56 protein-coding genes, 2 rRNA genes, 1 pseudogene and 2 riboswitches (1 of these 61 running past the window's edge) are annotated in these 57671 nt (G+C 41.9%); of the genes and pseudogenes, 14 read left to right on the top strand and 45 right to left on the bottom strand.

The annotated features are described in order from the left end of the window. Positions 1 to 1146: the 3' portion of a sigma-54-dependent transcriptional regulator gene (locus BW986_RS27465; RefSeq protein WP_076372811.1), read on the top strand. The gene continues 285 nt to the left of window position 1, outside the view; only the last 1146 of its 1431 coding nucleotides appear in the window; its start codon lies beyond the left edge, outside the window; its stop codon occupies positions 1144 to 1146. Between the two features lie 41 nt (positions 1147 to 1187). On the opposite strand, the gene adhP is transcribed toward BW986_RS27465, so the two are convergent. Further along, entirely contained in the window at positions 1188 to 2201 is a 1014-nt protein-coding gene (adhP, locus tag BW986_RS27460; RefSeq protein WP_076372823.1) for an alcohol dehydrogenase AdhP, read from the bottom strand. Positions 2202 to 2476: 275 nt separating this feature from the next. Here adhP and BW986_RS27455 point away from each other — a divergent pair, with 275 nt between their 5' ends. Then, entirely contained in the window at positions 2477 to 2773 is a 297-nt protein-coding gene (locus BW986_RS27455) for a DUF3892 domain-containing protein (RefSeq protein ID WP_076372809.1), read from the top strand. 76 nt (positions 2774 to 2849) lie between these two features. Here BW986_RS27455 and BW986_RS27450 read toward each other — a convergent pair whose 3' ends face one another. Together BW986_RS27450 and BW986_RS27445 are read right to left on the bottom strand one after the other, a co-directional pair. Then, positions 2850 to 3662, bottom strand: coding sequence for a hypothetical protein (locus tag BW986_RS27450; RefSeq protein WP_076372807.1), 813 nt, complete (start codon positions 3660 to 3662; stop codon positions 2850 to 2852). A gap of 131 nt (positions 3663 to 3793) precedes the next feature. Beyond that, positions 3794 to 4315 carry a YbaK/EbsC family protein gene (locus BW986_RS27445; protein ID WP_076372805.1) on the bottom strand — a complete coding sequence of 174 codons (522 nt, stop codon included), beginning with the start codon at positions 4313 to 4315 and terminating at the stop codon, positions 3794 to 3796. Positions 4316 to 4485: 170 nt separating this feature from the next. Beyond that, a riboswitch (PreQ1 riboswitch) is annotated at positions 4486 to 4530 on the top strand. Between the two features lie 6 nt (positions 4531 to 4536). Here BW986_RS27445 and BW986_RS27440 point away from each other — a divergent pair. From BW986_RS27440 to BW986_RS27430, 3 genes are all read left to right on the top strand, one after another. Then, on the top strand, positions 4537 to 5022 hold the full coding sequence (locus tag BW986_RS27440; protein ID WP_076372803.1) for a QueT transporter family protein: 486 nt from the start codon (positions 4537 to 4539) through the stop codon (positions 5020 to 5022). A gap of 121 nt (positions 5023 to 5143) precedes the next feature. Beyond that, positions 5144 to 5800, top strand: a complete 657-nt coding sequence (locus BW986_RS27435; protein ID WP_076372801.1) for a TVP38/TMEM64 family protein — start codon at positions 5144 to 5146, stop codon at positions 5798 to 5800. Positions 5801 to 5913: 113 nt separating this feature from the next. Next, complete coding sequence (locus BW986_RS27430; RefSeq protein ID WP_076372799.1) at positions 5914 to 7545, top strand: PAS domain-containing sensor histidine kinase; 1632 nt, start codon at positions 5914 to 5916, stop codon at positions 7543 to 7545. 52 nt (positions 7546 to 7597) lie between these two features. On the opposite strand, the gene BW986_RS27425 is transcribed toward BW986_RS27430, so the two are convergent. Then, positions 7598 to 9133 (bottom strand): cadherin-like beta sandwich domain-containing protein, encoded by a 1536-nt coding sequence (locus BW986_RS27425; protein ID WP_076372797.1) that lies wholly within the window; start codon positions 9131 to 9133, stop codon positions 7598 to 7600. 300 nt (positions 9134 to 9433) lie between these two features. On the opposite strand from BW986_RS27425, the gene BW986_RS27420 reads away from it, so the two are divergent. Continuing rightward, entirely contained in the window at positions 9434 to 11068 is a 1635-nt protein-coding gene (locus tag BW986_RS27420; RefSeq protein ID WP_076372795.1) for a copper resistance CopC/CopD family protein, read from the top strand. Positions 11069 to 11086: 18 nt separating this feature from the next. After that, entirely contained in the window at positions 11087 to 11749 is a 663-nt protein-coding gene (locus BW986_RS27415; protein ID WP_076372793.1) for a YcnI family copper-binding membrane protein, read from the top strand. Positions 11750 to 11800: 51 nt separating this feature from the next. Here the strand turns inward: BW986_RS27415 and BW986_RS27410 are convergent, their stop codons facing one another. From BW986_RS27410 to BW986_RS27390, 5 genes and pseudogenes are all read right to left on the bottom strand, one after another. Then, complete coding sequence (locus BW986_RS27410; RefSeq protein ID WP_076372791.1) at positions 11801 to 12796, bottom strand: S8 family peptidase; 996 nt, start codon at positions 12794 to 12796, stop codon at positions 11801 to 11803. Positions 12797 to 13115: 319 nt separating this feature from the next. Next, a pseudogene (locus tag BW986_RS31440) lies at positions 13116 to 13193 on the bottom strand (SEC-C metal-binding domain-containing protein); the annotation flags it as partial. A gap of 611 nt (positions 13194 to 13804) precedes the next feature. Then, the gene (locus tag BW986_RS27400) at positions 13805 to 14374 is read right to left on the bottom strand and encodes a nitroreductase family protein (protein WP_076372787.1); all 570 of its coding nucleotides are present in this window, start codon (positions 14372 to 14374) and stop codon (positions 13805 to 13807) included. 11 nt (positions 14375 to 14385) lie between these two features. Then, the gene (locus BW986_RS27395) at positions 14386 to 15558 is read right to left on the bottom strand and encodes a toxic anion resistance protein (protein WP_076372785.1); all 1173 of its coding nucleotides are present in this window, start codon (positions 15556 to 15558) and stop codon (positions 14386 to 14388) included. Beyond that, positions 15555 to 16211: a 5-bromo-4-chloroindolyl phosphate hydrolysis family protein gene (locus BW986_RS27390; RefSeq protein WP_076372783.1), complete on the bottom strand. Its 657-nt coding sequence runs from the start codon at positions 16209 to 16211 to the stop codon at positions 15555 to 15557. Before BW986_RS27390 ends, BW986_RS27395 begins: the two co-directional genes overlap by 4 nt. A 355-nt stretch (positions 16212 to 16566) precedes the next feature. Between BW986_RS27390 and BW986_RS27385 the strand changes: the two genes are divergently transcribed. Beyond that, entirely contained in the window at positions 16567 to 16899 is a 333-nt protein-coding gene (locus tag BW986_RS27385; protein WP_076372821.1) for a coiled-coil domain-containing protein, read from the top strand. Between the two features lie 298 nt (positions 16900 to 17197). On the opposite strand, the gene BW986_RS27380 is transcribed toward BW986_RS27385, so the two are convergent. From BW986_RS27380 to BW986_RS27370, 3 genes are read right to left on the bottom strand one after another with little or no spacing between them, the layout of a single operon-like run. After that, a complete protein-coding gene (locus BW986_RS27380; protein ID WP_076372781.1) occupies positions 17198 to 17425 on the bottom strand; it encodes a group-specific protein in 228 nt (75 codons plus the stop codon). Positions 17426 to 17469: 44 nt separating this feature from the next. Continuing rightward, a complete protein-coding gene (locus BW986_RS27375) occupies positions 17470 to 18747 on the bottom strand; it encodes an ammonium transporter (RefSeq protein ID WP_076372779.1) in 1278 nt (425 codons plus the stop codon). Next, positions 18744 to 19139: a hypothetical protein gene (locus BW986_RS27370; protein WP_081395830.1), complete on the bottom strand. Its 396-nt coding sequence runs from the start codon at positions 19137 to 19139 to the stop codon at positions 18744 to 18746. Before BW986_RS27370 ends, BW986_RS27375 begins: the two co-directional genes overlap by 4 nt. Positions 19140 to 19409: 270 nt before the next feature. On the opposite strand from BW986_RS27370, the gene BW986_RS27365 reads away from it, so the two are divergent. The 4 genes from BW986_RS27365 (at position 19410) to BW986_RS27350 (ending at position 22381) form a co-directional block, all read left to right on the top strand. Beyond that, entirely contained in the window at positions 19410 to 19613 is a 204-nt protein-coding gene (locus BW986_RS27365) for a DUF1657 domain-containing protein (protein WP_057278507.1), read from the top strand. 465 nt (positions 19614 to 20078) lie between these two features. Next, positions 20079 to 21083 (top strand): stage V sporulation protein AD, encoded by a 1005-nt coding sequence (gene spoVAD / locus BW986_RS27360; RefSeq protein ID WP_076372775.1) that lies wholly within the window; start codon positions 20079 to 20081, stop codon positions 21081 to 21083. A gap of 200 nt (positions 21084 to 21283) precedes the next feature. Further along, complete coding sequence (locus BW986_RS27355; RefSeq protein WP_076372773.1) at positions 21284 to 21490, top strand: DUF1657 domain-containing protein; 207 nt, start codon at positions 21284 to 21286, stop codon at positions 21488 to 21490. A 30-nt stretch (positions 21491 to 21520) separates the two neighbouring features. Further along, a complete protein-coding gene (locus tag BW986_RS27350; RefSeq protein WP_076372772.1) occupies positions 21521 to 22381 on the top strand; it encodes a DUF421 domain-containing protein in 861 nt (286 codons plus the stop codon). A gap of 8 nt (positions 22382 to 22389) precedes the next feature. Here the strand turns inward: BW986_RS27350 and BW986_RS27345 are convergent, their stop codons facing one another. After that, a complete protein-coding gene (locus BW986_RS27345; protein ID WP_397223242.1) occupies positions 22390 to 22911 on the bottom strand; it encodes a YitT family protein in 522 nt (173 codons plus the stop codon). 195 nt (positions 22912 to 23106) lie between these two features. Next, on the bottom strand, positions 23107 to 24477 hold the full coding sequence (gene rlmD / locus BW986_RS27340) for a 23S rRNA (uracil(1939)-C(5))-methyltransferase RlmD (protein ID WP_076372768.1): 1371 nt from the start codon (positions 24475 to 24477) through the stop codon (positions 23107 to 23109). 189 nt (positions 24478 to 24666) lie between these two features. Here rlmD and BW986_RS27335 point away from each other — a divergent pair, with 189 nt between their 5' ends. Continuing rightward, a complete protein-coding gene (locus tag BW986_RS27335) occupies positions 24667 to 24885 on the top strand; it encodes a hypothetical protein (RefSeq protein ID WP_076372766.1) in 219 nt (72 codons plus the stop codon). A 44-nt stretch (positions 24886 to 24929) separates the two neighbouring features. On the opposite strand, the gene BW986_RS27330 is transcribed toward BW986_RS27335, so the two are convergent. From BW986_RS27330 to BW986_RS27255, 16 genes are all read right to left on the bottom strand, one after another. After that, positions 24930 to 25505 carry a GNAT family N-acetyltransferase gene (locus tag BW986_RS27330; protein ID WP_076372764.1) on the bottom strand — a complete coding sequence of 192 codons (576 nt, stop codon included), beginning with the start codon at positions 25503 to 25505 and terminating at the stop codon, positions 24930 to 24932. Positions 25506 to 25567: 62 nt separating this feature from the next. Continuing rightward, positions 25568 to 26482 (bottom strand): diacylglycerol kinase, encoded by a 915-nt coding sequence (locus BW986_RS27325; protein WP_076372762.1) that lies wholly within the window; start codon positions 26480 to 26482, stop codon positions 25568 to 25570. 174 nt (positions 26483 to 26656) lie between these two features. Continuing rightward, entirely contained in the window at positions 26657 to 27583 is a 927-nt protein-coding gene (locus BW986_RS27320) for a LiaF transmembrane domain-containing protein (RefSeq protein ID WP_076372760.1), read from the bottom strand. Beyond that, positions 27580 to 28650 (bottom strand): hypothetical protein, encoded by a 1071-nt coding sequence (locus tag BW986_RS27315; protein ID WP_076372758.1) that lies wholly within the window; start codon positions 28648 to 28650, stop codon positions 27580 to 27582. The genes BW986_RS27320 and BW986_RS27315 overlap by 4 nt, the downstream gene beginning before the upstream one ends. Continuing rightward, positions 28643 to 29110, bottom strand: a complete 468-nt coding sequence (locus tag BW986_RS27310; RefSeq protein WP_076372756.1) for a hypothetical protein — start codon at positions 29108 to 29110, stop codon at positions 28643 to 28645. The genes BW986_RS27315 and BW986_RS27310 overlap by 8 nt, the downstream gene beginning before the upstream one ends. After that, positions 29107 to 29649 carry an RNA polymerase sigma factor gene (locus BW986_RS27305; RefSeq protein ID WP_260321010.1) on the bottom strand — a complete coding sequence of 181 codons (543 nt, stop codon included), beginning with the start codon at positions 29647 to 29649 and terminating at the stop codon, positions 29107 to 29109. The genes BW986_RS27310 and BW986_RS27305 overlap by 4 nt, the downstream gene beginning before the upstream one ends. A 165-nt stretch (positions 29650 to 29814) precedes the next feature. Next, entirely contained in the window at positions 29815 to 31242 is a 1428-nt protein-coding gene (gene gatB, locus BW986_RS27300) for an Asp-tRNA(Asn)/Glu-tRNA(Gln) amidotransferase subunit GatB (protein ID WP_076372752.1), read from the bottom strand. Between the two features lie 12 nt (positions 31243 to 31254). Then, positions 31255 to 32715 carry an Asp-tRNA(Asn)/Glu-tRNA(Gln) amidotransferase subunit GatA gene (gatA, locus tag BW986_RS27295; RefSeq protein ID WP_076372750.1) on the bottom strand — a complete coding sequence of 487 codons (1461 nt, stop codon included), beginning with the start codon at positions 32713 to 32715 and terminating at the stop codon, positions 31255 to 31257. 12 nt (positions 32716 to 32727) lie between these two features. Next, positions 32728 to 33018, bottom strand: coding sequence for an Asp-tRNA(Asn)/Glu-tRNA(Gln) amidotransferase subunit GatC (gatC, locus tag BW986_RS27290; protein ID WP_076372748.1), 291 nt, complete (start codon positions 33016 to 33018; stop codon positions 32728 to 32730). A gap of 380 nt (positions 33019 to 33398) precedes the next feature. Further along, positions 33399 to 34568, bottom strand: a complete 1170-nt coding sequence (locus tag BW986_RS27285) for a CamS family sex pheromone protein (protein WP_076372716.1) — start codon at positions 34566 to 34568, stop codon at positions 33399 to 33401. 11 nt (positions 34569 to 34579) lie between these two features. After that, complete coding sequence (gene ligA, locus BW986_RS27280; protein WP_076372714.1) at positions 34580 to 36586, bottom strand: NAD-dependent DNA ligase LigA; 2007 nt, start codon at positions 36584 to 36586, stop codon at positions 34580 to 34582. A 103-nt stretch (positions 36587 to 36689) separates the two neighbouring features. Then, positions 36690 to 38936 (bottom strand): DNA helicase PcrA, encoded by a 2247-nt coding sequence (gene pcrA / locus BW986_RS27275; protein ID WP_076372712.1) that lies wholly within the window; start codon positions 38934 to 38936, stop codon positions 36690 to 36692. A 61-nt stretch (positions 38937 to 38997) separates the two neighbouring features. Beyond that, on the bottom strand, positions 38998 to 39681 hold the full coding sequence (pcrB, locus tag BW986_RS27270; protein ID WP_076372710.1) for a heptaprenylglyceryl phosphate synthase: 684 nt from the start codon (positions 39679 to 39681) through the stop codon (positions 38998 to 39000). A gap of 220 nt (positions 39682 to 39901) precedes the next feature. Next, positions 39902 to 40216, bottom strand: coding sequence for a YerC/YecD family TrpR-related protein (locus BW986_RS27265; RefSeq protein ID WP_034306094.1), 315 nt, complete (start codon positions 40214 to 40216; stop codon positions 39902 to 39904). Between the two features lie 26 nt (positions 40217 to 40242). Further along, on the bottom strand, positions 40243 to 41280 hold the full coding sequence (locus tag BW986_RS27260; protein ID WP_076372708.1) for a DUF3048 domain-containing protein: 1038 nt from the start codon (positions 41278 to 41280) through the stop codon (positions 40243 to 40245). Between the two features lie 43 nt (positions 41281 to 41323). After that, entirely contained in the window at positions 41324 to 43069 is a 1746-nt protein-coding gene (locus BW986_RS27255) for an adenine deaminase C-terminal domain-containing protein (protein ID WP_076372706.1), read from the bottom strand. A 146-nt stretch (positions 43070 to 43215) separates the two neighbouring features. Here BW986_RS27255 and BW986_RS27250 point away from each other — a divergent pair, with 146 nt between their 5' ends. Beyond that, complete coding sequence (locus BW986_RS27250) at positions 43216 to 43482, top strand: YgaP-like transmembrane domain (RefSeq protein ID WP_076372704.1); 267 nt, start codon at positions 43216 to 43218, stop codon at positions 43480 to 43482. A gap of 49 nt (positions 43483 to 43531) precedes the next feature. Here BW986_RS27250 and purD read toward each other — a convergent pair whose 3' ends face one another. From purD to BW986_RS27175, 15 genes are all read right to left on the bottom strand, one after another. Continuing rightward, positions 43532 to 44806: a phosphoribosylamine--glycine ligase gene (gene purD / locus BW986_RS27245; RefSeq protein ID WP_076372702.1), complete on the bottom strand. Its 1275-nt coding sequence runs from the start codon at positions 44804 to 44806 to the stop codon at positions 43532 to 43534. 19 nt (positions 44807 to 44825) lie between these two features. Further along, on the bottom strand, positions 44826 to 46361 hold the full coding sequence (gene purH / locus BW986_RS27240; protein ID WP_076372700.1) for a bifunctional phosphoribosylaminoimidazolecarboxamide formyltransferase/IMP cyclohydrolase: 1536 nt from the start codon (positions 46359 to 46361) through the stop codon (positions 44826 to 44828). An 18-nt stretch (positions 46362 to 46379) separates the two neighbouring features. After that, a complete protein-coding gene (gene purN / locus BW986_RS27235) occupies positions 46380 to 46955 on the bottom strand; it encodes a phosphoribosylglycinamide formyltransferase (RefSeq protein WP_063595368.1) in 576 nt (191 codons plus the stop codon). Continuing rightward, positions 46955 to 47980, bottom strand: coding sequence for a phosphoribosylformylglycinamidine cyclo-ligase (gene purM / locus BW986_RS27230; RefSeq protein ID WP_076372698.1), 1026 nt, complete (start codon positions 47978 to 47980; stop codon positions 46955 to 46957). Before purM ends, purN begins: the two co-directional genes overlap by 1 nt. 42 nt (positions 47981 to 48022) lie before the next feature. Beyond that, complete coding sequence (gene purF, locus BW986_RS27225; RefSeq protein ID WP_076372696.1) at positions 48023 to 49438, bottom strand: amidophosphoribosyltransferase; 1416 nt, start codon at positions 49436 to 49438, stop codon at positions 48023 to 48025. Then, entirely contained in the window at positions 49423 to 51645 is a 2223-nt protein-coding gene (gene purL, locus BW986_RS27220) for a phosphoribosylformylglycinamidine synthase subunit PurL (RefSeq protein ID WP_076372694.1), read from the bottom strand. The genes purF and purL overlap by 16 nt, the downstream gene beginning before the upstream one ends. Beyond that, the gene (gene purQ / locus BW986_RS27215) at positions 51629 to 52315 is read right to left on the bottom strand and encodes a phosphoribosylformylglycinamidine synthase subunit PurQ (RefSeq protein ID WP_034306116.1); all 687 of its coding nucleotides are present in this window, start codon (positions 52313 to 52315) and stop codon (positions 51629 to 51631) included. Before purQ ends, purL begins: the two co-directional genes overlap by 17 nt. Continuing rightward, positions 52312 to 52566, bottom strand: a complete 255-nt coding sequence (purS, locus tag BW986_RS27210; protein ID WP_034306118.1) for a phosphoribosylformylglycinamidine synthase subunit PurS — start codon at positions 52564 to 52566, stop codon at positions 52312 to 52314. Before purS ends, purQ begins: the two co-directional genes overlap by 4 nt. After that, positions 52559 to 53278 carry a phosphoribosylaminoimidazolesuccinocarboxamide synthase gene (gene purC / locus BW986_RS27205; RefSeq protein WP_063235720.1) on the bottom strand — a complete coding sequence of 240 codons (720 nt, stop codon included), beginning with the start codon at positions 53276 to 53278 and terminating at the stop codon, positions 52559 to 52561. The genes purS and purC overlap by 8 nt, the downstream gene beginning before the upstream one ends. A gap of 103 nt (positions 53279 to 53381) precedes the next feature. After that, on the bottom strand, positions 53382 to 54674 hold the full coding sequence (gene purB / locus BW986_RS27200; RefSeq protein ID WP_076372692.1) for an adenylosuccinate lyase: 1293 nt from the start codon (positions 54672 to 54674) through the stop codon (positions 53382 to 53384). Further along, positions 54671 to 55831, bottom strand: a complete 1161-nt coding sequence (gene purK / locus BW986_RS27195) for a 5-(carboxyamino)imidazole ribonucleotide synthase (protein ID WP_076372690.1) — start codon at positions 55829 to 55831, stop codon at positions 54671 to 54673. The genes purB and purK overlap by 4 nt, the downstream gene beginning before the upstream one ends. Next, positions 55815 to 56303 (bottom strand): 5-(carboxyamino)imidazole ribonucleotide mutase, encoded by a 489-nt coding sequence (gene purE / locus BW986_RS27190; protein ID WP_076372819.1) that lies wholly within the window; start codon positions 56301 to 56303, stop codon positions 55815 to 55817. The genes purK and purE overlap by 17 nt, the downstream gene beginning before the upstream one ends. 178 nt (positions 56304 to 56481) lie before the next feature. Next, a riboswitch (purine riboswitch) is annotated at positions 56482 to 56583 on the bottom strand. 74 nt (positions 56584 to 56657) lie between these two features. After that, positions 56658 to 56858, bottom strand: coding sequence for an NETI motif-containing protein (locus BW986_RS27185; protein WP_076372817.1), 201 nt, complete (start codon positions 56856 to 56858; stop codon positions 56658 to 56660). Positions 56859 to 57396: 538 nt separating this feature from the next. Further along, positions 57397 to 57512, bottom strand: a 5S ribosomal RNA gene (rrf, locus tag BW986_RS27180). Between the two features lie 62 nt (positions 57513 to 57574). Beyond that, positions 57575 to 57671, bottom strand: a 23S ribosomal RNA gene (locus tag BW986_RS27175); the annotation flags it as partial.

The raw sequence follows: 57671 nt of genomic DNA, 5'->3' as shown, positions 1-57671 counted from the left end.
GGCGCGAGTGATTATATGGAAAAACCCTTTGTGGATATTGAAGTGCTGGAAAGGCAGATTGACAACCTTTTGAATGAAAATGAAGATTTGAATCAGCATTTCATCCATAAACTGGCCGAGGATTCAGGACTCATTGTCGGCGAAAGTCCTTTAATGAAGAATTTGATTGAAATGGCTTTCAAGGTGGCTCAAAAAACCGTCAATGTATTAATTGAGGGAGAAACCGGTAGCGGTAAAGAAGTGCTTTCACGCTTCATTCACATTGCCAGCCCCCGAAATCATGAACCTTTTATCGGCATCAATTGTGGAGCAATCTCTGAGTCCCTGCTTGAAAGCGAATTATTCGGTCATGAAAAGGGTGCGTTCACGGGAGCGACCCAGCTGCGAAAGGGTTTTTTCGAAATTGCCGGGAACGGGACGCTTTTTCTTGATGAAATTGCGGATGCGAGTCCCGCCATCCAAGTCAAATTGCTCCGAGTTTTGGAAACGCGGGAATTCATGAGGGTTGGCAGCAGCGGGACATTAAGGACGAACGCCCGGTTAGTGGCGGCCTCCAATGAAAATCTGCAGCAGGCAGTGGACAAAAATAAATTCCGGGAAGACTTATTTTACCGACTGAACGTCGTGACTCTCAATATCCCGCCTTTAAGGAACCGAAAAGAGGATATTCCCTTGCTTGTCCGTCACTTGATTGAGAGGAATGGTCATGGAGATATCTCTTTTTCCAATGAAGCCATTGAAAAATTACAGCAATACAATTGGCCAGGCAACATACGCGAACTATCTAATGTGGTCATGCGCACATTAACTCTATCAGACCATAAGTCGGTAATATCAGCCAATGATATCTCCCTCACTAACAGCCAGATCACCCCTGACAAAAACGTGTCCACTAGTGGAATTCAATCAACTGAAAACCTTCTTGAAGAATGGCGAAAAAGACTGGTGGCTGACTTTAATGAGAAGGATGAACTGATGCTTGAAGAAATTCTTACGGAAATCAAACAGCTTCAATCCACTATTGGAAAGGAGCTCGTCATGCAGGCACTGCAAAAAACCTACGGTAACCGGAATGAAGCAGCCAAACGCTTGCAGATATCCATAAGGAAATTACGTTATATATTAAATGAGAAGAACCAGACATAAAAAGGAGGATGCCCCGTTCCCTGGGGCATCCTCCTCTGTTCCTATTCCAGCGTCAATACGATGCGTCCGTTGATTTCTCCCTTTTCCATCATTGAAAACACATCATTTATTTCATCAAGTTTCCTCGTCTCTATATTCGTTCTGACTTTACCCTCAGCCGCAAATTGAACAGCTTCCTGTAAATCTTTTCTCGTGCCGACGATTGACCCTTTTACAGTTACCCCATTCAGCACTGTATCAAAAATCGGGATTGGAAGTTCATCATTCGGCAATCCGACTACGACAAGTGTCCCGCCCCTCTTGACTGAACTGTAAGCCTGTTCGAAAGCTTTTTTCGTAACCGCTACAGAAATGGATGCCTGCACACCGCCAACTTTATCCTTTATAGCCTGTACAGGATCGGTCTTCAGTCCATTAATCGTGTAATCCGCCCCAAGTTCCGTTGCAAGATCAAGCTTATCATCTTGAATATCGACAGCAATGACATTAAAGCCCATCGCTTTCGCATATTGCAGGGCAACATGTCCCAATCCGCCAATTCCATAAACCGCTACCCAATCACCAGGCTTTGCTTCTGATACCTTAAGCGCTTTATAGGTCGTTACACCTGCACAGAAAATTGGTGAAACCTCCGCAAAGTCAAGCCCTTCAGGAACCTTCACCACATATTTGGCGGGTGCTTTACAATATTCAGCATACCCACCGTCCACGGAATAGCCTGCATTTAATTGATCCAAGCAAAGCGTTTCCCTTCCGGTCAGACAGTATTCACAATCGCCACAAGCCGAATAAAGCCATGGGATCCCAACACGGTCACCTACTTTCAAGGAAGTTACGCCTTCTGCCACCTTTTCTATAATGCCCACACCCTCATGTCCGGGGATAAGCGGAAGCTTGGGTTTTACCGGCCAATCACCATGTACCGCATGCAAATCGGTATGACACACGCCACATGCTTTAATTTTCACTAATATCTCACCATATTCCAACTCTGGGATGGGAACTTCTTTAATCTCAAGTTTTTGGTTAAATTCATTGACGACCGCCGCTTTCATTGACTTGACCTTTTGTTTTGCATTTACAGTGCTTGCCCCTTGATTTACATTCATGATTCATTTTCCTCCCTTATTCCAGTGGATATTATTTCTTGCTACTACTTACACGATGCAAGTGCCATGCCACTGCAAAAAGGCAAAGAAGACAGCATTCACTTTAAAAAAGTGCCGAAAACTCGGCCCATTTGGACGAATCAATGGCTCAAGTTGGACGAAATCCGGTTTGTATATTGCAGAAAAAATGGCTCACCCTATAAATAGGAGGTGTCTAAAACATGGACCAATTTGAAAAGGCCTATGAATCATATAAACAGCAGGGAACACCGCAAGCAAACCAAGCTGATTCAGCAGGAAAAGAAGAAATCATCGCTGTAAGGAAAAATGAAGAGGACAATATTATCGCCATCAAGACGAACTCCGGCCGCGAACTCGACTACCCCACAGCCCTTTCGGAAGCCAAAGCAGGCAACCTGGCCAATGTTGACGTCTTTCATAAATATGGACGTGACATATTGCGGAGTGAGCCCGATGGGATAAAAGAAAATAACCTGGATCAACTGCCGGAGTTTTGAGGGGGAGACTGCCTGATATGGGCAGTTTTTTCTGTTTGGATGGGCTAAAAAAGAACCAGCATGATTAGCCGGATCCTTATTTTTCATACTGATAAGATTCAGAGATTTCGAGCAGTCGGCCACAGGTCTCGACAACCTCGATGATTTCCATCCATGACATGTCCAGACCCAATTCATTAGCATGGGAAATCTTATCCCGTAATTTCCGGATGGCATTCGCATCCTTTTTCCCTTTACTTTTTGAAGGGATTTGGAAGAAGCGCCTCAAATCTTTATCTTTATGTATGATATCGAATTTATCACTGATTTGCAGGCACTCTATTATATTGATATCCTCGTTTTTATCGATTCTCCTTCTATATAATTCGGTTGCCTTTTCTAAACGGTCTTCGCTGATCATTGGATACCAGCTGCCATCGCCGAATCTATCCTGGATGATATCGCTAATCCTCATTTCCAATAAAGTAATATATCCGAATATCAGCATCCTAATCGGAGGCTTTTGAAGGTCGGCATGGGTAATCAACTTTTTAATCGAATTATTCTCTAATACGAACACCCTTGTTTTATACTTGAAAATCTGGAGAAGCTGGATCAAAGGGGTTGAATCCGATACCATTTCCCTTGGTGAGAAGTTTCTCAAATATTCAGAGATGCTTCCTTCACCGAGTTCTTCCCTTTCGATATACCCGATGATTTCCCCCTGATCTTGGACTGCCAATATATCATAATTCTTTTTTTCCAATGCTTTCTGGATATCCTTCGCCAGATCGTTATTATGGCAAAACTCAAGCTCCTGGGCAATGCTTTTAACCGTTATATTCTCTTCATAAAGAGTTTTAAGACTAAGATAGCTGTTATTGCTTTTTCTTTTGCTTTCATTTAACATCTTTCAACCTCCGATCAGGAACACTTTCTGCCCGATTTTCCGCTTAAATCATAGAAAATGTATGCGGTCGCCACTAAAATAAAGTCCACCATAGTGGACTCAATTCCATTCATGTGCATTTTTCGAAACCATCAAAGGCCATCAACTGCATTGCCTACCGCCGCTTCCTCATTCCCCTTCTCTTCCCAACCTTTGCAAACATCCACCCAATCCTTCGCGCCTGAATATTCAAACAACTCGGCGAGTTTAAGTTCTATTGCAGAGTTCGCACTGCCGCATGCCGGAAACAATGACTCAAAGCGTTTCATCGATACATCAAGAAAAACAGCTAGATCATTTGCCAGACCAAACGGGCAAACGCCTCCGATGGCATGGCCGGTCTGTGCAAGCACTTCTTCTGGTGAAAGCATTCGTGCCTTGAAACCGAACGTCTGACGAAATTTCTTATTATCCACTTTCGCGTCCCCTGCGGCAACAATCAAAATGGCCTTTTCACCTTCCCCCTTAAAGGAAAGAGTCTTAGCAATCCGCGCTGGGATAACACCGATGGTTTCCGCCGCTTCAATCACCGTAGCACTCGATGTTTCGAACTCCATCACATCGCCTTCCCGATCCCATTGTTTAAAATGGCTTTTGACACTCTCGATCGACATAATATATTCACTCCTTAGAAGTACATATTGAAATAATATCATCCTTCATTGCAATAAATCAAAATCCATTTAAGCTACCTCCCCTGCTTGGAAACTTATAAATTAAAACCATTCTTTACAAATTGACGAAACAAGCTTACATGGGATACTATTAATAATCGGGCAAACGCCTAAACGTGGTTCGTAACCATCCCACGATAAAAAACTAGGGAGAGAGTAAAATGAATGTTCGTACACTCGTGATAAGCGGGTTATTGGCTGCCTTGTATGTGGCGGTCTCATTGGTGTTCCAACCAATATCATTTCAGATGTTCCAATTTCGTGTACCGGAAATATTGAATCATCTGATTGTATTCAATAAAAAGTATATCTACGGTATCGTCGGCGGAGTCTTCATATCGAATCTGCTTTTTTCGCCGATGGTTCCATATGATTTGATTTTTGGGGTGGGGCAATCTCTGCTCGCCTTATTGCTTGTCATTTTTGTTTCTCGGTTCATAAAAGGCATTAAAGGACGGATGATCGCCACGATTATCTTTTTCACCTTCACAATGTTTTTAATTGCAATTGAACTGAACCTTGCCCTGGGCTTCCCATTCTGGTTAAGCTGGATGACCACGGCTGTCGGTGAATTCGTTGTCCTCTTGATTGGGGCGCCAATCATTTATGGAATGAATAAAAGAATTCAGTTTGAAAAGTGGCTTTAATGGAATCTTCGCGTCGTGAACCCACTATAATGGAAAAGAGCTGTCTGCATGATGCGGCAGCTCTTTTTTTCACCAATGAACTCGAAAATGATAAACTACTAGTAAGAATGGTGGTGGCCCTTTGAAAAAAGTCCTGACCATAATCGGTCTATTGGTAATTGCAATATTTATTATTTCTAATGCAGAGTTATTCACTTTGGTTTGGAAAAGTGATCTGGATTCTGTTATTGGCATTTTGAAGGAAAACCTTTTACTTACATTTATTGTGACATTCGTATTGATGTTTGTACAAAATTCTTTTACAATCATTCCCTTAATTTTGCTCCTGACTATCAATGTCACGATATTCGGATTCATATATGGATATCTATGGAGTTGGTTTACAAGCGTTGTTGCCTCAGGTTTCATTTTTTATGCAGCAAGAAACTGGTTTCAGGAGCCTCTCTTAAAGAAGATTGGTGAAAAGTGGCAAGAAACTGTTGTGGAGCATGGCTTCATGTACGTTTTTACAGGCAGGATCTTCCCTCTGATCCCAACAAGCTTAATTAACTTGGTAGCTGGTGTCAGCACCGTCACTTTCAAAGATTTTTTATTAGCGACGGCACTTGGCAACCTTATTTACTTTTTCTTCCTTTCGCTCATTCCATATGGACTGCTATCTGTTGAAATGAACCAATATACGCTAGCAGCACTCGCACTCGTCCTCTTACTATTTTTCATTATTTATAAGCGTGCAAAAAAGAAAAAGAAACTGACCTTCTTCAGAAAAAACAGGTGACCATTGGCCCCTGTTTTTTTATTTAGGATTCTGCATATATTTTTTTCCGATAGTTTGTTAAAATGTGTATGTAATTTTACCATAGAAATGTCTTAAAATCAGGGAGAATCTCCATGTCCAAACGCTCCATCTTAGCAATATATATCCTATTCGGGATTCTTACACTAGTCGTGTTCGACTATTTTTTAACTACAAATATCCAAAACAAAGAGGTCTTCATTCAACTTCAAAGAGCGGAAGGATTTGTTTTCCTTTTATCAATAGGCTTGGTTTTATATCTTTATTTGGCTAAAAGGGAAGAATTCAAACAATTAAAAGAAGCGGAACAACGTCGGCGTACACTCATAAATTCAATGGTGGATTTCGTTAACTTCAAGGATGGTGATGGCCGATGGCTTGAATCCAATACCTTCGGGCTGCAATTATTCCAATTGGAACATGTCGACTATAAGGGAAAAAGAGACAGTGAGCTCGCAGAATACTCCGAATTTTATAAAGAGTCGTTGATCTACTGTGAAGTTTCCGATGAAGAAACGTGGATAAAAGGGGAAATCACAAGGTGTGAGGAAATCGTCCCTCTTCCCGATGGCAATCACAAGACCTTTGATACGATCAAAGTTCCCCTGTTCAATGAGGATGGTTCACGAAAAGGCTTAGTCGTCATCGGCAGGGATATTTCTGAAAGAGTAGTCGCGGAGAATCAATTATTCCATAGTGAACAACGCTATAAATCATTGTTTGAACACAACCCTTATCCGATGCTGATGCTTGATTTAAACGGAATGATCACGACCGTAAATCCAAGGTTTGAAACTGTAACAGGCTTTCAACAGGAAGAAATACATGGAGCCTCATTCATTAATTTGAACTTCTCAGCTGAAGACGCGGAATTGATCCGTACATCTTGCCAATATGTCATGGAAAACCAAAAGGGGATAAAAAAAGGGAAAGATATAGAATTCCTGACGAAGTACGGGAAGTCCATCTTACTTTCTTGTACGTTTGTCCCGATGATGGTTGGAGAGGATTTAGTCGGAATCATCACTTATGCTAAAGAAGTCACTCAAATCCGGGAAACCGAAGCACGCTTAAGAAGAACTGAAAAATTATCTGTAGTCGGCGAACTTGCCGCAAGTGTGGCCCACGAGGTACGAAACCCGCTGACTTCTTTAAAAGGTTTCGTCCAGCTGCTTAAAAAGAGCGACCATCCCTATGAACAATACTACACGATCATGTTAAGTGAATTGGACCGGATCAATCTTATTGTAAGCGAGTTACTCGTTCTGGCAAAACCACAGGAACTTCCATTCACCAAACATCAAATCATCGACCTGATGAATGATGTCAAAACCTTATTGAAACCAGAGGCGGACTCGTACCCCACCCAAATATCAATATCTGTTAAAAACGAAATACCACTTCTATTATGTGAGGGAAACCAATTAAAACAAGTATTCATAAACATGCTCAAGAATTCAATGGAGGCATCCGCCGATCACATTTGGATAGATTTCGAACGCATCGACAATAACCTTTCCATTACCATCAAAGATAATGGAAGCGGAATTGAAAAAAAACGGATAAAGCATCTTGGCGAGCCTTTTTACTCTTCCAAAGAAAAAGGAACCGGATTAGGACTGACAGTCAGTTGCCGAATCATTGAAGCTCATCGGGGAAAGGTCCGCTTTAACAGCGAACTAAACCATGGAACCGAGGTCCAAATCATTTTGCCCATAAAAATATAAATCCGAGGACAAGCCTAAACCTTGTCCTTTTTTTCAGGATTCAGACCCATTCCTATTTAATCAGGGAGGTGAAGAAATCCTTTATTTTCCCAAAGAATGACACGGTCTCAACAGGTTGTTCGCCATTAACCTGGCCTCCAGTATTATTGAATGTATCGTTCTCCAACTTGCCAGCTGTACTCATTTGCGTTGCCTCAACTTCCACCTCTTTTGTTTCGACATCATCCACGGTTTCTTCCTCATCCATTTCCACATCCATATCCTTTTCGAAAACAAGGACGTAAGTACGGCGCTCCCCATCCTTTGAAACGGTAACGGAAATGGCCGTTTTCGCTTTATCCTTGATCTTCACTTTATTACTGCTCTCACCGTCATATTCAATCGTTGCTCCACTGGCATTTGCCGTCGCATTCATTTCGACTGAAGAAATATCATTATCGACCTCGATATGATAGGTATGCTCATTAGATTCAAAGGATTTGTTCCATACTCCTGATGATACAGTCAGATTGTTCAACACTGGAGCATCATTGCCTTCCTCACCTAAAGAATCTGCTGACGTTACCTTCTCTATAGAATCCGTTTTCGCTTTTTGTGTTGAAATGCTTTCAAGTTGCTGTGCCTTCGGTACTTGGCTGACACCACTGCTTGGCTTTAGATTATTGGTGGTTTCCGTTGAGGTTACTGATGATTTATTCCCCTTATCGGAGGATTCCGTTGGTGTTACAGATGATTCATTCCCCTTATCGGAGGGTCCCGTTGGTGTTACAGATGATTCATTCCCCTTATCGGAGGAAGGTTGAGTTTTACTCGTTCCTGTTGAGGGCTCCTGTTGAACTTCATTCTCTTTAGGTGCAGTTTGCGATTCTTCTTTTTCCTTGGCTGCCGCCCGTGTAATCGTAAGCGTATAAGTTTTTCCCTCTCCATTTTCTGCTGTAACGACAATCTTCACCGTTGTCTTACCGATTGGAAGGGTAACTTTTACACCTGCACTGGTTGCATCCTTTCCATTCACCTTTACAATTGCAGTACTGTCACTTAATGTCGGAGTTACTGTAATGGACTGGACTTCATTTTCAACAGAAGCATTATAAGCTGTCACTTTAGAATCGAATGTCAATGAGCCTTTTGATAATCCGATCGATGTTAAAAGGTTATCATCACTTTCAAGTTTTTTGACCTTGAGAGTATAGGCAACCGTTTCATTTTGCCCATCGCTGACGATGATTTCAAATGTATTCATGCCAGTTTGAAGCGGTAAGTCCTTCACCTTCCCCTCTGTCATTTTGACACCATTCACATAGATGGATGCATTCTCGTTAGGACTTGCTGCAAGTAAGTTGATCTTTTCCACATCATTCCCCACTGCCGAGCTATAGTCGTGTACATCTTCTGAAAATTTTTGATCCAGTGCTAAACCCTCTATTTCTAACTTTGAAAGACTATTTACCGTTTGTGCCTCTTTTTGAATGACAGAAGTGACTTCCGCAGCCCCTACTGCGGGCATATAAGTGAATGTTCCCATCCCCACAAGGGAACCAACCAAGATTACTTTCACACTTTTTTCTTTTAATCCCTTCTTTAGCAAAGCCTATCCCTCCTATAATTCCTGCAAACATGATAGGTTCAGGTTATCAAAGGAACCTTAATTATTTCTTAATGCAGTTTATAACAACAGGATGCCTATTAATTTTTTGCAAAGCGGAATTCCAAACCAAGATTTATGGCTATAATGGAGGTAGGAAGGCAAATCTAAACTTATTGTTATCACTTTTCTAGCGAACCTTTCAAACTGCCTCTAGATAACTAATTTATTTTCACTGTTTTTTCACATTTTCCTTTTATAATGGGCTTACATGATCTGATGAAAGGATGATGGCACACCAAGATGAAAAAATATTTATGGCTGGTAGTCAGCCTATTCAGTTTGCTTTTATACCCAGCAATGGCTTTTGGTCATGCTACGGTAATTAGCTCTAATCCTAGCCCGAATGAAGCGATGGATACTCTTCCTGAAAAGATCAGCATTCAATTCAGCGAGAATATTCAACCATCTTTCCATTCGCTTGAGGTATTCAGCCATGATGGGGACAAAATTCAAATTCAAGACAGTACAATCTCGGAACAAAGTGAAAGAATACTGGAAGCTAAGTGGAAGGGCACTATCGACGAAGGGATTTACTACATTAAATGGAGAGTTGTTTCAAGTGATGGGCATCCCATTGAAGGAACAATTCCCTTTCAATTTGGAGATTCAGCGGGCCTTTCAGACCAAGAAAATCCCGTAGTGAATGCAAGTTTTCCGAATTCCATCAATGTTATCCTTCAAAGTCTTCAATACGTATGCTTCGCTGCACTTACTGGAATCCTTTTTTTCAGATTATCTTTAATGAAGGATTCTCGACTTTTTGAAGAAAGCAGAAGAACACGTCTATACCTTTGGCTTTCATATGCAGGCTTAGCATTTTCCATCTTATTCAATCTGCCTTTAAAAGTTACGATTGACGCTGGCGTAGGTTGGACAGATGCATTTAAATTGAGTTATATAAAAGAAGTATTGAATGCTACAAACTTTGGAACTGTCTGGATTATTGAAGTTCTAATATTGCTGCTTCTATTTTTAGTGATTTATTTCATGCTCGAGAACTCCCTGAATAAATCATTGCCGTTCCTTTCTTTCATCATAATGGCAAGCTTGATGATTTGTAAGGCTTTAACTGGACATACAGCAGCTGTTCCTAATCAGTTTCTGGCCGTTTTGATGGATTTCCTTCATTTGTTGTCCATGGCTTTATGGCTCGGTGGCATTATGGCCTTATTGGTGATTTTACCTGGTCTTGCTGAACGGCAGGCAGTCCAAGAAGATAAGAAAACATTTTACTGGTCGATCATTCAAAGATTTTCCAGATGGGCATTTCTGTTTGTAATCATACTGATTGTTAGCGGGATATATAGCAGTTTACAGCATGTTCCGACTGTCCATTCATTGTTCAACACAACATATGGACAATTGTTACTGGCGAAAATCGGTCTCATGTTAGTCATGATCGTTTTAGGAGGCTTTCATTTTCTCAGAGGGAAAAAACAAACGAAAAAACTTGGTTATAGTGTGGGAATGGAGTTTGGTTTAGGGATCGTCATACTTCTCGTTGCAGCTCTATTGACAAATGTCCAAACTGCCATGTCTTCTCCAGGGCCCATTGAAAAGACGTTAATGACTGAAGAAAATAATGAGGTTACATTAATGGTGACTCCCAATGAAGTCGGGGATAACCTGATTCAAGTAAATCTTTCCAATGAAGGCAAACCCATTGCTGAAATAGAGCAGCTTACAATCACTATGCAGCCATTAGATACGCCAAGCGGTGAAATAAAATTGCAAATGAAGGAGAAAAACACAGGTACATTTACATCCAAGTCTTTATTAACCATGCCAGGAAAGTGGAATATCCATGTTCACGGATTAACTGAAAACCTGGATTCAATTAATGCTGATTTTATAATTTTGATAGGGAATTCATAACAGGAGGGATTTATACTAATGAAAAATATTTCAAAGCTACTTATTTTCACATTTGCCGCATTATTCATTTTTTCCGGTTCAGCATATGCTCACGTTACAGTCAAGCCTAGTTCATCTGCACCTGAGGCGTGGGAAACTTATACACTCAAAGTACCGGTAGAAAAAGAAACTGCCACTACAAAGGTGACTTTAAAAGTACCTGAAGGGGTTACTTTTGAAAGCTATCAGCCTGTACCGGGGTGGAAAGTAACAACGGAAGATGACAAAGATGGACATGTAAAATCGGTAACTTGGGCAGCAACTGATGAAGGAATTGCCGCTGGACAATTCCAGCAATTCTCTTTCGTAGCACAAAATCCTAAAGAAGAAACGAAAGTTGCCTGGGATGCATTTCAATATTACGAAGATGGTGAAATTGTTGAATGGAGCGGTGATGAAGGCTCAGACCTACCGCATTCTGTAACGGAGATTACAGTTGCGCCCAAGGCTGATGCAGAACCTGCGGACCATGGCCACAAAGATGAAGCTGACACTAATGATTCCACGGCAACTGACAATTCAAAGGATTCAGCAACAACAGAAGGTGATGGCAATCAAACACTGATCATCACTCTGGCTGTCATTTCACTAATTCTGTCCATTGTAGCGCTTTTTGCAGCTCTAAGGAAAACTAAAAAATAATCATTATGGAAGGTGCCCCAAAAATTCTTGAGGCACCTTTTTTCTCTTCTATTATTCCATGACCACCGATTTACTCGGTAACTTAATGTTTTCTGATTCTATGGTAATCTTAATCGATTTTTCAGCTCTTTGGTCCGCTATCGTTAAGTTAAGCAATCCATTTCCCTGTGCTTTTTTGCTTATTCCCAGATCTTCCGTACTTTTCACCAGCTGTGCATATAATTCCGCTTCAGTTAAATTGCGGTCAAATTCCTTTTCAGCAATCACTTTCAAGAGGGCTGCTGCACCGCTTACATGAGGCGTAGCCATTGACGTTCCGCTCAACCTGGCATATTTATTCCCTGGATACGTAGAAAGAATATCAACACCTGGCGCCACCAGGTCAATTTCATCATTTGTATTCGAAAAATCCGCTAAATTTCTGCTTAAATCCACAGCTCCGACTTCCACTACCTCGGGATATGCTCCTGGATAATCCAATTCATCCGTTTCATGACGCCCATCACCGCTATTTCCAGCTGCGCAAACAACAAGGATATCGTTCTGTAGGGCTTTTTGAATGAGTTTGTGTTCAGCCTCATCCGGAGGCCCGCCAAGTGAAAGTGAAATAACCGAAACCTTTTCTTCATTAGGTCCCCGCCAATTGATTGCATACTCTAGAGCTCCATTAATCCAATCTATATCACCTTGCCCTTGACCATTTAAGGCCTTTAACGCTAATATGCTCGCTTTCGGAGCCACTCCCACTACACCAGCATTATTGACGGCAGCCACAATCGTACCGCTAACATGTGTCCCATGTCCATTATCATCTTGATAATCCCCGGTATTGGTAAAATCCTTCCCACCAATGATTCTTTCTTTGAGGTCTGGATGTCCCTTATCAATGCCTGTATCGATGACGGCAACTACCACGCCCTCACCATAATTGCTTTTCTCCCAAATTGCCGGGGCTTTCACAAGCTCGACACCCTCAGGAATCTTCTCTTTCACCGTTTCCATTACTTCAAGAACTTTGTAAGGTATTAATCTTTTTTCTCTTGTCATTTGATTACCCCTTCCTTCGTTCAATAAGTTAAACTGCCATCAGTGTAGGGATATTCATCCCGTCTGGTTGCCGTCTACCGTTGAAAGAGATGAGATCAAAAAACTCTTCTCTCTTATATATACCAGATTTATGAAAATAAAAAAGAAGTTTTTGGAAAATTCCATCTAAATGACTACTTTTTATTTCCTTTTGTATTATTATCTGGTACTCTTATTATAGAACGAACGTTCGTTAAATACCATATTTTTTTATTCATTACTCAATTTTTTCCCAAATAAAAAAGAAGCGACCCCGAATCGAGTCAGCTTCCATGAGATGTTAAGCTGCGCCGCAGCATTTTTTGTATTTTTTCCCGCTTCCACATGGGCAAGGTTCGTTTCTGCCAATGACCGGTTCTGTATGAACATGCGGCATTTTAGCTGCCTTTGCACTTTCCATGATGATTTGGGTGCCTTTATCCTTCATTTGCTGATACCGCTGTTTAAATAACTCCATTACATCTTTACTGTATTTTAACGTATCTTCCGCAATATCCATCGCCTTTTGCTTGGAAATATTATAGTCCTCCAGGACAAATTGATTATCCCCGAAAGAAACCCTCACTCCAAAATGCTGTCCTGCCTGTTTATTGCCTTTAACCTCCTCAACGAATTCAAGGTATACTTCCTGGCAATCACAAGTCTGATGCATGCAATAATAATCATATATCCAATACATTTTATCTTCGTATTTACTCTTTAAAGCAATTCCATCCTCCATGCCAAAAACATCCAAATATTTTATCGCTTTTCCATCAAGTATCTCGAATGGATCAATCGTTCTCATCTATAGACACATCCTAATTCATAAAAATTTACTCTTCCTATGTATTGTACAACCTAATTCATCAACCGTCACTTGAAACGAAGCCTGACGAATCCAAATCCCTTTCATTAAAATCAGATTTGAGAAAAGGCAAAAAAAAGCTGCATCAGTGTGTATATACTGATGCAGCTTCCCCTACCCCTTCATCCGATCCATGTGGTCAATTCATCAATCGGTGTTTTCTTGGCAGGTTTTGGCTCCATATCAGGATAACCCAAGTATATGAAAGCCAATACTTCTCCTTTTGGGGATAAATTGAAAAATTCACGTACTTTTTCATGATAAGTTATTTTTCCCGTTCTCCATACTGCTCCCAGACCTAAGGAATGTGCTGCAAGAAGCATGTTTTGAATGGCACTGTTCACTGCCGCATATTCTTCTGCCACTAGGACATTATTCTTATCACTAGGCTCTATGCCCACTGCGATGATGACTGGAGCCCTTAATGGATTCTTTTTTTGCCTTTCGAGCTTGCTGATTAAACTTTCAGGGGTATCATCAGCATTTTCAATTCTTGTGATTTCTTCGAATACCTCCCCAAGTTTATTTCTTCCTTCTCCAGTCAATACAAAAAAGCGCCAAGGCTCAGTTCGATGGTGATTAGGTGCATACGTTCCAGCCTCAATGATTTGCTCGATCATTTCCTTTGGTACCGGATCTTGCTTGACGATTCCAATGCTTCTTCTCGTTTTTATAGCCTCGATAGTTTCCATATTATCTCCCCTTATCCCTTTATCTCTAATAGTTTCTGTTTCAGTTCATTTTCCATTGATGCCAATTCCTGTTCGGCTTGCCGGCGTTTATGCCTTCCTTCTTCTTGAATCCGCATGGTTTCCTCAAGCGTGGATATCAAGTTAGCTTGGGTATTCTTTAATGTTTCGATATCGACAAGTCCGCGCTCATTTTCTTTTGCCGTTTCGATGGTATTCGTTTTCAGCATCTCGGAGTTCTTCAATAACAAGTCATTTGTAGTTTTGGAAACCTGCTTTTGTGCTTCTACAGCATGCCTTTGCCTGATTAATGTCAATGCAATCGCAACCTGATTTTTCCAAAGGGGGATGGCTGTCATGATCGAAGATTGTATTTTCTCGACTAGTGCCTGATTCGTGTTTTGGATCAGCCTGATTTGCGGTGCGCTTTGAATCGTGATTTCGCGACTCAATTTCAAATCATGAAGCCTTTTATCCAACCGTTCAGCAAACTGCAGCATATCATTGACTTCCTGGAACTTCATTTGATCATTGCTCGATTCAGCGGACTTCCTTAACTCCGGAATCGTTTTCCCATGGATTTCTTCGAGTTTAATTTCCCCGGCTGCAATATAGACATTCAATGCCTGGAAGTAATCCTTATTCGTTTCATATAGCTTTTCAAGGATTACGATATCCGATAGCAGGATATTCTTGCTCCGATCGAGTTTCACACTGATTCGATCAATTTGGGCCCCAGTTTTTTGATATTTGGATAGCACTTCCTGTACTGATCCCGAGAGCTTCCCGAACATACGCGCAAAGAAAGAGGGCTTATCCGGCTTTAGCTCATCCGGGCTCAGCTCGTTTAACTTTTTCATTAAATCACTGATAATGTTGCCCACTTCACCTACATCTTTTTTCTGGACATGCTCAAGCATGGAATTAGAAAAGGTCAGAAGCTTTGATTGGGCGGGTGTACCATAGGATATCATCGCCTGATGATTCGTAGGGTCGATTTGTTCCGCAAGCTGATATGCCTTTGCCCTGTTCTCTTCAGGAATGACATCAATCAGTTTAACAGGTTTTGCTTCCTGGGAAGATGTTTTCTCAAGCTCCTGCACCCCATCAAATGGATTGGCTAAAAGATCATCGATTAAACTGGCATTATTCGTTTTATTCAACAGGTTGGGATCATTGTTATTCATTTTAACCTCCTGCTTTCATCAATTACTTGTGACTCTTTTCTAGTTTTAATGGATTGCTTAGCAACATCCAACTCGAAGTTAAGGTTATCGATATCATCGGCAATCACTTTATATAAATCCTTTTCTATCGTATTAGTGAGTTCCTTTAAAGTTTTGCGAGTCTCTGTTAAGGAGAGTTCGAGTTCCCTATTCTTTTTTGGCTGCTGTGCTAAAAAAACATATTTCTCCGCAAGCTCCATGGCGGAATCCAGATGTGAGTAATAAAATTGTTCCGCCTGGTAAAACCGCTTCGGTTCTTTTTTTGTCAGACTATATATTTTCCTGATCATTTTAATCATATCCTTCCTCTGTTTAAAAGAAGAGATATGCCTGACCGAGATTAGTGCTTTTTGAACCCGCCATATCTTCGATTTTGCTTCAATTAAATTTTTCTTTATATATTGATATTCTTTTCTCGTCAATTCATGTTTTTTGAGGTATCTTGATGAAAAATATACGGAGCTTAGACAGTATGCAAGCACCCCTCCTGCTAAAGATATGACAACGGATAGGGCAAACGGTTGATCCAATGCAAAATAGCTAATTATCCAAACCGGCAAAACCATTGGAAATGCAATCAATATCGGAACAAAATCAGCAAGAAATCGATTCATAATCATTACACTCCTGACTTACACTCTTTTCTATATATACGGATTATCCCACGGATTGGTTTCAAGATGGATTAAAAGAATTTCTCCTATACTAAACGATATAGGAACCGGAGGGTTTCTGCAAATTTATTGAAATTTTTTCTGTAAATTAACTCTTCTCCCCTCTCGCATGGGCTAACGCCTAGTCACTTCACCGGAACTTACATAAGTTATAACGTATCCATCCTGATTAAAAAAAGGAGAGTTGACCATGAATTCATACGGATTTTATCCTTTTCCACAACAAAATGGAAATAACCAGTACTTTCAGTCTAATTATAACCCATATTTCCAACAGCCTGAACGATTTGATTATATGCCACAGCAAGATTGGAACGTTCAGCAGGTACAAGAAAATCCATATAGCCAGGTGCCCGACCAATTCGATATTGAAAGACAGCCTCAACAACTTGAAAGAAGAGTCCGGGAACTTGAGCGTCAAAACGAGCGACAAACGAGGGAACTCAATCGGCAGAACCAAGAAATCACAAGGATAAATCGAGAAGTGAACCGCATTAACCAGGAAATAACCAGACTGAGTCAAAATGATCAACGTCATACGAATAGGCTGAATCGACTAAATCAAAGACTTCGTGCCGTTGAACGAAACCTTAACATCCCCTTTACCGCAACAGATGATGGTTTTTAAAGAAAAAGCAGGAGCTCCTTATGGGCTCTCGCTTTTTTATTTTCTCCCTGCTTTTATTGAAGGCTCTATTAAGATTCAATCAAACGATTGATTAAATCTTTAAAGCTCCGCTAAACCCTTGTCCGCGTTACTTAAAATGATTAATCAATTAAGCAGATACAATTTTTGATGCGCTTTATAAAAAGTAAATAGGAGTCAGCCACATTCCCGCGGATACTTTAATTCATTTGACAGAAGATTCCATGATGAAAAAACAAAAAAAGAACGGGAGTCATCCTTGACTCTCGTTCTTTCTCGTTTACAGCATGATCCGTTTCAACTTTTCGTTTCTAGATTCCTGTTCCTCCTGGGTAGACAAGTCATACTTCTTCAATAGATGAAAAAGTTCATTCAATGTTTCTTGCGAATTCCCTTTTTCAAGATATCGATCCAATGTTTGACTCAATTCGGTTGGTAAAAATGCCTTTTGACTCTCAAATTTCAGCCTGACATCTTGTTGCGAATGATTAAGATTGCATGCACCCATTTAAAATTCACCTCTTACTTGATTCTACCATTGTATAATGGACATTACCTTGTCAATTCTTCATCCTGCTTATAGTAGTCCTCTACCTTGATGAACTCCGGTGAAGTATGTGTGGCCATGATGCCATGATAACTGATATCCAACCCAAGTTCTTCTTCTTCTTCAGTGGATCTTATAGGCAGCCAAACATTTATAACTTTAAAAACGAGCCATGTCACTGAAAAGCCCCAGATGCATAACACCAATAACCCTAACGTTTGAACTCCGAGCAAATGCCATCCCCCACCTGCAAACAATCCGTTTTCAGTGGAAAAAAGCCCTACCGCTATCGTACCCCACATTCCTGAAGCCGCATGAACGGGAAACGCACCAACCGGATCATCGATTTTTCGGGTTTCCAACCAATTTGTCGCAGCTAACATCAACATTCCAGAAACCGCTCCAATCAGTAACGCTGCCAGATCACTAACGAATGCACATCCAGCTGTAATCCCGACAAGACCTGCAAGTGAGCCATTGATGACGGAAGGTGCATCGGAGCGTCCATATCTAAATAGTGTATAAAGCAAGGTCACCGCTCCGCCTGATGCAGCTGAGAGCATCGTGACTATGGCAATATGGCCAATGCGTACATCCGTAGCCTGCAAGGTACTTCCTGCATTGAACCCAAACCAGCCAAACCATAAAAGGAATGCCCCGACAGATGCCAGTGGAAGATTACTCGGCAGCGAAATGGAGCTAGTCCCCCGTGAAGAGAATTTACCTGCTCTCGGACCGATTACAATGGCAGCCGCAAGTGCAGAAAAGCCGCCTAGTGCATGAATGACCGCAGACCCCGCGAAGTCCTGCATGCCCAACCCGCTTAACCAGCCACCACCCCATACCCAGTGACCGGCAATCGGATAGATGAATGCCGTCATCATTACGACAAAAATAAGATACGCCCGAAAGTTAATCCTTTCCGCAACCGCTCCCGAAACTATCGAAATAACGGCGATGACGAATGCCCCTTGAAATAACCAAAATGCATCAATGGAAATCGTAAGGTCGATGTGCGACAAATCACCTTTCAGCAGAAAGCCGCTTGTCCCAATGGTTCCAAATACATCCGTTCCATACATTAAGCCAAAACCAACCACGAAATAGCAAAGCGTTCCGATCGTAATATCAGCAAAAACCTTCATGATGATATTCACATTATTCTTCGTACGGACGAACCCCGCCTCCAATAAAGCAAACCCGCCCTCCATTAATAGAATCATGGCTGCTGTCAGAACCACCCAAACCGTGTCCAATCCAGTGTTCAATGTTTCTAGAGTCATCTTGGCGTTCCCTCCGCTTTCTGCCATTCCATTATTTCTTTAATGATGTCTGTTGGTAAATTCATTTCCCGTTTTTCCGAATCAGCTTCGAGTAAACCGATCAACTGATTTAAAAAAGCAACCTTCTGTTTTATCATCTCAATTTTTTTATATCTATCTTTAACATTCACCAAATGCTCAACGGCCTGGTGATGACTTGGGGCACGTCCCGTAAAAAAACGTTTAAATGGTGATAGGGATTGGTACCAAGCTTCCTCAGCTCTTCGTTTTTGCTCATATTTATGTATTTTACCTTTAATCGATTCAATTTCCGACTCCTGTTTGTTTTTATAAAATAACAGGCCTTTTAACACTTCCTCAGATGAAATTTCAAAAACAACTCTACTATGCAAATCGTCCCGAATATAAATGTCATATCACCTCACGTAATCGTGTTATGTTTTCTGTAATTATATTAAGATTTCTGAATTCAGTCAATAATTAAACAATAAAAACAATTTGCGTAACAAATAGGTGGAGAAAGATATTAACTACACTTCTGCCTTCTCCCTTTTATTAATCAAACGTTTGATTAATTCGATTCCTAGAGAAATTTGGAAGGTATAGATAATCATTTTTTCCTTACTCTAATAAGGCAGTTTCAAATTAAGGAGGGTTCATACATGACAGTTATAAACGATGTCAAAACAACTATAGCAGGGCTAAAAAGCGCTCAAGCGAGCTTTGAAACCTTCGCCCTTTCCACAGATAATGAGCAAGCCAAACAACTATACCAACAAGCTGCCCAACAAACACAAACGATCGTGGACAGCATCACACCTCGTATTGAAGAGATTCAAAACGAGGAACCTCAATATAAACAATAATCATTCATATAAAAAAGGTTGGTTAAAACAACCAGCCTTTTTTATATCTTTATTCCATAAGACAGGATTTTTAATAAGGGCTTGAATATGCCATAAGGTTACATACAAGCAATCCACTTGACCGAACTGCGGTCTATCAAGCCTGAATAATGAAGCAGGACGAAGTCGCTGAAGCAATTAATAAGACCTTATCAAAAGAATTCCAAAAGGATTAAGCCATAAGCTTACTCCTATCCATCAGGAACATCAGCAGTTTCAAACTCATTTGGAAATGAAAAGGACAGTAATGACCGGCGGGATCAGGATCATGTTTCGCTGATGCCGCCATATCCGCAGCCATAGAAAACCGGGAGGATGGTTTCGTTTTAGGAAATGGCTGTAATATATTCAAGTTGACTGAAGGATCTATGTTATTCCAAGGTTTTATCTTAACACTGACAATACTCTACAATGGGGTGGTTTAAAATGCTTACGGGGCATCGCACATGGGTGTTTGATCAAAAGCCTGTCATCGTCTCCACAGGAACCGTTGGCGGTCCATTTGAAGCAGAGGGTTTGCTTGCGGATGATTTCGATCTTCTCCATTCCGATTTATGGATAAATCAAGATACTTATGAAAAGGCACATAAAGTCTTATTGGAAGAAGCGAGTACAAAAGCAATCGAAAAGGCGGGTCTTCAGAAAGAGCAGATTCAATTTTTCCTTGGAGGCGACCTTATCAATCAAATAACCCCTACAAGTTTTGCCTGTCGTACACTGGGAACACCTTATCTCGGCTTATTTGGCGCTTGCTCCACCTCCATGGAGGGACTGGCTCTTGGTGCATACCTTGTCAATACCAAAGGGGCAGAGTACTTATTGACAGGAGCATCAAGTCATAACGCCGCAGTAGAAAAGCAATTTCGCTACCCTACTGAATACGGGGGGCAGAAACCTCCAACAGCCCAATGGACCGTTACGGGTGCAGGAGTGGCTTTATTGAGTAGTGCCGGGGAAGGCCCTAGGGTCACTTCAGCTACGATAGGACGTGTCATCGACATGGGATTGACTGATCCTTTCAATATGGGCGGTGCCATGGCCCCAGCTGCTGTAGATACGATTGAAGCCCATTTAAGAGAACGGAACATTGACCCATCCTATTATGATTTAATAGTGACCGGGGATTTAGGAAAGATCGGACATGAAGTTTCTCTGGCATTATTTGAAAAACATGGTACGCCGATTAAAGAAGAGCAATATAAAGATTGCGGTTTAATGATATACAGGGATGGTCAACCGGTCTTGTCCGGGGCGAGTGGCCCTGGATGTTCCGCAACCGTTGTTTATGGTCATTTATTAAATCGCATGAAAAAGGGAGAAATAAAACGATTGCTCGTCGTGGCTACCGGTGCCTTGTTATCTCCCCTATCCTTTCAACAAAGTGAGACGATCCCATGCATTGCGCATGCCGTTTCGATCGAATATCAATGAATGATTGAATGACAGCCATGATTCACGTGTCTAATCGGGTCGTGACTGCTGACATTGTTTCGGGAGGTTAGCGGATGGGGAAAATCATGGATTGATCGGTTGTTGCCACTGGCACAATTTATGTAATCAGTGCCGGAAAAAACAGTCTCGGAGTGTTACAAGCCATTATATTTAGATCCAAAGGATAAGGAGGATGCTGTATGACGATAGCTTCTAATGTAAAACAATGTGTCTCTAGCCTAAAAGGAGTTGAAGCAGGTTTATCCAGCTTAGCACTCCGGACTCAAGATGATGAATCTAAACGCATCTTGCATGAAACGATGCTGGTGGTGAATGAAGTTATGAAGGATGTACAGAAGCGCGTGGGAGAGTTAGAACGGGAAGAACCGCAATATAAAGGTTTTTAAATACAATGATCAAGCAGGGGGTGTTTGGTAATGCCGGATTGGATAGAAATTGTTTTGCGTTCATTATTCTTTTTAATTGTTCTTTTTGTGATAACAAAAGTGTTAGGAAAAAAACAATTGTCCCAACTCTCCTTTTTTGAATATGTAACGGGCATAACCATTGGTAATGTCGGGGCAGAGTTAGCTACGAAAGTTGAGGGCAATATTATACATGGCGTACTGTCCATTCTTGTTTTTGCCATAGCTCCCTTCATTGCAGGATCAATATCCCTAAAAAGTAAAACTTTCCGTGATCTTGTGGAAGGAAAAGCTTCGGTTTTCATCAAAGATGGGAAAGTCATGGAAGATAATTTAAAAAAAGAGAAATATACCATCGATGAATTATTGGGATTGCTCCGGAAAAAGGATGTCTTCGATATTTCTGAAGTTGAGTTTGCCTTATTGGAAGCCAACGGGGATTTTTCCGTAATGTTAAAGAAGCAAAATCAACCTATAACACCTAAGGACCTTAACCTGTCAGTGGCTGCTGTAAAGGAGCCACAAACCATTATTATGGACGGCAGCATACTTGATGAACCGCTTTCCACAATTGGACTGAACCGAAATTGGCTTCATACTGAACTGGATAAGTTGGGTGTTATACTCGATAATGTGTTTCTTGGTCAGGCTAATTCCAACGGGGAATTAACCGTGGACCTTTTTGATGATAAACTTAAAGTTCCTTCTCCTCAAGAAAAACCTCTTATGCTCGCGACCTTGAAAAAATGCCAAGCGGACTTAGAGTTGTTTGCACTTGGAACTGAATCAAAGGAAGCTAAAGAGATGTTTAGCAAAAATAGCGAAAAGCTGCAAAGAGCAATAGATGAAGTGACCCATATCTTAAGGAACTGATTATATATTCATTTCCTCACTTTCATAAGCGAAGTGATCAGCCCAATGATGACGATCGTCACACATGAAAAAAGAAAAATTTCGATACCTAAGGTGAATGCTGCAGCTGAAATGATTAGTGTATCTATAACGATAATCGCTAATGCAATATCCATGGAAGTAGACTTTGAGATAATTTTGGCTAACATATCCGTTCCCCCGCTGCTTGTCTCATACCGAAGCATGAGACCTATGCCCATCCCTATGATGGCACCGCCAATCAAAGAGCTTGTTAGTATCGACATGGAAAAGACTTTTTTCAATGGATTAAGCCAATCCATAAAAAGGGATGTCAGAAGCAATCCGTGAACACTGCTATAGAAAAAAGGCCGTTCATAATACCATGCATATAAAAATATAGGAATACTGAGGATCAACATGGATAGCCCTGTTTGAAAACCAAAAAAATAATGAAGGATGAGTGCAATCCCAATAACGCCGCCATCTATTAAATGGTGCGGAACTAAAAACCCATTGATTCCAATACCCACCAAAAAGCTACCAACAATTACAGCAACCGCTTTTTGAAAATTAATAAAATCACCTGCCTTGCATTTTATATATCCTTACTATATGTCCAAGTCAGAGCGTCAAGAATATCCATTCAAAAAAAATCCCCCCCCTCCTTTCACTTCAATTTAACTACGCGAAAAAGGGCCCGGTCATTCAGACCTGGCCCCATTCCATCATTTCAACTCTAATAACACTACATTTTCAACATGTGTCGTCATTGGGAACATATCGACAGGCTGGATATCAACCGCTTTATATCCTCCGTCTTCCAAGATATGAAGATCACGCGCCAGAGTGCCTGGGTTGCATGATACGTATACGACTTTGTTTGGCTTCATCTCGATGATCGTATTCAGAAGGGACTCTTCACAACCTTTGCGAGGAGGATCCACAACGATGACATCCGCAGTGTTGCCCTTTTGGTACCATTCAGCAATAACGTTACCCGCATCTCCAACCATGAATTCCGCATTTGAGATATCATTCAATTCAGCGTTGCGGCGTGCGTCTTCTATCGCTTCTTCGACCACTTCGACACCGATTACTTTTTTCGCTTTTTTAGCTAAAAATAAAGAGATGGTTCCAATGCCGCAATAGGCATCAATCACCGTTTCTTCACCAGTCAGCCCTGCATAGTCAAGAGCTTTATCATAAAGGACCTTCGTTTGGTCCGGATTGATTTGGTAGAAGGACTTTGCTGAAATCGCAAATTTCACATCACCGATCATATCATGGATCACTTCGTCGCCCCATAGTACAGTCATTTTATCGCCTAAGATAACATTCGTTTTCTTGGAATTAACGTTTTGAACGATGGATTTCACTTGTGGAAGACGTTCAACGATTTCCTTCACGATTGTTTCGATGAAAGGGATACTATTCGTTCTTGTAACGAGAACAATCATTAATTCGCCTGTTTGCTTGCCATAACGGGCCATGATGTGCCGCAATACACCTTTATGTGCCTCTTCATTGTAAGCAGGGATACCAAGTTTACTGAAAATCTCTTTAACAACTTGAACGGCTTCATTGATCACTTCATTTTGGATAATGCTTTCTTTCGTTTCAACAATTTCATGTGTCCGCGGTTTGAAGAACCCTGCTATTAGCTTGCCATCCTTTTCACCAACAGGCACTTGCGCTTTATTACGGTAATGGGTCGGATTCTCCATCCCGATGATCGGGTGAACCTTCACATCCTCAAGTTTCCCAATGCGTGTCATCACTTCACGCACTTGCCTTTCCTTGAATTTCAACTGTCCTTCATAGCTCATATGCTGCAGCTGACATCCACCGTATTTATGGTAATCTTCAGTCGTGACCTCAACCCGGTATGGACTGTTTTCGATAATCTCCATCAAGCGTCCGAAGCCATAACCTTTATTAGCCTTCATCACTTTAATTTTTGCTTTTTCACCTGGAAGGGCGCTCTGAACAAAGATCGGATAGCCATCGACTTTAGCGACGCCTGCTCCTTCATGTGTTAAATCTTCAAATAAAACCTCTATAATATCATTTTTAGCCACTGGTGCTGTTTTTTTCATGTCATCTTCTCTTTTCTTTTTTATGCTAGCCTGTATTTTACCACAATAGAGGCCTAGCCACAAAACCACTCACCAATTTACCCTGGTTTTCATAAAAATATAGTGGAAGGAATTACGGATTTTTCATAGTTCCATGAATAAAAGTTCAATAAAAAATGAAAAATAAGGAAAAACAGATGAGGTGAGGAAATGGGTTTATTTAACTCTATATCAGCCTGGAATGCTACAAGGTTAGAGAAACATCGAGCGAGTATGGAGGAAAAAGGCCTCTGTCCGGATTGTTACGGACGTGGATACAGCTCCTTCGTACCCACGGAATATCATTTTTCCGATATACACGACTGTCCCGGCTGTAATGGCACTGGAGTTTACTCTGATTGGGCTGCCATGAACGGGCAGCAAATGTAACCGCATACAGTGCCAAATTTCAAATGACCAAAAAGGACCCCCTGTTAAACAGGAGGTTCTTCTATTTCCTTCACCATATAGCGAAATTCATGGCCGCTAATCGAAATGGTTTTCATTTCCATATATCCTAATCTGCTATAGAGACGATTCGCCGCTTCATTTTCATTTTCAACGACTAAAGAAATTCTTGGATATCCCTTATGTTTAGCGTATTCCTCTACATACTGAATCAGTGCACTACCAATTCCTTTTCCTTGAAAATTCGGGTCAACCGAGACTGTATCCAAATAAAAGTCTCTCATTTCCGCTTCCTTATCGAGCGTAACGCTTGGGTCTTTCATTTTCATCCTTAATTGTTTCACTATCGGTTCATCCAAGCTTTCGGCATCCTTGCCATGGTAAGCAATGATCAATCCAGATACTTGTCCATCATGTTCACTGACAAGCGTATTTTCATAGCTGATCCGATTCCCACTTTTCCGGAACAAATCGGCAAGAACGGAAAGTATTCTTTCTTCTTCCGTTTCACCTGTCAAAACCTCTGCAATTTCCTTAATCGCTAACCGGGTCAATACGGCTGCCTTGTCCGCATCTTCCGGTGTCGCTTTCCTGATATACATGTTTGCAATTCCCCTTGCTTCATTAAACTGAAAAGGCCACCAGATTCAGTGGCCTTTTCACCCTATTTATTTGCCGGATCGTCCGGCAGTATTCCTTGCGGGATGAATACATCAAAATGGCGGTACTGATTTACGAATTCAGCTGGGGCCATCCCGCCAAATTCCCCATCCAAATTAAGCATCATGTCATTTTTGGCATGTACTTTAATTCGATTGGCTTTTTCATAAATGACGTTCTTATCATGGATATGCTCACCGCGCATTGCCAATGTCGCGACACGGACAATATCAGCGAGGTTTGCCTTTTTCAAAATAAGCAACGTGAACATACCATCATTTAAAGAGGCGTCAGGAGCCAGTTTCTCGAAGCCGCCGACCGAATTCGTGTTAGCCACCAAGAATAGCATGATCTCTCCTTCAAAAAGCTTTCCATCATATTCAATAGAAACTTCCGTCGGCTTAATTGAAGGAAGCATTTCAATTCCTTTAATATAGTACGCTAGCTGACCAAGCATGGTTTTCAGTTTGATCGGCACGTCGTAGGTCAATTCGGTCAATCTGCCTCCGCCGGCAATATTGATGAAATACTTATCGTTCATTTTCCCAATATCGACAGGCATCGTATGCCCACCGGCAATAATTTCGGCTGCCCCTTCGATCGTCTTCGGTAAATGCAGCGCCCGCGCGAAATCATTGGTCGTTCCCGTCGGAATGATTCCTAGTTTCGGACGTTTCTCTGCAGTGGCCAGTCCATTAACAACCTCATAAATCGTACCGTCGCCCCCTGCTGCAATAACTATATCATAGCCGCGCTCAATCGCTATCTTAGCCGCTTTCGTCGCATCCCCGGCACCGGTCGTCGCATGTGCAGAAGCTTCATAGCCAGCTTCTTCAAGTTTTGCTAGCACACCTGGCAGGCTCTTCTTAATGGCTTCCCGGCCCGAAGTCGGGTTGTAAATCAACCTTGCTCTTTTCATTTCCCATCATCCTTATACATATTGATTCCATAATTTACATCTTAATCCTTCGTTACATGAAAAGCAATATTCGAAAAAAGAGGACCGTATTCCGGTCCATATCTTTTGCATTTTACTAGAAATCGTATCAGGGAAATTATAATGCTTTTTACAATTTTATTCTAGTAAATGATTTCATGGATATTGAACATTCACGTTAAATGTATCTGTAACCGTTAAAGTATGTTTCCCTTCACCAATATTGAATATCCCATTCTTTTTTACAATGCCCTCTTCACTTGTTTCTTCTTTCACTTCAGTCATCTTCCAGCCATTCTTAGGACCTTCAAGTTCCTCGACCCCTCTAGCATCTATCTTGATATCACTATTATCCTGAAGGAATACACTTAGATTTCCGCTGTCCTTCACACTCCAGTCATTCAAGAGTTTCCTAGGCTTCAGGACAAGATCGGTACTTTGTCCGTCTATCTCCACTGCCAACTCAGCAGGGATTATAAGAGTTGCCTTAAGATTCATTGTACCATTGTCAAAAAGTCCATTTTGAATCGGCAAATCCTTGAAGCTTATATAAAGCGTATCACCATTTCTCTCAACGAGTAAATAATCCTCCGCCTTCTTCAACGACGAATCAGCATCTTCCATTACCCGCTCACCATATGTTCCAAAAACGGAAATTTCCCCGACATTACCACTTTCAATTGTTAATGGGTACGGGCCAGAGTCCAGGACAACTCTCTGTATGTCTTTCCCTGCCTTTTGATTGAAACCAGGCAAATTGACCGTTTTCACTTCACTATTCACGGCAGCCCTAACTTGATCCATCAATCCGCTTGATGTTAGCAGAATTAAAACTATTCCCGTCGTTCCAAGCAATCCCACGAAAAGAATGCTAAGAATATCATACTTTACAAAAGAACTTTCTTTTCTGGAAAAATAAATGTAGAAGAGAATCTCTGCACCCAAGATAATGAACAGCAACGGCCACCATGACAGCAGAATCGTCGTCAAGTTCATATCTGCAATTTGTGAAACCAGTAAAACCAATCCCAAACCAACCAGGGAGATTCCCATCGAAATCGTTCCGACTCTCCATGTTCTCATTTTGTCTCCTCCTTGGCTCTTCCTTTTTTACTTCCCGACAGCAATTTAATTCCCCCGCCTATAAGAAGGATGCATACAAGACCTTTTTGAAAATAATCTCTAAACCAGTATTCCAAGTTGCTTCCAATCCATTCATCTAAATGAGGAGCAATGGCCGGGACAATTATATTACTGGCCAAGAAATAAATTCCAAGTCCCACCAGCCCAAATCCTACCCATTTTTGATGATTGACCATTCCCGAAATGATGGGCGTATCTTCTAATGGACCCTCTTCCATTTTCGAGGCTTTTTGCAATCCATCAAAAAAACTATAAAACCAGATAATCGGAATAAGGAAAAAGAAGAAACCTAACCGGAGTAAATCCAGTATGTAAATGGCGAATAAAAAGCCGGCCATCAATTGTATCCCACGTTTTTGCAGCCCCAAATATAAGTGACCTGCACCAGGGAAAATAGCAAATAAAGTCGCGACCGATTTACTCTTCTTCCCGGATTCCCGTCTCTCCTCGAAATCTTCCAAAACGGTCCGATCGATAAGCTCCTCACCTCTTTGCTTTTTATTCAGCTGTTGAACAGAATCAAAAAAGCTGTAAATCCATATAACAGGCAATAGTGCCATGAATATTAACAGACCTTCCATTTGTGTCATTACACTAATGAATATCACCATGATGCCCAGGCCTAAAAAGCCGATAAGAAAAATAAGCCCACGGTTCATGAGGCCCAGCTGAAAATGCCCTAATCCAGGAACGAATGAAAGGATGATTACATAAAATCTTTCCGCTTCCGGCTGATCTGTCATACGCTCTACATCCTCTTCCCTTTTAGGATTCCTCAGTGAGGTGACCACCAAATCAAATATACTGATGAAATAAAACACCATTCCAATAATGGAAAAAGCCAGAAACGCATCCGATTGACTGATCAACGAAAGAAAAAGACCACCAAGCCCCAATCCAGCCGTGGCCAGAAAATAAAATAACCCTTTATATTTCCTTCCTAGGTAAAAATGTCCGAAACCTGGCAAAAACGATAATAAGAAAGCTAATACCGGCCTTTTATTCATTTCTAAACCCCTCCTTATTTTTCTTTTCGATAGTGTCCATCCAATTAAATGTTTTATCAATAAGTCCATCGGTTAAGGACTGCGTTTCCTTTTCACTGATTGATTCCACAGAATCCACGTATTCTGTCAATGATTGAAATACTCCCCCTGCCATTAATAAGATCGTAAACCCGGCCGCAATCAGGTAATGTCTTGTTATCGTCCGCAGTGATTTCTCTTTTCGGAGTTGCTTTTCCCCTTCAACAGGGCCTTCTTTCAATCGGCTAATCGAGTCCATGACAGGACCTGCAATATCAAATCCTTCAATGTCCGGACCGAATTCTTCTTTTTCCATCGCTTCCATATAGGCGGACAAACACTTGTCACAGGAGTATAGATGATTTTCATATTCAATTTTTAGAGCCTCTGGTATTTTATCTGCTAAATATGCAACCCATTCTGCTTCAGGCACATGATTCATGAAAAATCCTCCTCTTTCCAATGTTTTCTCATCCAATTTCTTGCCCGATATAGTTTTACCTCCACGGATTTCACTTGAATCTGCTGTTCCTCTGCAATTTGCTTGAATGTCTTTTCCTTTATGTAATAGCCATATACAACTTCCCGATATCCCTCTGGAAGGTCATTCAGCTTCCGTAATACTTGCTTTCGCCTTTCATTCCGAAAAAATACTGCCTCGACATCATCAGTTAAGCCCAAATTAGCTTCCGATGAATGTTCGTCCTGCAATTCTTCCTTTTGGCGTTCCCTCTTTCTCTTTAGATCGATTGCATGATTGACCGCAATTCGGGTAATCCACGTTTTGAAACCTTGGTTCTTATATTGAGGAAGGGAAGTGTAGATTTTGATAAAGACTTCCTGGGTAACATCTTCTGCATCCTTTTGATTCCGCAAGACGGAATAGACGGTTCTATAAACCGTCTGTTTATAAGTTTCGATCAACATTCGGAATGCATGATCATTCCCAGCCCTAACCTTCTCAACTAACTCATCCGTCACTTCTCTTCCTCCTTTCCTGTTAAGCATTCATGTAATAGACGACAAAAAAGGAGCTACCCCTACAGGTAACTCAAAAAAAATCAAAAATTATTTTAAGCTTTCCACAATGAACCCTTATCTTAATCAAGAGAAAACCGTACCACTTTAAAAGTGATACGGCCAATATTAACGTTTATTGATTTCTTCCACCAAAATTTTATTTACAAGTTGTGGATTGGCTTGTCCTTTTGTCGCTTTCATGATCTGCCCGACAAGGAAGCCGATTGCTTTTTGTTTACCGGCCTTAAAATCTTCAATTGATTGCGGGTTATTATTCAATGCTTCTTCAACGGCTGTACGCAATGCGCCTTCATCGGAAATTTGGACTAGTCCCTTCTCCTTGACGATCGTTTCAGCATCTCCGCCATTTTCAATCAATTCTTTGAAAACTTTTTTAGCGATTTTAGAAGAAATCGTGCCATCTTCAATCAGCTTGATCATTCCAGCCAACGATTCGGCAGTCAATTTGACATCATGCAGCTCTTTTCCTTCTGCATTCAAGAAAGCGGAAACCTCACCCATGATCCAGTTTGATGCTAGTTTCGCATCCGCGCCTGAAGCAACTGTCGCTTCAAAGAAATCAGCACTTTCTTTCGTTACCGTCAAAACGGCTGCATCATATTCAGGTAAGCCGAATTCTTCGACATAACGTTTTTTCCGGGCATCCGGAAGTTCCGGAATCTCGGCAGCAATACGTGCTTTCCATTCTTCATCGATATGGATTGTCAATAAGTCCGGTTCCGGGAAGTAACGGTAATCATCGGAGCCTTCCTTAATTCGCATTAGTACCGTTCTGCCTGTAGCTTCATCGAACCGGCGAGTTTCCTGTTCGATTATGCCGCCTTCATTCAAGATTTCCGCTTGTCGGATTTCTTCATGTTCCAATCCTTTGCGGACAAAGTTGAATGAGTTCAAGTTTTTCAATTCGGTTTTCGTACCGAATTCCTTTTGCCCGACAGGTTTCAAGGAAATGTTAGCGTCACAGCGAAGTGAGCCTTCTTCCATTTTACAATCGGAAACGCCTGTGTATTGAATGATCGATTTCAACTTTTCCAGATAAGCATAAGCTTCTTCCGGGGAAGTGATATCCGGTTCAGATACGATTTCAACAAGTGGCGTACCTTGGCGGTTATAATCACAAAGTGAATAGTTCCCTTTATGTGTCAGCTTTCCAGCATCCTCTTCCATATGAATGCGGGTAATGCCAATTTTCTTTTTCTTGCCGCCCACTTCGATCTCAATCCAGCCATGCTCACCGATCGGCTGATCGAACTGTGAAATTTGGTATGCTTTAGGATTGTCCGGGTAAAAATAGTTTTTCCGGTCGAATTTCGTAATTTCCGCCACTTCGCAATTCAGGGCAATTGCAGCCTTCATTGCAAAATCAACAGCCTTTTTATTGACGACAGGCAATACACCTGGGTAGCCTAGGTCGATTACAGTCGTGTTACTATTTGGAGCGGCACCAAAATGGTTTGGGCTCGCCGAGAAAATTTTAGAATCCGTTTTTAATTCTACGTGTACTTCTAGACCAATCACCGTTTCAAAGTCCATTTTTTTCACCCCTTACAGCTTAGGAAATTGTTTATGAAAATCTGTTGCTTGCTCAAATGCGTGAGCCGCGCGGTAAATCGTGCTTTCATCAAAATGCTTTCCAATCATTTGCAGTCCAAGCGGAAGCCCATTCGCTGCGAATCCACACGGCACGGATATACCCGGTACACCAGCAAGATTGACTGGAATCGTCAAGATATCATTTGCATACATCGTTAATGGATCGTCGACTTTCTCACCAATTTTAAATGCAGGCGTAGGTGTAGTCGGCCCAACGATGACATCGTATTTTTCAAAGACATCTTCAAAGTCCTTTTTGATTAACGTACGTACTTTTTGAGCCTTTTTATAATAAGCATCATAATAACCGGAACTTAAGGAGAACGTTCCAAGCATGATACGGCGCTTCACTTCGTCACCGAATCCTTCTGCACGGGTTTGCTTATACATTTCTATAAGAGTTTCTGCATTATCGGTACGATGCCCGTAACGCACTCCGTCAAAACGTGAAAGGTTAGCCGAAGCTTCAGATGAAGAAAGCAAATAATAGGCAGCTAAGGCATATTTGGAATGCGGCAAGGATACCTCTTCCCACTCAGCTCCAAGCCCCTCTAATACTTTTAACGCTTCAAGTACGGAATTACGTGCTTCTTCGCCAACGCCTTCACCAAGATATTCTTTAGGCACGGCTATTTTCAATCCTCTAACATCGCCTGTTAATGAATTCACAAAATTCGGCACATCAACATTAGCAGAGGTCGAATCCATTGGATCTACACCTGAAATCGCTTCAAGCAAATAAGCGTTATCTTCAACCGTTCTTGTGACCGGTCCAATTTGGTCCAATGAAGACGCAAAAGCTACAAGTCCGAATCGGGAAACCCGTCCATATGTAGGTTTTAAGCCGACAACTCCACAATATGCAGCTGGTTGGCGGATCGAACCACCCGTATCGGAACCTAAAGAGAATAGGACTTCACCGGAAGCGACAGATGCAGCTGATCCACCCGAAGAACCTCCTGGCACATATTCCGTGTTCCATGGATTGCGTGTAGCTTGAAATGCGGAGTTCTCATTAGAGGAACCCATCGCAAACTCATCCATATTCAATTTTCCGATCGTAACCGTTTCTGCCTTTTGTAGTTTTTGAACGACGGTTGCATCATAGATTGGATCAAAGTTCTCCAAAATTTTGCTCGCACAAGTCGTACGCAAATTTTTAGTGACAATATTATCCTTCACTCCGATTGGCATACCAAATAAAGCGCCTTCGTTCTCGCCTTTTACCAATTGATCATCCAATCGTTTTGCTTGACTGCGGGCGTTTTCTTCATCAAGTGTCAAAAATGCCTTCACCTTGTCCTCTACCTGTCCGATCCGCTTATACGATTCGTTAACAAGATCAGTGACACTTATCTCTTTCTTATGTAAGCGTTCATGAAGCTCAGAAACTTTTTGTTCGAACAACGACATCATTGTCCCTCCTTATTCAATTATAGATGGTACACGGATATATCCTTCTTTGCTATCCGGTGCATTTTTAACTACTTCTTCTACTGGCAATCCCGGTTTTGCGACATCTTCGCGCATAACATTCTTCATATCCAAAACGTGAGAAGTCGGGTTTACTTGATCCGTATCAAGCTCATTCAACTGCTCCGCGAATGAAATCATTTGGTCAAGCTGATGCTGAAACTGTTGTGCTTCTTCTTCCGTAATGGCCAAACGAGCCAAATGGGCAACGTGTTTAACTTGTTCCATAGAAATACGTGACATTCTCTTCACCTCCGAAAAAATATCCAAATCGACTGAATTTCGTCGCTTTTCTCCATATAATCATCGTTTAAATCATATCAAACTATTGCACAGTAAAGCAACAAGAGATACAATGTCGAAAATCAATTATTTCATAAGGAAAAAGAGATATTTTCCGGGAAATATGGGAAAGTTGCCGGAATTTCCGGGGAAATGACAATTAGGCCTGTAAAATTCGACAAATGTTCCCTTTATAGTACATTTGCTCCCTAAGATGGAAGGGTTTACTTCCTATTATATCTTTTTATTCCTGGTTAGAGGTTATTTTGAAATTCACAAAAAACAGATCCGAATTTTAAGCGGGACGCAAAAAAGATGAAGCCGTTAAGCTTCATCTTTTTTCATTCGTATATATGCACGGTTGGTTCGTCTTGATTTGCTTCACGGACTATGAGCGCTTCAGGTCCATTTACAGAGGTAATGGATACCTGGACGGCAATGTAGTTCGGGAAACGTTCCATTACAAGCCCGGCAACATATTGGGTAAAGCCGATCGCTTCCGAGTTCCCATAAAATTGAATGGGGATATCGATGTTCAGACTTTGCAATTGATCATCCATATAGAATGCCCTGCCGATGACTCCGTTAAAGTTAGGGAAGTATTCTTCGACATCTTCTTTAAAGTTCGTGAAGGTATTGACGTCATCCCGGTATTTTTTTTCAGCACTAGCAGAAGGAAATAGGAAATACTCTTCGTTCAAGTCCGTCCATTTTCCAATATTGTCAGAGTTTTTATCGATATTTGTATAGGAAATGAAATTCCCAGGGACTACTGAGGATTTTTCATTTTGCTCGAATAAGGCAATCGTAATCGGAACATTTTTCAGCTTGTCCATATTACGCAGCCTTTTTAAGACTACTGCAGCAATTTTCTCCCCTTCTTGCTTCAGCTTATTACTATCGATTTTATTTTCATAGGTGGCACCGAATGCCTCTTTTTGATAGTAATGCACTGAATTCAACGCAAGACCTATGACAACCCCGCCAAGGCTCACCGAATTATCCTTTGTTTTGACCAAGTAATTATGTTCTAAAATATGAGCAAGATAGATCGGATTTTCTTCATTCCGTTTATCAATGTCTCCTTTACCTGGATCAACAGGATTCAAGCCAACGTTATCTTTGGCCTTTATCTTCTTTTCTTTCAACTGACTATCGGTATATTTTCTGTTCAGCCAGGAAGATATCTTGGAACTATCCAGCGTTTGCCCCTCTTGAAACAGGTAATCTTCCGGATCGAATTGGGTTTGGGCCAACCGCATCAATCCATTTTCGAATTCTTCAATGTCATATCGCGTATTTAGATTGGATACGACCAAACCGCGTGCTTTTGATGGTTCAAACGGTAGGATTGTTTGATAGTATTCTTCCGAAATTTTATACTTCGGAATAATTGCCGTTTCTTTTTTGTCTTTGGAGTCTTGAACTACCTCTTGCTTTTCCTCAAAACTAGGCGCACATCCAGCAAGAAGCAGTATAAGAATCATCCCCAAAATAGAGTGTTTCCTCATAGCTACACCTCTTAATTATTTAGTTCCTCAATCAGTCTCTCTTCATCCCATACCATGACGCCTAGGCTTTCCGCTTTTTCCAGTTTGGAACCGGCATCTTCGCCAGCTATGACCAAATCGGTTTTCTTGCTGACACTTCCAGCAACGTTAGCTCCTAGCGTTTCTAATTTCTCTTTTGCTTCGTTACGCGTTAACTGATGCAATTTACCCGTTAAAACGACTGTTTTACCGGCAAAAAAGGAATCGATTTCTTCAATAGCAACAGCTCTTGGCCCTTTAAAAGTAAGGTTTACACCGGCTGCTTCCAATTCATTCAGTAACGCATGGACTTCTTCCAATTCAAAATAGGCTACGATGGAATCGGCCATCTTATCACCTATTTCATTAATTGCCGTTAGGTCTTCACGGCTCGCCTTGCTTAAGGCTTCCATCGTCCCGAACTCCCGTGCCAGTGTCTTGGCCGCTTTTGAACCAACATGGCGAATGCCCAGCCCGAATAGTAATTTTTCCAACGAATTTGTTTTCGAAGCCTCGATTGCTTGAAGGAGTTTATTGACGGATTTATCCCCCATCCTTTCCAAAGCAATCAGTTGATCGTATGTAAGCTTATAAATATCAGCCACATCTTGTATGAGTTGTTCTTTAAACAACAAGCTAATCACTTTTTCACCAAGACTGTCTATATTCATTGCTGTACGGGAAACAAAGTGAATCAAGCCTTCCCTTATTTGTGCAGGACACTTGGGGTTGATGCAGCGTAAAGCAACCTCCCCCTCCAGCCGGACAAGTTCACTGTTGCATTCCGGGCACTCAGTCGGCATCTTAAACTCGACTTCTTCCCCTGTACGGCGCTCTGCCAGTACATTGACCACCTCTGGAATGATATCACCCGCTTTTTTCACGACCACTTGATCTCCGATTCTGATGTCCTTTTCACGGATTAAGTCTTCGTTATGAAGTGAAGCTCGCTGCACTGTCGTACCTGCTACCCGAACGGGATCCAAAACGGCGGTCGGAGTCAACACACCCGTACGGCCCACATTCAGCTCGATATCCCTAAGGGTTGTAATGACTTCTTCAGCCGGGAATTTATAAGCAATGGCCCATCGCGGACTTTTTGCAGTAAAACCTAATTCATCCTGCTGTTCAAGGGAATCCACCTTAACGACAATTCCATCAATATCATAGGCTAAGTTTGGACGGTGTTCCGTCCATTCTACTATATAAGCCATTACTTCCTCTATATTCGAGCACGTTTTTCTTTCCCGATTCGTCTTAAACCCGAGTCGATCCAATAAATCCAGACCCTCACTGTGGGAACGGACCCCTGTTTCCCCAAAATCGGCAATTGCATAAAGGAAAACATCCAAGTTCCGTTTTGCAGCAAGTTTTGGGTCAAGCTGCCTTAACGAACCGGCAGCTGCATTTCGTGGGTTTGCAAATGGTTCCTCACCGCGTTCTTCTTTAGCCTTGTTCAATGATTCGAATGATTTTTTTGGCATGAAAGCCTCACCGCGCACTTCTATGGCAACCGGCTCCCGCAACTTCAATGGAATCGACTTGATCGTTTTCAAATTAGCGGTAATATCTTCACCGATCGTTCCATCTCCACGAGTTGCCCCTCTTACGAAATATCCATTCTCGTACTGAAGAGTGACGGCAAGTCCATCAATTTTCAATTCACATACATAGGAAAAATCGTCACCTACAGATTGTCTGACCTTTCTGTCAAAATCCCGTAAGTCACTTTCATTGAAGGCATTGCCTAAACTTAGCATCGGTGTGGTATGCTCCACTTTTTCAAACATATCCAAAATGGCGCCACCGACCCGTTGTGTCGGTGAGTCCGCCGTTTGCAGTTCCGGAAACTTCTCCTCATACTCAATAAGTTCACGGAGTAGCCGATCATATTCAGCATCAGGTACTGATGGCTGGTCCATTACATAATATTCATAGCTGTATTGGTTCAATAAAGTTTGCAGTTCTAAAACTTTCTTCTCTGCAGCTTGTAAGTCCATACGTTCAATCCTTTCTAAAGAAGACTCCACCGCACTTCTTTTAGAAGAGCGGTGTCTAAAGTCAGATATCCCTATTCTTCACCAGTAGAAGCATATTAATAGCTTATGCTTTTTCAACTGGTGCAAATTTCGCCAATAGGCGTTTGATGCCAATTGGACTTGGGAAGGCAATATCCAGTTCCTTCCCTTCGCCTTCCCCTTTTACGCTCACCACGGTTCCTATACCCCATTTTTTATGGGATGCACGGTCGCCGACAGCCCAGCCGATTTCTTCACCGCCCGTTGCGGATGGTGCAGAAACAGCTCTTCCAAAGGCAGGCACTTTTCTTGCTGAAGCTGTTGAAGGAGATCCGGTTCTTGAAGAACTGAAAGGTGTTTGCCTTGCTCTAGGAGCCGGTTTCGGTTTTAAATCTTCAAGTAGTTCCTCTGGTATTTCATTAATGAAACGTGATACAGGATTCATGCTCGTCCGTCCATACAATGTCCGCATTTGAGCATTGCTTATGAATAGCTCATTTTCAGCCCTTGTAATTCCCACATAAGCCAGACGGCGTTCTTCTTCCATCTCCTCTTCATCCATAAGCGAGCGGCTGTGAGGGAAAACCCCTTCTTCAAGGCCCAATAGAAAGACCACCGGATATTCAAGTCCCTTCGCTGAATGCAGTGTCATCAACGTTACCGTATTTGTAGCTTCTTCGGAATTCTCATCAAGTTGGTCTATATCGGCAACCAACGCCAGGTCAGTCAAAAAGCCCACCAATGATTTGTCCTCGCTGTTATCTTCAAATGCTTTCGTAACAGATAAAAACTCATCTATATTTTCAAGCCGGCTTTGTGATTCAATCGTTTTTTCCGCCTGCAGCATCTCACGGTAACCGGTTTTCTGAATGACTTCCTCCACAAGTTCCGTCACGGATAAGTACTCCTGCTGATTTGTATAGTTAGTGATCAGCGTATGGAATTCCCTTGCCGCTTTGGTAGCCTTCCCGCTTATCCCTACCATTTCAACGGATTCGAGTGCTTTATAGATGGAAACATCATATTGATCTGCATAATCTGCCACTTTGTCCATTGAAGTCGCACCAATTCCGCGTTTTGGTACATTGATTACACGGCGAAGACTGATGTCATCATCAGGATTCGCAATAAGGCGAAGATAGGCAAGTAAATCCTTGATCTCTTTACGGTCATAGAACTTGGTGCCCCCGACTATTGCATAATTTATATTGGATTTAAGCAAAACTTCCTCCATGACACGTGATTGTGCATTTGTCCTGTAAAGTATTGCTATATCTGAATATTTCCTGCTGCCGGCCTGAACCAACTCATTTATCTTTCCGGCTACAAATTGCGCTTCCCCTTGTTCATTGTCCGCACGGTAATAGAATATCTTATTGCCATCTGCATTCTCGGTCCAAAGATTTTTCGGTTTCCGGTTTTGATTGTTATCGATGACCTTATTCGCCGCTTCAAGAATCTTTTTCGTCGAGCGGTAATTCTGTTCAAGGAAAATCATGTTGGCATTCGAATAATCTTTTTCAAATGAAAGGATATTCGCAATATCCGCACCGCGCCAGCGATAGATCGATTGATCGGAATCCCCGACAACACAGAGATTACGGAAGCGTGAAGCCAATTGTTTAACAAGCATGTATTGAGCCCTGTTCGTATCTTGGTACTCATCAACATGAATGTATTGAAATTTACGCTGATAATATTCAAGCACCTCAGGTACGAGCTGGAACAATTGAATCGTCATCATGATCAAATCATCGAAATCGAGCGCTGAATTTTTACGCAGCCGTTTTTGATATTCCGTATATACATCGGCAGTTACTTTAGTGAAGTAATCAGACGCCGTCTTCAGGTACTCTTCCGGCCCGACCAATTCATTTTTCGCTGAACTGATGCTACCCAAAATGGCACGGTAATCATATTTCTTTGTATCCATATTACGATCTTTCATGATTTGTTTTATGACCGATTGCTGATCCGTCGTATCCAATATCGAGAAGTTCCTATTAAATCCGATACGGTCGATATCTCTTCGTAAAATGCGGACACACATCGAGTGGAAAGTCGAAATCCAGATATCTTCGGAAGCACCGCCTAGTATGGCACGGATCCTCTCCTTCATCTCACGTGCTGCCTTGTTGGTGAACGTGATTGCAAGGATGTTCCAAGGCGCTATTTCCTTCTCGACCATCAAGTAAGCTATTCGGTGAGTCAGCACACGCGTCTTTCCACTTCCTGCCCCAGCCATGATTAAAAGTGGGCCATCAGTTGATTTCACTGCTTTTTGTTGCTGTTCATTCAAACCTATTAGTAATTTTTCCGCTAAATATTGCATTATCACACCACCTATACGAACATTCGTTTCTGTTTTAGTATACTATATTTATTACATGTTTTCATTTAACTGCCGAAACTGTTGCAAGTGCCACTTTCAAATCTTCATAAATTACATTGCCGACAACGATGACATCCGCAATCTTAGACATCTCTTTGGCTTGTTCAACCGATTTTATCCCACCGCCATAGAATAGTATGGTATCCTCCAAACTCTCTTTGGCCGCTTCCACCATCTGGACATCGCCGTAATCACCGCTGTATTCCAAATAAAAAATCGGCAGGTTGAACATTTTTTCCGCCATCATCGCGTATGCACCCACATCATCCATATCCAATTCGGTATTGGCTTTCGTCAATTGGGCCGCCTTGCACTCAGGATTCAGGATACAGTACCCTTCAACGAAAATTTCATCCCAATTCAAAAGGTATCCGTATTCCTTGACTGCTTGCTGATGCAGCTTCATCATCCAATCAGGGTTGGTGCTATTCAGGACACTCGGAATGAAATATAAATCAAAACCTGGCGTCACCGTTTCTACAGAAGAAATTTCCATCACACATGGGACGGTATATCGTCTGACACGTGCCATTAAATGAAGCACATTCTCAAGCGTGATTCCATCCGTTCCCCCGACCATTATCGCATCGGTACCGGATTCACAAACTTTTTCAAGGGCTTCATCACTTATTTCTTTATTTGGATCGAGTTTGAAAACATGTTTCCACTCGCGAAAATCGTACATTATAATCCTCCATTCACACTTCCCATTACACCATTATAGCATTAAGATTTTTCATTAAAAAAGAGAAGTATCGATAAAATGTTATTACCAAATAGAACCTCTGAATCTAGAATCCAATATAACATGGATACGGCTGAAAGACAGCCGGCAAAGAGAGTGCTGGACTCAAAGTAAAAAGCCGGGAAATGAATTCCCCGGCTTTTTATTATAATCGAAAGAATTAAGATTCAGTTGTTTCCTCGACGTTATCCTTAATACGGTTAAGAGCCATGGAATAAGCGTCATTTCCGTAATTCAAGCAGCGTTTGACCCTGGAAATCGTAGCCGTGCTTGCACCCGTTTCCGTTTCGATTTTATGATAGGTCTTCCCTTCTTCAAGCATGCGGGCTACTTCAAGACGCTGTGCCAGTGATGAAATTTCATTAACTGTGCATAAATCGTCGAAAAATCGATAGCATTCGTCCAAATCACGCAAGGAAAGGATAGACTTAAACAGCTGATCCGTTTCTTTTCCTCTCAACTTATCAATTTGCATGTTACTCCCCCTCAATTTCATGGGTATCAAAATGAGACGTCTCCTACTAAACCAGGTTCATCCGGAATAATATTGACCCAGGTTTTCCCTGGAATCAACCCTACTTCTTTATCGTTTTTCACTGGTATAATTTGACCATCCTTATTAACCCATTCTACTTCATTCGCTTTTCCTTTTTGAAGTAAATAACCTTTTCCGCCACTTTTCAAGTCGATTTTACGACGCCCTTTATCGTCGATCACTTGATGAGCAGCCTCAATGATCAATATATTATCCAGTAAAATAGGTTTACTCGACTTATGTTCGACTGTTTGCTCTCCATTCGAATAACGTTTATATTTCTCTTCCGTGGCTTCGTATTCATACTGAACATCGTACTCGTCTGATCCGTAGGTAACCTCGGTTTTCAATGCCGGTTCCCCTTGAAGGCCAGCCGCCTCTTCCTTTGTAAGGAAGGCATAAGGCTCCGGTGCACCATTCAACTCATATCCCTTTTCCTTCGCACCTTTTTGGATATCCTCAAAGGTGGTGTAGGAATTATGCGGTGCTTTTCGATCTGCCGAACGTTGAAACAAAGTACCATCATAATATAATCCGTTCAAGTTATCAATATACCCTTTGTCCAGCATGGTTTTTGCCTCGGGGCTATTCCCATGACAGACATAGATGCAATCAAGGCCTTTAGCCAATTCGATATAATAGTCCCTTGCACTCCGAATCGGACCGATTTGGCTTGGCATTTCACTTTGGAAGATAGCTAAAAATCTGGTTATGTCACCTTCTGCAAGCATTTCGTAGACCATATCGGCTTCCGAGAGGCCCGATTGTGGGCGTGCTTCTGGATGATTATTAATCATCACTGCTACAGCCCTTTGCTCACTGCCTGCATCGGTGGCTATACCTGTAAGTGGAAACTCATTGGAAGGTTCATTTTTCACATCTGTATTTTTGATGACAGCTTGGTCTTTCGGCTTACTGTCATCCAATGCAGGATCTTCTTTCGTAGAACAGCCTGCCAGCAGCAAAATAGCAATAACCATGAAAAGAACTCTCTTAAAATTCATCTTTCCACTCCTCTGATTTATTAGCCATTTCTTCTCTTATATTTTAACGCATTATAGTGGGAAAGAGTATAGTTTTATTCATTACATCATATACTCCTCGCTGGGTTAGCCTTATATATGGCAGATGGGTTGTCGAAAAGAATGAAAGGGTGTACACAGGATCGGCGAAGCGATAACCTCTCTCCCGCAGCAAATGTTTCAATTCATTTTCTTCTTCTATCAGTTCAGGAACCTCCTTGGTGGACATGACTCCCTTTAATTTCAAAGGAAGTTCATGGATCACCTTGCCTTGTTCCGTTAAAATGATTCCACCGCCGATTTCCTTCAGCCGGTTAAATGCCAAATGCATATCCTTTTTCCTTTTACCGATCAGTATGATATCACCTGTATCTGTATAGGAGCCAGCAAAGCCACACAATTTGTCCGCAAACCCTTTTAATATCGTATTGATGCGCCATTTCCCTTCCCGATCAATAAGCATGAAAAAGCATTCATCATCCTCAAAGTTCAGTTCTTCATAGCCAACATCATTGGCAAGGGAGTACGGTTTCGTAATTACATTATTGACCAATTCAATCCCAAACGGCATGGAAAATTCAAAATCTTCCTTTAAACTAAGATCCCAATCAAGATCAAGTGGTTTAAAATCGAAATCACTCCATTCGATTTCCTGTTTATCCGGAATGATCTCACCATCCCTTTTAACCCATTTCCCTTTTGCCATTACCGAAACCGGTGCGGGTTCCTTTACATCGGTCAGGAAGTTGATATTCGCTACCCTTCCCGTGGCAATATTGCCATGAAGGTATTCAATGTTATAATATCGTGCAATGTTTATAGTTGCCATATTGTATGCATCTATGACCGGAACGCCATTTTCTATCGCTATTTTGATCAAGCAGTCTATGAAACCACCTTCATAAAAGGATGGCGGCGATCCATCTGTCGTATAAAAGAATTTGTCATAATGATCGATGCCCAGCTCATGGATTTCCTGTATCATCTTAGGTAAATCCGGCCGGATCGAAGAATGTCTTAACGATACATAATAGCCCTGCAGCAAGCGCGACATGACTTCATCACCTGTCATTGCCTCATGATCACAATCGGCGCCGAATAAGGTCATTTTTGCTAAAGTCTTCTCTGAGGCACCTGGAAAGTGTCCTTCTATTTTCTTCCTCATTCGCTTGGCTTCCTGAATCCAGTGCAACATCATGTCATCCCCATCGAGAAGCTTCGGCCACCCAGTCAGCTCCCCGCCCTGTAATACGGCATCATGCTCCAGCCATGATTTAACGGCCCCATGGGAAAAGACCATGTCTTCATCGATCAGTTCCGTTTGTCCGTCAAAACGGCTCCACCAATACATTGTTACAGGAATGTTACGTAATTCTTTCAAAAGAGAAAACGCTTTCTTTTTATCTAACTGCAATAAAAACGGCAGGTTATCATTGATCAATGTCGTTGTGCCGAAATGAGATGCATAACGTGAAAAAGAAAGGGGATTATATAATTGAGAAGGGTGTGAATGCGGCTCAATATAACCCGGGACTAAGTATTGGTTTGTACAGTCGACCATTTCACAGCGGTCTATATTATCAGGAAGCTTATCGCCAACATATACGATGCGGTCATCATATATCCATATGTTCGCTTTTACCCATTTTCGTAAAGCCTGATTTAAATAAGTCGTATTTTTTAGCAGAATGTGTGGTGCCCTATTGCCATCCAGCACATCTATATGTTCTCTTAGATGTTTATTTTTCCATCTATAGCGCTGTTCAAGCATAAACATTCCCCCATAATTTTATAGAAACAGATGTATGAAAAAAACCATTTTCAATCCAATTTTATTTCATAGTAACATACTTGCCTCATTAGAACAGTAATGTTATCCAGAATATTGTTAAATTTTTGTGAAGGGATGGACTTTAAGTGAAGTTTAAACAAAATATCAGTATAATAAATGCATTAATGCGAATTACCTGTGGTTTTACATTGCTAACATGGGCTATGACTAAAATGGTGAAAAAACCATGGAAAAACCAATCTTATATATTCGTGGTCATGCTTTCTGCCATGAAAATAGGCGAAGGCATACTCCGATATTGTCCTGTCGTCGATGCAATGGAAAACGGACAAAACTTAATGACAAATGAACCAAAACAGGGACATGAATCTAATCAATCTGATCACTATTAAGTTTTTTCTAAAGAAGAAGCTGACTCCGCTTAGAGTCAGCTTCTTTATATTATGATGAAAAATTGAATTTTATTGCACGGTAGCCAATATCCGTTCGCCAGAATAAGCCTTCCTTCTCAATATTCCCCAACTCTTTATATACTTCAGCTTGGGCTGAGGCCAAATCTTTCCCTTTTGCAGCAACCAGAAGTACACGTCCGCCATTCGCGATGAAATTCCCCTCACTATTGAGGGCCGTTCCAGCATGATATACATGGGCATTCGGATCGATCTTTTCCAAGCCATTAATGATAGAACCCTTTTTATATTCCCCTGGATATCCATCAGCTGCTACGACCACTCCAAGAACAGCTTCTTCATGCCACTCAAGTTCTAAATCCGCTCCAGAAAGAACCGCTTCAAGCGTATCCCCGAAATCTGTTTTTAGGCGTGGTAAAACAACTTGCGTTTCCGGATCTCCAAAACGAGCATTGAACTCAATGACTTTTGTGCCTTTTTCAGTTGCGATCAACCCGGCATATAATATTCCTGTAAAACTCCGATTCTCCGAAATCATCGCATTTACCGTGGGCTTAAGAATTGTTTCGACTGCAGTCTGAATCATTTCATCGGAAATTTGCGGCACCGGTGAGTATGCACCCATTCCACCTGTGTTCGGACCCTGATCTCCATCAAAAACCCGCTTATGATCTTGAGCAATGACCATCGGATACACTTTTTCCCCATTAACGAATGCCATCAATGAAAATTCTTCTCCATCAAGGAATTCCTCAATAACGACTTTGGCAGATGCTTCACCGAACTTTGCTCCGACTAGCATATCATGGATGGCGTCTAACGCCTCTTCCATCGTCATAGCGACTACGACACCTTTTCCTGCAGCCAAACCATCCGCTTTTATGACGATGGGAGCACCCATTTTTTCGATATATGCTTTTGCTGAATCATAATCAGAAAATGTTTCATATTCTGCTGTCGGAATGCTGTAGTTCTTCATTAAATCTTTAGCAAAGGATTTACTTCCCTCGATGACTGCAGCACGGCCATTAGGGCCAAATACCTGTAATCCCGCCTCCGTGAAATCATCGGCAAGTCCATTCAACAATGGGGTTTCGGGCCCGATCACAGTTAATGAAACTGCATTCTGCTTGGCAAAGGCAACTAAATCACCGTGATTGTTTTCATCAATTGGAACAAGAGTCGCTACATCGGTCATCCCTGGATTTCCCGGTGCTGCAAAAACAGTCCCAACCCGTTTACTTTCAAATAGTTTGCGGGCTATGGCATGCTCCCTGCCGCCCCGGCCAATTACTAGTACATTCATTATCGCACCTCATTTTTGATTAATGTTTAAAGTGACGAATTCCTGTAAACACCATCGTAATCCCATATTCATCAGCTTTCTTGATTGAATCTTCATCTTTGACAGATCCACCAGGCTGAATGATTGCCGTGACGCCCGCTTTCGCTGCCGCTTCTACAGTATCATCCATTGGGAAGAAAGCATCTGATGCCAATGCACTTCCTGTCGCCCTTTCCCCAGCTTGTTCCAGAGCAATTTTTGCAGCTCCCACACGGTTCATTTGACCTGCGCCAACACCTAATGTCATTTGATCGTTACAAACCACTATTGCATTCGACTTGACATGTTTCACGATTTTCCAGCCAAGTTCCATGGCTTTCCACTCTTCAGGGGTAGGCTCACGTTTCGTTGCCACTTTTATTTCTGCATCCTTTAAGCTATGTGCATCCCGATCTTGAATAAGTAATCCGCCTTCAATGGATGTCAATTTACGTTCAGGCTTTTTAACCGCATCGAAATCGATCGTTAATAAACGAAGGTTTTTCTTGCTTGTCAATACTTCCACTGCCTCTTGTGTAAACCCAGGGGCAATGATGATTTCAAGGAAAATTTCATGAAGCTTTTCAGCAGTCGCCTTGTCAACTTCACGGTTCAAAGCGATTATCCCACCGAAAATGGAAGTGGCATCTGCCTCATAAGCCTTTTCATATGCTTCCAAAATGGTCGCACCGACACCGACGCCGCAAGGATTCATATGTTTGACTGCAACTGCAGCCGGCTCATTGAATTCTTTAACGATTTGAAGTGCTGCATCAGCATCATTAATGTTGTTGTATGAAAGTTCTTTTCCATGTAGTTGATTCGCTTCTGCAATTGAGAAAACGGAACCAAGCGGTTTTTTATAAAATGCGGCTTTTTGATGTGGATTTTCCCCATAACGAAGCGACTGTTTCAATTCATAGGTAACAGTCAATGATTCAGGATTTTCTTCATCGGCAAGCTCTGTCATATACTCTGAAATAACGGCGTCATATGCTGCTGTATGGCGGAAAACTTTAGCAGCCAGGCGGCGATTCGTGGTTTTTGAAACCCCGCCGTTTTGTTTTAGCTCAGCCAATACGGTAGGATAATCATTGGAATCAACGATAACAGTCACATATTCGTGGTTTTTAGCAGAAGAACGAAGCATTGTCGGTCCACCGATATCGATGTTTTCAATAGCATCTTCCACAGTGACTTCCGGTTTGGAAATAGTCGCTTGGAATGGATATAGGTTCACACAGACAAGTTGAATGGGTTCAATATTATGCTCTGCAAGTTGTGCTGCGTGATCTTTGTCATCATGTTTTGCCAACACTGCTCCATGGACATTCGGGTGAAGTGTTTTAACACGTCCATCCAATATTTCCGGGAAACCGGTGACGTCACTGATTCCAATTACATCAATACCATTATCCTGCAGCGTTTTTTTGGTACCGCCTGTAGAAATGATTTCAAAACCTGCTTCAATTAAACCTTGAGCAAATTCTACGATACCTGTTTTATCCGATACACTAATTAATGCACGTTTCTTCATGTTATGTTGGTCCCTCCATTAAGTAAGTTTCTTGTGGCATAGCTCCTGCAAAACTGACGGATACAAGTCATGCTCCATTTCCTGAATCCTTTTTTGAAGGATGTCTTTCGTATCCCCCTCAAGAATTGGCACTGCCTTTTGGGCAATGACCGGTCCTGTGTCCATTCCATCATCGACATAATGAACCGTTACCCCCGTTTCCTTCACTCCGGCGTCAAAAGCCTGGCCAATTGCATCCTTGCCTGGAAAACTAGGCAGAAGTGAAGGGTGGATGTTCACAATCCTTTGTGAATACTTTTGTAATAAAGTCGGACCGATCAAACGCATATACCCAGCCAGAATGATAAATTCTATCTCATACTGGCGAAGTTTTTCGAGGATTTCCGATTCATACTCAGTCTTGTTCGAGTAATTCTTCGCTGAAAAGGAGAAAGAATCAATATTCTCAAGCTTAGCTCTCTCAAGCACATATGCGTCTTCACGATCGCAAACGACAAGACAGATTTCCGCCTCTAACTTTCCACTTTTTATTGCTTCAGCAATTGATTGAAAATTACTACCGTTACCTGATGCAAAGACAGCAAGGCGTTTCATTATTTGAACGACACTCCATTTCCGTCCACAACCGTTCCAATAACTGAGGCTTCTTCACCGCAAGAACGTAGATGGGCTAGCACATCTGATGCCACTTCTTTTTTCACGACGGCCGTCATTCCAATTCCCATATTGAAAATATTGAACATTTCCTCTTTTACAAGGTTCCCTTTTTCTTCAAGGAATGAGAATATAGTTGGAATTTCCCAGCTTCCGAGCTCGATTTCAACACCGCATCCTTCAGGAAGTATACGCGGAATATTCTCGATGAATCCCCCACCAGTGATATGCGCAAGACCATTAACCTCAAATTTTTCCAAAGTAGATAAAACGGACTTCACATAGATTTTTGTTGGTTTTAATAATTCCTCTCCCAACTTGCAATCCAGTTCCGGTACGAAGTCATGAAGCCCCAAACCTGAGTCTTCAAGGAGGATTTTACGAACAAGGGAATACCCATTACTATGGATGCCGCTTGAAGCGAGTCCAATGACGACATCACCCGCCGAGATTGCTTCACCAGTAATTAGACGTGATTTTTCAACGGCACCTACAGTAAAACCTGCAACATCGTATTCTTCCGTCTCGTACATGCCAGGCATTTCAGCCGTTTCTCCGCCGATTAAAGCACAGCCCGCCTGCTCACAGCCATCTGCAATTCCTTTGACGATCATTTCAATTCGTTCAGGATCTGCTTTACCGCAGGCAATATAATCTAAAAAGTATAAAGGTGCAGCACCTTGAACGACAACATCATTGACGCACATAGCTACACAATCCACTCCAATTGTATCGTGTTTATCCATCATGAACGCCAACAAAAGTTTTGTACCCACTCCATCCGTACCTGAAATGAGCACAGGTTCTTTTAGGTTCAAGGAAGATAAATCAAACATGCCGCCAAAACCGCCCAGACCATTCATAACTTCTGGACGAAATGTGCGCTTTACATGTTTTTTCATTCGATTTACCGCTTCATAACCAGCCTCAATATCCACACCAGCCTGTTTATATGCATTAGCCATTTGAAATCCTCCTCCGAAAATCAATCATCATTGCCGACTTGATTAACATTTTGTTTTTTCTCGTTCGTATTCAAAAATTTCAGTCGGATAATTTCCGGTGAAACAAGCTAGGCATGAACCGCGCGTTTCTCCAGGAAACGGTCGTCCAATTGCTTCGACCATACCTTCGACACTTAAAAAAGTTAAGGAATCGGCACCGATGATTTCCCTAATTTCCTCCACCGATTTAGAGCTCGCAATCAGTTCTTCCTTTTTAGACGTGTCTATGCCATAAAAACATGGATTCTTGATCGGTGGTGAGCTGATTACTACATGCACTTCTTTCGCTCCAGCATCTTTTAACATGCGGACAATCCTTCTGCTCGTTGTCCCACGGACGATTGAATCATCAACCATTATGACCCGCTTACCTTCCACTACTCCTCTTACAGGTGATAGTTTCATCTTCACGCCTTGTTCGCGCAGACTTTGTGATGGCTGAATGAACGTCCGTCCAACATACCGATTTTTTATTAAACCCATTTCATAAGGAATGCCTGCAGCTTCAGCATAGCCAATCGCTGCCGAAATGCTGGAATCAGGTACACCTGTAACTACATCGGCTTCAATTTTGGTTTCCAGTGCCATTTGCTTGCCAAGGTTTTTTCGTGCCGTATGAACATTGATACCATCAATGTTGCTATCCGGACGGGAAAAATACACGTACTCCATCGTGCACATTGCCTGTTGACTGGAAAGCGAAAAATACTCGGATGTGATTCCCTCATCATTAATGACAACCAGTTCACCCGGCTCAATATCGCGGATGAATTCTGCACCTACAATATCAAGTGCACATGTTTCTGATGCAGCGAAATATGCATCGCCTATTTTTCCCAAGGAAAGTGGACGGAAGCCATGCGGATCTCTTGCCATGATCATTTGGTTTTCAGTCATGATGACAAAGGCATAGGCTCCCTTCAGCATGCTTAAACTGTTCTTCACGGAATCTCTTACATCCGAGTAGCCGGAGCGTTTAATCAGATGTGCCAAAACTTCCGTATCAGATGTCGTTTGAAAAATGCTTCCCTGACCTTCAAGCTGAGCTTTTAACTGATGGGCATTGACGATATTCCCATTATGGGCAAGGGCCAGCCCTCCTGTATGCGAATTGAACAGGAAAGGCTGAACATTTTGATAGCCGCCGCCGCCTGCCGTTGTATAACGGACATGGCCGATTGCCGCTTTTCCGGAACCGGAAAGTGCCTGCATTTTTTCGGCAGTGAATATCTCCGTGACAAGTCCTTCGCCCTTAGAGATGGACATCTGCTCACCATCCGTCACGACGATGCCTGCTCCCTCTTGACCACGATGTTGCAAGCTATGCAAACCGTAGTAAGCAAGCTGTGCAGCATCGGGATGTCCCCAGACTCCTACAACACCACACTCTTCGTTTAGGCTTCTTATTTCAGCAAGCATGGTATGGCTCCCTTCCAAGCTGTTTGTAAATCTTCAACGTCCGCTTCCAATACTTTGCTATCAATGCTTGTCTCCACGACTAATTTATTATCAGCCGTTACTGAACCTATGCATATCGCGTCTTCAACAAGTGCTTCAAATGCCGATTTGTTTTCAGGTTTGATGGACAGTAAGAAACGTGATTGCGTTTCACTGAATAATTCGGATACCAGTTCGCCGGATATATTCACTTTTGCCCCAAGTTTGCTAGCCCCGAATAAAGATTCAGCTAAAGCCACTGCCAAACCGCCTTCCGAAAGGTCATGGGCTGATGCAACAATTCCTTTTTGGATTGCAGTTAGAATTTGCTGTTGACGTTTTTGTTCAATGGCCAAATCAAGTTCTGGAGCGCGTCCAAAGATTTTACCCTCAAGCATTTTCTGTAATTCACTGCCTCCAAATTCAACTTTCGCTTCGCCGACCACATAAATCAAATCGGATTCATTTTTAAATGTTTGTGTAGTGATGTGCTGAAGGTCACTGACAAGACCAACCATCCCAACTACAGGTGTCGGATAAATCGCTTCACCATTCGTTTCATTGTAAAGGGAGACATTTCCGCCAATTACAGGAGTACTTAAGCTTCTGCAAGCTTCACTCATACCGTCTGCCGCTTTTTCCAACTGCCAAAATATTTCAGGTTTTTCTGGATTCCCAAAATTCAAGCAATCCGTGATCGCCAAAGGCTCCGCACCCGAGCAAATGATGTTACGGGCAGCTTCAGCCACTGCGATTTTGCCACCTGTTTCAGGATCTAGATAAATAAAGCGGGAGTTGCAATCCGTCGTCATGGCAAGAGCCTTATTCGTACCCCGTACACGCACTACCGCCGCATCCGATCCAGGTGAGACGACTGTATTCGTGCGGACCATGTAATCATATTGGTCGTAGACCCATTCCTTACTCGAAATTGTCGGTTGTTTCAAAAGTGATACCAATGTATCTTTATAATCTCCAATGACAGGCACTTCTGCCGTCATGCTTTGGAAGTCACGGAAATATTGCGGTTCTGCAGATGGCTTGTGATAAATTGGAGCTTCTTCAGCCAATGCATCAACCGGAACCTCAGCAACGATTTCACCTTGATGGGAAAGTGTTAGATTTTTGTCATCCGTTACTTCTCCAACAGCAACCGCTTCTAAGTCATATTTCGTAAACAAATCGACGATTTCCTGTTCGCGTCCTTTAGTTACAACGATCAGCATCCGCTCTTGTGATTCAGAAAGCATCATTTCATATGCTGTCATTCCCGTTTCACGCTGCGGTACCAAATCAAGATTCATTTTTATTCCTGATCCAGCTTTACTCGCCATCTCAGCAGATGAGCTTGTAAGACCCGCTGCTCCCATATCCTGAATACCAACAAGGGCATCATTTTGAATCAATTCAAGGCAGGCTTCCAAAAGCAGTTTCTCCATGAATGGATCGCCTACTTGTACGGCAGGCCGTTTTTCTTCTGAAGACTCTGATAGCTCTTCAGATGCAAATGTTGCTCCATGGATTCCATCACGTCCAGTTTTGGCACCCACATACATCACTGTGTTGCCCACTCCATGCGCTTGGCCTTTTTTAATGTCCTTATGATCGATCAAACCTACACACATGGCATTGACTAGAGGATTCCCTTCATACGATGGATCAAATTGAATTTCTCCGCCGACAGTTGGAATTCCGATACAATTTCCGTATCCTGCAATCCCGGCAACTACTTCTTTAAATAAATATTTCACTCGATCATTGTCTAACTCACCAAAGCGAAGCGAGTTCAACATCGCAATCGGACGGGCACCCATGGAGAAAACATCACGGATAATACCACCGACACCAGTAGCAGCACCTTGATAAGGTTCTATTGCTGAAGGGTGGTTATGACTTTCAATTTTAAAAACGACAGCCTGATCATCACCGATATCAACGATACCTGCTCCTTCACCAGGACCTTGCAGCACTTTCTCCCCTGTAATCGGGAACTTCCTTAAGATGGGTTTCGAATTTTTGTAGGAACAATGCTCTGACCACATAACCGAAAACAATCCAGTTTCCGTATAATTCGGCAGTCTGCCTAAGATTTTCTCCACCATTGCAAATTCATCATCGGATAGTCCCATAGTTGCGTACAAACGATCCGATTTAATTTTTTCCGGACTTGGTTCAAGCTGTAATAACATGTGATTCCCTCCAGTTTTTTACGATGGATTGAAAAATCTTTAAGCCGTCTTTACTGCCAAGCAGCGAATCAACAGCACGTTCGGGATGAGGCATCATTCCGAGGACATTTCCTTGTTCATTTGTAATTCCCGCTATCTGTTCCAAGCTTCCGTTTGGATTTTCACCGTCATACGTGAACAAGATGCGGTTATTTCGTTTTAATTCAGCCAATGTCTCATTATCGCAGTAGTAATTCCCTTCACCATGGGCAACCGGGATCGTAATCGTTTCATTTAATTCATATCCTGTCGTGAACATCGATTGATTATTTTCAACCTTCAATCCTACATTGCGGCAAATGAATTTCAAGCCTTCATTACGGCGCATCGCTCCAGGTAAAAGTCCTGCTTCAAGTAAAATCTGAAAACCATTGCAGACACCCAAGACAGGCTTTCCAGCTTGTGCCGCTTTTACGACTTCGGCCATTACATTCGAAAATCGTGCAATTGCTCCAGAGCGTAAATAGTCTCCATAAGAGAAACCTCCTGGAAGGAGAATCCCATCATACTGATCTAGATTGTCTGTAGAGTGCCAAACATACTCCACTTCTTCCCCCAGTGCATCCTTTATCGCATGGTACATATCGACATCACAATTGGAACCAGGGAAAACTATGACAGCAAATTTCATTGGGTGATAACCTCCTCAACATCATAACGGTAAGCTTCAATTACCGTATTGGCCAATAGTTTTTCACACATTTCCTTCACAAGTTGATCTAAATCACGATCCGTATCTTTAATTGTAAGTTCAATGTATTTCCCCACTCGAACATCACTGACTTCGTTATATGTCAAGCTATGAAGTGATTGTTGCACTGCTGCTCCCTGTGGATCTAGTACACTTTCGCGTAGTGTGATATATACCTTAACCTTATACATGTTGAGTGCCCTCCAACTTTGCTAGTATTTTTTCGTAAGCATCCGTTAAACTTCCTAAATTACGGCGGAATACATCTTTGTCTAACTTTTCGTTCGTGTTAATATCCCATAATCGGCAGGTATCAGGTGAAATTTCATCTGCCAGCAAAATGTCTCCATTCGGGGTTTTGCCGAACTCTAATTTAAAATCAATCAATTTAATGTCCAATTCTTTAAAGAAGGAAGTTAAGACGATACTGATCTCTTGTGCCTTTTCTTTTAAAATGGCTACATCTTCCTTGCTTGCAAGTTCCAATTCTTCAATATGGTCTTCCGTTAACAGAGGATCGCCGAGCTCGTCGTCTTTATAGTAAAACTCTATCAGCGTCTTCTTGAGCGGCTGGCCTTCTTCAATGCCAGTCCTTTTAGAAAAACTGCCGGCTGCCGTATTTCTGACAACTACTTCAAGCGGAATGATGGATACCCTCTTGACTAGCTGCTCCCTGTCGGAAAGCTTTTCAATAAAATGGGACGGGATATTTTCTTGGGCAAGCTTTGAAAAAAGTAAGCTAGTAATTTGATTATTCAACTTACCTTTTCCGGCAATCTCTGATTTCTTCTCACCATTGAACGCTGTTGCCGAATCCTTGTATTCCACCCATACTATTTCACTGTTGTCCGTTGCAAAAATCTGTTTCGCTTTTCCTTCATACAACAATTCTCGTTTTTCCATCTGTCCAGACCCCCACATTGTGAATATTATGAATCTTCCTGCCATTGATCAGGCTTGGCAAACATATCACCGTTTAGAGGTGCCATGTTTGCCGCCTTCACTTTTATAAACCTAAACGATCAAAGATTACATCAACATTTTTCAGGTGATGTGTAGGATCGAAACAATCATCAAGTTCTTCTTTCGTAAGCAAGCTTGTGATTTTATCATCCTTTTCGATCAGGCTTCGGAATGGAACCTGAAGCTCCCATGCTTCCATCGCTTTCGGCTGAACCGTATCATAAGCTTCTTCACGGACAAGCCCTTTATCGATAAGGGAAAGCAGTACACGTTGTGAGAAAATCAATCCAAGCGTACGGTCCATATTGCGTTTCATATTTTCTGGATAAACGGTCAAGTTCTTCACTATGTTGCTGAAACGGTTCAGCATGTAGTTTAATGCGATCGTTGCATCCGGCAAGATGATGCGCTCAGCAGAAGAATGTGAAATGTCACGTTCATGCCATAATGGCACATTCTCATATGCTGTCATCATGTAACCGCGGATTACACGAGCCATACCCGTCATATTTTCAGAACCGATTGGATTCCGTTTATGAGGCATTGCCGAAGATCCTTTTTGTCCTTTTGCAAAGAATTCTTCCACTTCGCGTGTTTCACTTTTTTGCAAGCCGCGAATTTCCACTGCGAACTTTTCAATTGATGTCGCTATTAAAGCCAATGTGCTCATATAATGTGCGTGGCGATCGCGCTGCAATGTTTGTGTTGAAATTGGCGCTGCTTCAAGGCCAAGTTTTTCACAAACGAATTTTTCAACGAACGGGTCGATGTTTGCGTATGTTCCGACAGCTCCAGAGATTTTCCCAACCTCTATGTTCTTTCTAGCTTCTTCAAAACGTTCGACATTGCGTTTCATTTCTTGATACCAAAGAGCCAGTTTCAACCCAAAAGTGGTCGGCTCAGCATGAACTCCATGTGTACGCCCCATTTGAACCGTGTATTTATGTTCTTTCGCTTTATTTTTCAGGATCTCCACGAAGTTATTTAAATCCTTGGCAAGGATTTCATTCGCTTGCTTTATCACATATGAAAGAGCTGTATCCACTACATCAGTGGAAGTCAGTCCGTAATGGACCCATTTCCGTTCTTCGCCCAACGTTTCAGAAACCGCACGTGTAAAAGCAACAACATCGTGGCGTGTATCTTTTTCGATTTCATTGATACGGTCCACATCGAATGTTGCCTTTTCACGAAGAAGCTTCACATCTTCTTTTGGAATGACACCTAATTCAGACCATGCTTCACAAGCTAAGATTTCAACTTCCAACCACGCATTAAAGCGGTTCTTTTCTGTCCAAATGTTTCCCATCTCTGGGCGGGTATAACGTTCAATCATTTTACTTCCTCCGTTTCAACCTGTTGATTCCAAATTTTGCTTCGATCACTTTCCAAAAGAGCTTCCTCAATCGTTGGACGTAAAATATTCACATGACCCATTTTCCGCTTAATCTTGGCTTCTTTCTTACCGTAAAGGTGAACCTTCCAATCTGAAAGCGTAGGAATTTCATCCATTAAGGGCCCGATATGCTCTCCAAGGATGTTTATCATTACCACAGGCTTCAATAATGCCGTATTTCCAAGCGGCCAATTGCAGACAGCCCTTATATGCTGTTCGAACTGTGAAGTCTCACATGCCTCCATTGTATAATGCCCTGAGTTATGAGGTCTTGGCGCTAATTCATTAATGATGATCTCATCCTGAGCGGTTAAAAACATCTCGACTGCCAATGTCCCCACCAAATCAAGTTTCTCTGCAAGCTGCAAAGCTTCGTTAATAGCTTTCCGTTCAGCTTGTTGACTAATACGGGCGGGAACAATACTTTTATGAAGAATGTTTTCAATATGAATGTTTTCCGCAATCGGAAAATGACTTGCCTCACCATTCGCCTTGCGCGTCACGATAATGGAGATTTCTTTTACGAAAGGAATCCAGGCTTCCAGCACACATTTACCTGTTTTGAGCAGGGATTCAGCCTTTTTGATATCGGCTTCTTCCTTAATGACCAACTGCCCTTTTCCATCATAACCGCCCCGCGTCGTTTTTAACACACTAGGGTACCCTAAATTCTCTATATGAAGGTAAATTTCTGAAATATCCTGTATTTCCCGATATGGAGCAACGGAAGCTCCTGCATCGGATATGGCTTTTTTCTCCGTCAATCGATCCTGTGTCAGCTTTAATAATTCTGAGCCCTGCGGAAGAACTGCATGTTGCTTTAACCAATCCAGGGCTTCTGAACTGATATTCTCAAACTCATACGTTATGACGTCACTGACCTCAGCTAATCTTTTCAATGCTTCGATATCATCATAAGCACCAGTGATTTCAATATCCGCCACTTGAGCACATGGACCTTCTGCAGTCGGCTCAAGGACCGCTATCTTAAAGCCCGATGCCTTAGCCGATAAGGCCATCATCCTGCCCAATTGCCCGCCGCCGATTATTCCAATGGTCTGTCCCGGTAAAATGACTGTATTATTTAAGTTGTTCACTGCTCTGTAACACCTTTTCTCTGGTTTCGTTTCGTAAAGCCTCTAACCTATCAGCAATGTCAGAATCAAAAGCTGCTAATATTTGAGCCGCAAACAAACCGGCATTGACTGCGCCCGCTTTTCCGATCGCAACCGTTGCAACCGGTACGCCACCAGGCATTTGAACAATCGATAATAACGAATCCATCCCATTTAATGCCTTCGACTGTATTGGCACGCCTATCACAGGGACAATCGTTTTAGCGGCGGTCATACCTGGAAGATGTGCAGCCCCGCCTGCTCCGGCAATAATCACTTTAATATCTCTGTCTTTTGCACTCTCTGCATATTCAAATAGTAAATCCGGCGTCCGATGGGCGGAAACGACTCTTTTTTCATAGGGAATCTCAAGCTGTTCCAATGATTCACAAGCGTATTTCATCGTTTCCCAATCCGAGACACTTCCCATAATAACCCCAACTTGCGGTTTCATATCATCTTTCCCTCCAACACTCATATTATGGCGTCCCGAGTATGTAGACGGACGCTTATCATTATCTATAACATGTAAATAAAAAAACCGGACAGGTTGCTTCCTCATCGAGAAAGCAACCTGTCCGGAAAAGAAAGCCTTTTTGAAAAAGTGCAAAAAGACTTGGCTAGTTTCCGAAATAGTCAGATGCTTTTCTCATAGTCCGATGATTTACGGTCATCAGGTAGAAACTTTTGGGCCATATCCCCATGATTATATGAGATGTATTAATGTAACTTCATCTTACCTTCCGGCCATTTTAATGTCAAGTTAAAATCGAATATTTTTACATGATATTAATTAATCGTTCGTGTTTTACTCAATTAATTTTGCTTCGAATACAATTTTTCGATCAGCTGGCACATATTGGACTTTGCCATTCTCAATTCTCTCGGCAAAGATAGGCTCCTCCGTCCGCCTTACAGGAAAGTATCCTGCCGCTTTAATTCGATCTAAACACGCATCGATCGTCTCGCCCTCGATGACCTCAAACTTTTCCTTACTCTTTTTACTCACAATACCGATCCCTTCCATCATCTATTTTGCCTGTCTTCGTCCTTAGCATTCATCAACAATAAATTCTTCCTAGTATAATGAAAAGAACAAGTAAAGACAAGAATACATTTCAATAAAACCGATTTCATCATAATAGAAATTCCATAATGCCTCAGATAATGATATCCCTGTCTTCAGTTAAAGCCCTACGCTCATAAATTATGCATCCCCTTCACTACCCTACCCTTCTCCCCTTCTGAATTACTATAGCCTGATTCATGAAATTAACCATTGCTCCATGATCGGTACATATCCGTATCTTGCTCTCATGAATTATTTCAATTCAAGTTTTAACGATAGGTCGAATTAAATAGGCTAAAGGTCGATTTTTCCAATTTTGGTCGGAATTAATAGTCTCCTGGTTTAACTATTTCGTTTAAGGTCGACTAGATTAGTCTATAGGCCGAACAAGATGTTAATCTACCTCACTTCTCCCTGAAAGATGAAAATATATCAATACAAAAAAAAGACCAGCCAGGATGGCTGATCTTTTTAAATGGCTTGGCGGCGTCCTACTCTCACAGGGGGAGACCCCCAACTACCATCGGCGCTGAAGAGCTTAACTGCCGTGTTCGGAATGGGAACGGGTGTGACCTCTTCGCTATCGCCACCAAACATGTAAGGAACGTTGTTCCTTCAAAACTAGATAATAAGAAGGTATTTCATTTTTTAAAGCGTAGGTTAAGTCCTCGATCTATTAGTATCAGTCAGCTCCACATGTCACCATGCTTCCACCTCTGACCTATCAACCTGATCATCTTTCAGGGATCTTAC

The organism is Peribacillus simplex (assembly GCF_900156045.1).
GTDB classification, from domain to species: domain Bacteria; phylum Bacillota; class Bacilli; order Bacillales; family DSM-1321; genus Peribacillus; species Peribacillus simplex_D.
Note: the sequence above shows the minus strand (reverse complement) of the source record. Positions and strands in the feature narration are given on the sequence as shown.

What these genes read in the sequence shown, in the direction of transcription:
- BW986_RS27350 (WP_076372772.1), top strand. Translation starts at nt 21,521, where the DNA reads ATGCCGGATTGGATAGAAATTGTTTTGCGTTCATTATTCTTTTTAATT.
- gatB (WP_076372752.1), bottom strand. Translation starts at nt 31,242, where the DNA reads ATGGACTTTGAAACGGTGATTGGTCTAGAAGTACACGTAGAATTAAAA.
- BW986_RS27400 (WP_076372787.1), bottom strand. Translation starts at nt 14,374, where the DNA reads ATGGAAACTATCGAGGCTATAAAAACGAGAAGAAGCATTGGAATCGTC.
- pcrB (WP_076372710.1), bottom strand. Translation starts at nt 39,681, where the DNA reads ATGTACGATTTTCGCGAGTGGAAACATGTTTTCAAACTCGATCCAAAT.
- purL (WP_076372694.1), bottom strand. Translation starts at nt 51,645, where the DNA reads ATGTTATTACAGCTTGAACCAAGTCCGGAAAAAATTAAATCGGATCGT.
- BW986_RS27395 (WP_076372785.1), bottom strand. Translation starts at nt 15,558, where the DNA reads ATGAATAACAATGATCCCAACCTGTTGAATAAAACGAATAATGCCAGT.
- BW986_RS27420 (WP_076372795.1), top strand. Translation starts at nt 9,434, where the DNA reads ATGAAAAAATATTTATGGCTGGTAGTCAGCCTATTCAGTTTGCTTTTA.
- BW986_RS27410 (WP_076372791.1), bottom strand. Translation starts at nt 12,796, where the DNA reads ATGACAAGAGAAAAAAGATTAATACCTTACAAAGTTCTTGAAGTAATG.
- purF (WP_076372696.1), bottom strand. Translation starts at nt 49,438, where the DNA reads ATGCTTGCTGAAATAAGAAGCCTAAACGAAGAGTGTGGTGTTGTAGGA.
- gatA (WP_076372750.1), bottom strand. Translation starts at nt 32,715, where the DNA reads ATGTCGTTGTTCGAACAAAAAGTTTCTGAGCTTCATGAACGCTTACAT.
- purS (WP_034306118.1), bottom strand. Translation starts at nt 52,566, where the DNA reads ATGTATAAGGTTAAGGTATATATCACACTACGCGAAAGTGTACTAGAT.
- BW986_RS27440 (WP_076372803.1), top strand. Translation starts at nt 4,537, where the DNA reads ATGAATGTTCGTACACTCGTGATAAGCGGGTTATTGGCTGCCTTGTAT.
- BW986_RS27265 (WP_034306094.1), bottom strand. Translation starts at nt 40,216, where the DNA reads ATGCAAATTGATAAGTTGAGAGGAAAAGAAACGGATCAGCTGTTTAAG.
- pcrA (WP_076372712.1), bottom strand. Translation starts at nt 38,936, where the DNA reads ATGCAATATTTAGCGGAAAAATTACTAATAGGTTTGAATGAACAGCAA.
- ligA (WP_076372714.1), bottom strand. Translation starts at nt 36,586, where the DNA reads ATGGACTTACAAGCTGCAGAGAAGAAAGTTTTAGAACTGCAAACTTTA.
- BW986_RS27285 (WP_076372716.1), bottom strand. Translation starts at nt 34,568, where the DNA reads ATGAGGAAACACTCTATTTTGGGGATGATTCTTATACTGCTTCTTGCT.
- BW986_RS27355 (WP_076372773.1), top strand. Translation starts at nt 21,284, where the DNA reads ATGACGATAGCTTCTAATGTAAAACAATGTGTCTCTAGCCTAAAAGGA.
- BW986_RS27445 (WP_076372805.1), bottom strand. Translation starts at nt 4,315, where the DNA reads ATGTCGATCGAGAGTGTCAAAAGCCATTTTAAACAATGGGATCGGGAA.
- BW986_RS27260 (WP_076372708.1), bottom strand. Translation starts at nt 41,280, where the DNA reads ATGAATTTTAAGAGAGTTCTTTTCATGGTTATTGCTATTTTGCTGCTG.
- BW986_RS27385 (WP_076372821.1), top strand. Translation starts at nt 16,567, where the DNA reads ATGCCACAGCAAGATTGGAACGTTCAGCAGGTACAAGAAAATCCATAT.
- adhP (WP_076372823.1), bottom strand. Translation starts at nt 2,201, where the DNA reads ATGAAAGCGGCGGTCGTCAATGAATTTAACCAAAAACTTGAGATTAAA.
- BW986_RS27415 (WP_076372793.1), top strand. Translation starts at nt 11,087, where the DNA reads ATGAAAAATATTTCAAAGCTACTTATTTTCACATTTGCCGCATTATTC.
- purM (WP_076372698.1), bottom strand. Translation starts at nt 47,980, where the DNA reads ATGGCTAATGCATATAAACAGGCTGGTGTGGATATTGAGGCTGGTTAT.
- purE (WP_076372819.1), bottom strand. Translation starts at nt 56,303, where the DNA reads ATGAAACCGCAAGTTGGGGTTATTATGGGAAGTGTCTCGGATTGGGAA.
- BW986_RS27375 (WP_076372779.1), bottom strand. Translation starts at nt 18,747, where the DNA reads ATGACTCTAGAAACATTGAACACTGGATTGGACACGGTTTGGGTGGTT.
- purD (WP_076372702.1), bottom strand. Translation starts at nt 44,806, where the DNA reads ATGAATGTACTAGTAATTGGCCGGGGCGGCAGGGAGCATGCCATAGCC.
- purC (WP_063235720.1), bottom strand. Translation starts at nt 53,278, where the DNA reads ATGGAAAAACGAGAATTGTTGTATGAAGGAAAAGCGAAACAGATTTTT.
- BW986_RS27320 (WP_076372760.1), bottom strand. Translation starts at nt 27,583, where the DNA reads ATGAGAACATGGAGAGTCGGAACGATTTCGATGGGAATCTCCCTGGTT.
- BW986_RS27325 (WP_076372762.1), bottom strand. Translation starts at nt 26,482, where the DNA reads ATGAAAAGAGCAAGGTTGATTTACAACCCGACTTCGGGCCGGGAAGCC.
- BW986_RS27255 (WP_076372706.1), bottom strand. Translation starts at nt 43,069, where the DNA reads ATGCTTGAACAGCGCTATAGATGGAAAAATAAACATCTAAGAGAACAT.
- gatC (WP_076372748.1), bottom strand. Translation starts at nt 33,018, where the DNA reads ATGTCACGTATTTCTATGGAACAAGTTAAACACGTTGCCCATTTGGCT.
- rlmD (WP_076372768.1), bottom strand. Translation starts at nt 24,477, where the DNA reads ATGAAAAAAACAGCACCAGTGGCTAAAAATGATATTATAGAGGTTTTA.
- purB (WP_076372692.1), bottom strand. Translation starts at nt 54,674, where the DNA reads ATGATTGAACGTTATACCCGCCCAGAGATGGGAAACATTTGGACAGAA.
- spoVAD (WP_076372775.1), top strand. Translation starts at nt 20,079, where the DNA reads ATGCTTACGGGGCATCGCACATGGGTGTTTGATCAAAAGCCTGTCATC.
- BW986_RS27315 (WP_076372758.1), bottom strand. Translation starts at nt 28,650, where the DNA reads ATGAATAAAAGGCCGGTATTAGCTTTCTTATTATCGTTTTTGCCAGGT.
- BW986_RS27455 (WP_076372809.1), top strand. Translation starts at nt 2,477, where the DNA reads ATGGACCAATTTGAAAAGGCCTATGAATCATATAAACAGCAGGGAACA.
- BW986_RS27335 (WP_076372766.1), top strand. Translation starts at nt 24,667, where the DNA reads ATGGGTTTATTTAACTCTATATCAGCCTGGAATGCTACAAGGTTAGAG.
- BW986_RS27330 (WP_076372764.1), bottom strand. Translation starts at nt 25,505, where the DNA reads ATGTATATCAGGAAAGCGACACCGGAAGATGCGGACAAGGCAGCCGTA.
- BW986_RS27390 (WP_076372783.1), bottom strand. Translation starts at nt 16,211, where the DNA reads ATGAATCGATTTCTTGCTGATTTTGTTCCGATATTGATTGCATTTCCA.
- BW986_RS27450 (WP_076372807.1), bottom strand. Translation starts at nt 3,662, where the DNA reads ATGTTAAATGAAAGCAAAAGAAAAAGCAATAACAGCTATCTTAGTCTT.
- purN (WP_063595368.1), bottom strand. Translation starts at nt 46,955, where the DNA reads ATGAAACGCCTTGCTGTCTTTGCATCAGGTAACGGTAGTAATTTTCAA.
- purH (WP_076372700.1), bottom strand. Translation starts at nt 46,361, where the DNA reads ATGAAGAAACGTGCATTAATTAGTGTATCGGATAAAACAGGTATCGTA.
- BW986_RS27380 (WP_076372781.1), bottom strand. Translation starts at nt 17,425, where the DNA reads ATGGGTGCATGCAATCTTAATCATTCGCAACAAGATGTCAGGCTGAAA.
- BW986_RS27365 (WP_057278507.1), top strand. Translation starts at nt 19,410, where the DNA reads ATGACAGTTATAAACGATGTCAAAACAACTATAGCAGGGCTAAAAAGC.
- BW986_RS27310 (WP_076372756.1), bottom strand. Translation starts at nt 29,110, where the DNA reads ATGAATCATGTGCCTGAAGCAGAATGGGTTGCATATTTAGCAGATAAA.
- BW986_RS27430 (WP_076372799.1), top strand. Translation starts at nt 5,914, where the DNA reads ATGTCCAAACGCTCCATCTTAGCAATATATATCCTATTCGGGATTCTT.
- purQ (WP_034306116.1), bottom strand. Translation starts at nt 52,315, where the DNA reads ATGAAATTTGCTGTCATAGTTTTCCCTGGTTCCAATTGTGATGTCGAT.